At 40.1% G+C, this 57,671-nt stretch carries 57 protein-coding genes and 5 tRNA genes; 43 read left to right on the forward strand and 19 right to left on the reverse strand.

Annotation, left to right across the window (positions count from 1 at the left end):
• Positions 1–434: 434 nt before the first annotated feature.
• Positions 435–635 (reverse strand): hypothetical protein, encoded by a 201-nt coding sequence (locus tag ESY88_RS21150; protein WP_189702631.1) that lies wholly within the window; start codon positions 633–635, stop codon positions 435–437.
• On the opposite strand from ESY88_RS21150, the gene ESY88_RS16400 reads away from it, so the two are divergent.
• From ESY88_RS16400 to ESY88_RS16410, 3 genes are all read left to right on the forward strand, one after another.
• Entirely contained in the window at positions 625–1,467 is an 843-nt protein-coding gene (locus ESY88_RS16400) for a sterol desaturase family protein (RefSeq protein ID WP_147087624.1), read from the forward strand. The two genes, ESY88_RS21150 and ESY88_RS16400, sit on opposite strands and share 11 nt — an antisense overlap.
• 47 nt (positions 1,468–1,514) lie before the next feature.
• Complete coding sequence (locus tag ESY88_RS16405; protein WP_223270866.1) at positions 1,515–2,333, forward strand: glycerophosphodiester phosphodiesterase; 819 nt, start codon at positions 1,515–1,517, stop codon at positions 2,331–2,333.
• Between the two features lie 259 nt (positions 2,334–2,592).
• On the forward strand, positions 2,593–3,432 hold the full coding sequence (locus ESY88_RS16410; RefSeq protein ID WP_147087627.1) for a hypothetical protein: 840 nt from the start codon (positions 2,593–2,595) through the stop codon (positions 3,430–3,432).
• Positions 3,433–3,602: 170 nt separating this feature from the next.
• Here ESY88_RS16410 and ESY88_RS16415 read toward each other — a convergent pair whose 3' ends face one another.
• Entirely contained in the window at positions 3,603–4,862 is a 1,260-nt protein-coding gene (locus ESY88_RS16415; protein ID WP_147087628.1) for an exo-beta-N-acetylmuramidase NamZ family protein, read from the reverse strand.
• 8 nt (positions 4,863–4,870) lie between these two features.
• Between ESY88_RS16415 and ESY88_RS16420 the strand changes: the two genes are divergently transcribed.
• Positions 4,871–6,109, forward strand: a complete 1,239-nt coding sequence (locus ESY88_RS16420) for an ABC transporter permease (protein ID WP_147087630.1) — start codon at positions 4,871–4,873, stop codon at positions 6,107–6,109.
• A gap of 94 nt (positions 6,110–6,203) precedes the next feature.
• Here ESY88_RS16420 and ESY88_RS16425 read toward each other — a convergent pair whose 3' ends face one another.
• Positions 6,204–6,401: a hypothetical protein gene (locus ESY88_RS16425; protein WP_147087631.1), complete on the reverse strand. Its 198-nt coding sequence runs from the start codon at positions 6,399–6,401 to the stop codon at positions 6,204–6,206.
• 414 nt (positions 6,402–6,815) lie between these two features.
• On the opposite strand from ESY88_RS16425, the gene ESY88_RS16430 reads away from it, so the two are divergent.
• Both ESY88_RS16430 and ESY88_RS16435 read left to right on the forward strand, forming a co-directional pair.
• A complete protein-coding gene (locus ESY88_RS16430) occupies positions 6,816–7,796 on the forward strand; it encodes a PLP-dependent cysteine synthase family protein (RefSeq protein WP_147087632.1) in 981 nt (326 codons plus the stop codon).
• Between the two features lie 239 nt (positions 7,797–8,035).
• The gene (locus tag ESY88_RS16435) at positions 8,036–8,461 is read left to right on the forward strand and encodes a hypothetical protein (RefSeq protein ID WP_147087633.1); all 426 of its coding nucleotides are present in this window, start codon (positions 8,036–8,038) and stop codon (positions 8,459–8,461) included.
• Between the two features lie 6 nt (positions 8,462–8,467).
• On the opposite strand, the gene ESY88_RS16440 is transcribed toward ESY88_RS16435, so the two are convergent.
• Complete coding sequence (locus tag ESY88_RS16440; RefSeq protein ID WP_147087720.1) at positions 8,468–8,950, reverse strand: CIA30 family protein; 483 nt, start codon at positions 8,948–8,950, stop codon at positions 8,468–8,470.
• 151 nt (positions 8,951–9,101) lie between these two features.
• Between ESY88_RS16440 and ESY88_RS16445 the strand changes: the two genes are divergently transcribed.
• From ESY88_RS16445 to ESY88_RS16590, 30 genes are all read left to right on the forward strand, one after another.
• Positions 9,102–10,373: a DUF2851 family protein gene (locus ESY88_RS16445; protein WP_147087635.1), complete on the forward strand. Its 1,272-nt coding sequence runs from the start codon at positions 9,102–9,104 to the stop codon at positions 10,371–10,373.
• A gap of 36 nt (positions 10,374–10,409) precedes the next feature.
• Positions 10,410–10,637: a PspC domain-containing protein gene (locus ESY88_RS16450; RefSeq protein WP_147087636.1), complete on the forward strand. Its 228-nt coding sequence runs from the start codon at positions 10,410–10,412 to the stop codon at positions 10,635–10,637.
• A 3-nt stretch (positions 10,638–10,640) separates the two neighbouring features.
• Positions 10,641–11,660, forward strand: coding sequence for a potassium channel family protein (locus ESY88_RS16455; RefSeq protein ID WP_147087637.1), 1,020 nt, complete (start codon positions 10,641–10,643; stop codon positions 11,658–11,660).
• A 107-nt stretch (positions 11,661–11,767) separates the two neighbouring features.
• Positions 11,768–13,648: an alanine/glycine:cation symporter family protein gene (locus ESY88_RS16460; protein WP_147129050.1), complete on the forward strand. Its 1,881-nt coding sequence runs from the start codon at positions 11,768–11,770 to the stop codon at positions 13,646–13,648.
• Between the two features lie 16 nt (positions 13,649–13,664).
• Positions 13,665–14,534, forward strand: a complete 870-nt coding sequence (locus tag ESY88_RS16465) for a ComEA family DNA-binding protein (RefSeq protein ID WP_147087640.1) — start codon at positions 13,665–13,667, stop codon at positions 14,532–14,534.
• 20 nt (positions 14,535–14,554) lie between these two features.
• Positions 14,555–15,721 carry an acyl-CoA dehydrogenase family protein gene (locus tag ESY88_RS16470; RefSeq protein WP_147087642.1) on the forward strand — a complete coding sequence of 389 codons (1,167 nt, stop codon included), beginning with the start codon at positions 14,555–14,557 and terminating at the stop codon, positions 15,719–15,721.
• A 782-nt stretch (positions 15,722–16,503) separates the two neighbouring features.
• Positions 16,504–17,931: a carboxypeptidase-like regulatory domain-containing protein gene (locus ESY88_RS16475; protein ID WP_147087643.1), complete on the forward strand. Its 1,428-nt coding sequence runs from the start codon at positions 16,504–16,506 to the stop codon at positions 17,929–17,931.
• A gap of 175 nt (positions 17,932–18,106) precedes the next feature.
• The gene (locus tag ESY88_RS16480; RefSeq protein ID WP_147087645.1) at positions 18,107–18,748 is read left to right on the forward strand and encodes a hypothetical protein; all 642 of its coding nucleotides are present in this window, start codon (positions 18,107–18,109) and stop codon (positions 18,746–18,748) included.
• Positions 18,738–19,379 (forward strand): outer membrane beta-barrel protein, encoded by a 642-nt coding sequence (locus tag ESY88_RS16485; protein ID WP_147087646.1) that lies wholly within the window; start codon positions 18,738–18,740, stop codon positions 19,377–19,379. The genes ESY88_RS16480 and ESY88_RS16485 overlap by 11 nt, the downstream gene beginning before the upstream one ends.
• Positions 19,380–19,398: 19 nt before the next feature.
• Positions 19,399–20,043, forward strand: coding sequence for a hypothetical protein (locus ESY88_RS16490; RefSeq protein WP_147087648.1), 645 nt, complete (start codon positions 19,399–19,401; stop codon positions 20,041–20,043).
• An 82-nt stretch (positions 20,044–20,125) separates the two neighbouring features.
• Entirely contained in the window at positions 20,126–20,320 is a 195-nt protein-coding gene (rpsU, locus tag ESY88_RS16495) for a 30S ribosomal protein S21 (protein WP_147087649.1), read from the forward strand.
• A gap of 563 nt (positions 20,321–20,883) precedes the next feature.
• The gene (locus tag ESY88_RS16500) at positions 20,884–21,774 is read left to right on the forward strand and encodes a tyrosine-type recombinase/integrase (RefSeq protein WP_147087650.1); all 891 of its coding nucleotides are present in this window, start codon (positions 20,884–20,886) and stop codon (positions 21,772–21,774) included.
• Positions 21,775–21,802: 28 nt separating this feature from the next.
• Entirely contained in the window at positions 21,803–22,105 is a 303-nt protein-coding gene (gene hpf / locus ESY88_RS16505) for a ribosome hibernation-promoting factor, HPF/YfiA family (RefSeq protein ID WP_147087652.1), read from the forward strand.
• 102 nt (positions 22,106–22,207) lie between these two features.
• Positions 22,208–22,281, forward strand: a tRNA-Thr gene (locus tag ESY88_RS16510).
• Positions 22,282–22,347: 66 nt separating this feature from the next.
• Positions 22,348–22,432 (forward strand) — tRNA-Tyr (locus tag ESY88_RS16515).
• A 110-nt stretch (positions 22,433–22,542) separates the two neighbouring features.
• A tRNA-Gly gene (locus ESY88_RS16520) sits at positions 22,543–22,615 on the forward strand.
• 172 nt (positions 22,616–22,787) lie between these two features.
• Positions 22,788–22,859 (forward strand) — tRNA-Thr (locus tag ESY88_RS16525).
• 60 nt (positions 22,860–22,919) lie between these two features.
• The gene (gene tuf, locus ESY88_RS16530; protein WP_147087653.1) at positions 22,920–24,107 is read left to right on the forward strand and encodes an elongation factor Tu; all 1,188 of its coding nucleotides are present in this window, start codon (positions 22,920–22,922) and stop codon (positions 24,105–24,107) included.
• Positions 24,108–24,171: 64 nt separating this feature from the next.
• Positions 24,172–24,244, forward strand: a tRNA-Trp gene (locus ESY88_RS16535).
• Positions 24,245–24,345: 101 nt separating this feature from the next.
• Complete coding sequence (gene secE / locus ESY88_RS16540) at positions 24,346–24,537, forward strand: preprotein translocase subunit SecE (RefSeq protein WP_147087655.1); 192 nt, start codon at positions 24,346–24,348, stop codon at positions 24,535–24,537.
• Positions 24,538–24,560: 23 nt separating this feature from the next.
• Positions 24,561–25,118, forward strand: a complete 558-nt coding sequence (gene nusG / locus ESY88_RS16545) for a transcription termination/antitermination protein NusG (RefSeq protein ID WP_147087657.1) — start codon at positions 24,561–24,563, stop codon at positions 25,116–25,118.
• Positions 25,119–25,189: 71 nt separating this feature from the next.
• The gene (rplK, locus tag ESY88_RS16550) at positions 25,190–25,630 is read left to right on the forward strand and encodes a 50S ribosomal protein L11 (protein WP_147087658.1); all 441 of its coding nucleotides are present in this window, start codon (positions 25,190–25,192) and stop codon (positions 25,628–25,630) included.
• Between the two features lie 14 nt (positions 25,631–25,644).
• Entirely contained in the window at positions 25,645–26,331 is a 687-nt protein-coding gene (gene rplA, locus ESY88_RS16555; RefSeq protein WP_147087660.1) for a 50S ribosomal protein L1, read from the forward strand.
• Between the two features lie 20 nt (positions 26,332–26,351).
• Positions 26,352–26,873 carry a 50S ribosomal protein L10 gene (gene rplJ, locus ESY88_RS16560; RefSeq protein WP_147087661.1) on the forward strand — a complete coding sequence of 174 codons (522 nt, stop codon included), beginning with the start codon at positions 26,352–26,354 and terminating at the stop codon, positions 26,871–26,873.
• Between the two features lie 58 nt (positions 26,874–26,931).
• Positions 26,932–27,303, forward strand: coding sequence for a 50S ribosomal protein L7/L12 (gene rplL, locus ESY88_RS16565; protein ID WP_147087663.1), 372 nt, complete (start codon positions 26,932–26,934; stop codon positions 27,301–27,303).
• Positions 27,304–27,440: 137 nt separating this feature from the next.
• The gene (gene rpoB, locus ESY88_RS16570; RefSeq protein ID WP_147087665.1) at positions 27,441–31,253 is read left to right on the forward strand and encodes a DNA-directed RNA polymerase subunit beta; all 3,813 of its coding nucleotides are present in this window, start codon (positions 27,441–27,443) and stop codon (positions 31,251–31,253) included.
• A gap of 190 nt (positions 31,254–31,443) precedes the next feature.
• Positions 31,444–35,745 (forward strand): DNA-directed RNA polymerase subunit beta', encoded by a 4,302-nt coding sequence (gene rpoC / locus ESY88_RS16575; protein WP_147087667.1) that lies wholly within the window; start codon positions 31,444–31,446, stop codon positions 35,743–35,745.
• A 173-nt stretch (positions 35,746–35,918) separates the two neighbouring features.
• Positions 35,919–36,257, forward strand: coding sequence for a DUF3467 domain-containing protein (locus ESY88_RS16580; protein WP_147087669.1), 339 nt, complete (start codon positions 35,919–35,921; stop codon positions 36,255–36,257).
• Positions 36,258–36,842: 585 nt separating this feature from the next.
• Positions 36,843–38,126: a DEAD/DEAH box helicase gene (locus ESY88_RS16585; protein WP_147087671.1), complete on the forward strand. Its 1,284-nt coding sequence runs from the start codon at positions 36,843–36,845 to the stop codon at positions 38,124–38,126.
• A gap of 43 nt (positions 38,127–38,169) precedes the next feature.
• Positions 38,170–38,394 (forward strand): VF530 family protein, encoded by a 225-nt coding sequence (locus ESY88_RS16590; protein ID WP_147087672.1) that lies wholly within the window; start codon positions 38,170–38,172, stop codon positions 38,392–38,394.
• 264 nt (positions 38,395–38,658) lie between these two features.
• Here the strand turns inward: ESY88_RS16590 and ESY88_RS16595 are convergent, their stop codons facing one another.
• The 12 genes from ESY88_RS16595 to ESY88_RS16645 all read right to left on the reverse strand — a co-directional run bounded on the left by ESY88_RS16595 (position 38,659) and on the right by ESY88_RS16645 (position 49,188).
• The gene (locus ESY88_RS16595; protein WP_147087674.1) at positions 38,659–39,333 is read right to left on the reverse strand and encodes a magnesium and cobalt transport protein CorA; all 675 of its coding nucleotides are present in this window, start codon (positions 39,331–39,333) and stop codon (positions 38,659–38,661) included.
• A gap of 62 nt (positions 39,334–39,395) precedes the next feature.
• Positions 39,396–39,848 carry a tRNA (cytidine(34)-2'-O)-methyltransferase gene (locus ESY88_RS16600; protein ID WP_147087676.1) on the reverse strand — a complete coding sequence of 151 codons (453 nt, stop codon included), beginning with the start codon at positions 39,846–39,848 and terminating at the stop codon, positions 39,396–39,398.
• A gap of 338 nt (positions 39,849–40,186) precedes the next feature.
• Positions 40,187–40,333: a hypothetical protein gene (locus tag ESY88_RS21155; protein WP_189702632.1), complete on the reverse strand. Its 147-nt coding sequence runs from the start codon at positions 40,331–40,333 to the stop codon at positions 40,187–40,189.
• A gap of 83 nt (positions 40,334–40,416) precedes the next feature.
• On the reverse strand, positions 40,417–41,181 hold the full coding sequence (trpA, locus tag ESY88_RS16605; RefSeq protein ID WP_147087721.1) for a tryptophan synthase subunit alpha: 765 nt from the start codon (positions 41,179–41,181) through the stop codon (positions 40,417–40,419).
• 371 nt (positions 41,182–41,552) lie between these two features.
• Positions 41,553–42,734: a tryptophan synthase subunit beta gene (trpB, locus tag ESY88_RS16610; protein WP_147087723.1), complete on the reverse strand. Its 1,182-nt coding sequence runs from the start codon at positions 42,732–42,734 to the stop codon at positions 41,553–41,555.
• A 49-nt stretch (positions 42,735–42,783) separates the two neighbouring features.
• On the reverse strand, positions 42,784–43,485 hold the full coding sequence (locus ESY88_RS16615) for a phosphoribosylanthranilate isomerase (RefSeq protein ID WP_223270867.1): 702 nt from the start codon (positions 43,483–43,485) through the stop codon (positions 42,784–42,786).
• A gap of 136 nt (positions 43,486–43,621) precedes the next feature.
• The gene (trpC, locus tag ESY88_RS16620) at positions 43,622–44,410 is read right to left on the reverse strand and encodes an indole-3-glycerol phosphate synthase TrpC (protein ID WP_147087678.1); all 789 of its coding nucleotides are present in this window, start codon (positions 44,408–44,410) and stop codon (positions 43,622–43,624) included.
• Between the two features lie 137 nt (positions 44,411–44,547).
• Positions 44,548–45,537, reverse strand: a complete 990-nt coding sequence (gene trpD / locus ESY88_RS16625) for an anthranilate phosphoribosyltransferase (RefSeq protein ID WP_147087680.1) — start codon at positions 45,535–45,537, stop codon at positions 44,548–44,550.
• A gap of 219 nt (positions 45,538–45,756) precedes the next feature.
• Entirely contained in the window at positions 45,757–46,347 is a 591-nt protein-coding gene (locus ESY88_RS16630) for an anthranilate synthase component II (RefSeq protein ID WP_147087682.1), read from the reverse strand.
• 109 nt (positions 46,348–46,456) lie between these two features.
• Positions 46,457–47,857, reverse strand: a complete 1,401-nt coding sequence (locus ESY88_RS16635) for an anthranilate synthase component I family protein (protein ID WP_147087684.1) — start codon at positions 47,855–47,857, stop codon at positions 46,457–46,459.
• A gap of 284 nt (positions 47,858–48,141) precedes the next feature.
• Positions 48,142–48,714 carry a YceI family protein gene (locus ESY88_RS16640; RefSeq protein ID WP_147087686.1) on the reverse strand — a complete coding sequence of 191 codons (573 nt, stop codon included), beginning with the start codon at positions 48,712–48,714 and terminating at the stop codon, positions 48,142–48,144.
• A gap of 12 nt (positions 48,715–48,726) precedes the next feature.
• On the reverse strand, positions 48,727–49,188 hold the full coding sequence (locus tag ESY88_RS16645) for a MarR family winged helix-turn-helix transcriptional regulator (RefSeq protein ID WP_147087688.1): 462 nt from the start codon (positions 49,186–49,188) through the stop codon (positions 48,727–48,729).
• A 102-nt stretch (positions 49,189–49,290) separates the two neighbouring features.
• Between ESY88_RS16645 and ESY88_RS16650 the strand changes: the two genes are divergently transcribed.
• From ESY88_RS16650 to ESY88_RS16665, 4 genes are all read left to right on the forward strand, one after another.
• Entirely contained in the window at positions 49,291–49,812 is a 522-nt protein-coding gene (locus ESY88_RS16650; RefSeq protein ID WP_147087689.1) for a TlpA disulfide reductase family protein, read from the forward strand.
• A 5-nt stretch (positions 49,813–49,817) separates the two neighbouring features.
• Positions 49,818–50,426: a thioredoxin family protein gene (locus ESY88_RS16655; RefSeq protein WP_147087691.1), complete on the forward strand. Its 609-nt coding sequence runs from the start codon at positions 49,818–49,820 to the stop codon at positions 50,424–50,426.
• 110 nt (positions 50,427–50,536) lie between these two features.
• Positions 50,537–50,851 (forward strand): rhodanese-like domain-containing protein, encoded by a 315-nt coding sequence (locus ESY88_RS16660; protein ID WP_147087693.1) that lies wholly within the window; start codon positions 50,537–50,539, stop codon positions 50,849–50,851.
• 4 nt (positions 50,852–50,855) lie between these two features.
• Entirely contained in the window at positions 50,856–51,263 is a 408-nt protein-coding gene (locus ESY88_RS16665; RefSeq protein ID WP_189702633.1) for a rhodanese-like domain-containing protein, read from the forward strand.
• A gap of 182 nt (positions 51,264–51,445) precedes the next feature.
• Here the strand turns inward: ESY88_RS16665 and ESY88_RS16670 are convergent, their stop codons facing one another.
• The gene (locus ESY88_RS16670; RefSeq protein ID WP_147087695.1) at positions 51,446–51,976 is read right to left on the reverse strand and encodes a lipid-binding SYLF domain-containing protein; all 531 of its coding nucleotides are present in this window, start codon (positions 51,974–51,976) and stop codon (positions 51,446–51,448) included.
• Positions 51,977–52,203: 227 nt separating this feature from the next.
• On the opposite strand from ESY88_RS16670, the gene ESY88_RS16675 reads away from it, so the two are divergent.
• Positions 52,204–54,498: a transglycosylase domain-containing protein gene (locus ESY88_RS16675; protein ID WP_147087697.1), complete on the forward strand. Its 2,295-nt coding sequence runs from the start codon at positions 52,204–52,206 to the stop codon at positions 54,496–54,498.
• A 449-nt stretch (positions 54,499–54,947) separates the two neighbouring features.
• Here the strand turns inward: ESY88_RS16675 and ESY88_RS16680 are convergent, their stop codons facing one another.
• A complete protein-coding gene (locus ESY88_RS16680) occupies positions 54,948–55,130 on the reverse strand; it encodes a nucleotidyl transferase AbiEii/AbiGii toxin family protein (RefSeq protein WP_223270868.1) in 183 nt (60 codons plus the stop codon).
• Between the two features lie 275 nt (positions 55,131–55,405).
• On the opposite strand from ESY88_RS16680, the gene ESY88_RS16685 reads away from it, so the two are divergent.
• Positions 55,406–55,654: a type II toxin-antitoxin system RelE/ParE family toxin gene (locus tag ESY88_RS16685; RefSeq protein WP_189702634.1), complete on the forward strand. Its 249-nt coding sequence runs from the start codon at positions 55,406–55,408 to the stop codon at positions 55,652–55,654.
• A 1-nt stretch (position 55,655) separates the two neighbouring features.
• A complete protein-coding gene (locus ESY88_RS16690) occupies positions 55,656–55,946 on the forward strand; it encodes a helix-turn-helix domain-containing protein (protein WP_147087698.1) in 291 nt (96 codons plus the stop codon).
• Positions 55,947–56,808: 862 nt separating this feature from the next.
• Here ESY88_RS16690 and ESY88_RS16695 read toward each other — a convergent pair.
• Positions 56,809–57,318 (reverse strand): helix-turn-helix transcriptional regulator, encoded by a 510-nt coding sequence (locus ESY88_RS16695; protein WP_147087700.1) that lies wholly within the window; start codon positions 57,316–57,318, stop codon positions 56,809–56,811.
• Positions 57,319–57,671 lie beyond the last annotated feature (353 nt).

Below are 57,671 nucleotides of genomic sequence, written 5' to 3' on the forward strand. Positions count from 1 at the left end.
ACACTTTTACCTGCCTGCAGCAATTCTACCACAGTTGTTTTAAATTCATTGTCGAAATTTCTTCTCATAATACAAAGTTATAGTTTTCGGACTAGATAAATTCGTCACAGCAAATGTAGACACTCCACTATCGGGATCGTCTTCATCTTCGTCTTCGGTCTTCGGTCTTTATTTCAAATTCAAATTCAAGTTCAAGTTCATCTTCAACTTCATCTTCGTCTTCGGTCTTCGGTCTTTATTTCAATTTCAATTTCAATTTCAAGTTCATCTTCATCTTCATCTTCATCTTCGTCTTCATCTTCGTCTTCGTCTTCGTCTTCGTCTTCATCTTCGTCTTCGTCTTCGTCTTCGTCTTCATCTTCGTCTTCGTCTTCGTCTTCGTCTTCGTCTTCATCTTCATCTTCTCCCGATAGCTATCGGGATCGTCTTAAAATTCATCTTCGTCTTCGGTCTTCGATCTTTATTTCAAATTCAAATTCAAGTTCAAGTTCAAGTTCAAGTTCATCTTCATCTTCGTCTTCGGTCTTTATTTCAATTTCAATTTTAAGTTCAAGTTCATCTTCATCTTCATCTTCATCTTCATCTTCATCTCCCTTTTCCGTATCTTTATAAAAAAATCGACCTATGGAATCCATCATCAACTATTTTGAAACCATCCCATCATTGCACAGAAGCTTGATACTTGTGGGTGGGTTGACGTTTTTTTGGGTGTTGGAAGGAACGCTGCCTTTGTTCAATTTCAAATACAAAAAATGGCAGCATGCTTGGCCAAATATTTTCCTTACCTTGACTACCATTGTTGTTAATTTCAGCTTGGCATTTCTGCTCATTTTCACTGCAGATTGGGTCACGACGCATAATTTTGGCATCATCAATTGGATTCCCAACTTGCCGTTATGGGGCTATGTGTTGCTGGGTGTGCTGTTGCTCGATTTTATTGGGGCGTATTTAGCGCATTATGTAGAGCATAAGGTCAAACCACTGTGGATGGTGCATTTGGTGCATCATACCGATCATAATGTAGACACCACCACTGCCAATCGCCACCATCCACTGGAAAGTGTGATCCGGTTTGGGTTTACGTTGGCAGGTGTTTTTATCGTGGGCACCCCAATCGCCATTGTGTTTTTATACCAATCCCTATCTTTGGTGGCCACGCAATTTACGCACGCCAATATCAAAATGCCACGTCAATTGGATAAGCTTATGAGTTATGTCTTGGTCTCGCCAGACATGCATAAGGTGCACCACCATTATGTGTTGCCTTATACCGATTCTAACTTCGGAAACATTTTCTCCATCTGGGACCGCCTCTTCGGGACTTTTATGATATTGGACCGGGACAACATCGTTTATGGTGTTGATACCTTTCCGGATGAGGTGGCCAACGGAAAAATCAGTACGCTGCTCAAGCAACCGTTTCATAAGTACCGAAAACCCACCAATGCTAAGATATCAGAACAATGAGAAGGGTGTTGGTTTTATGTGTTCTTATGGTTTTTAATTGCAAATCCATGAAAAAAATCGATATTCAAGGGCATCGCGGCTGTCGCGGTCTCTTGCCAGAAAATTCTTTGCCAGCCTTTCAAAAAGCCTTGGATTTGGGTGTGACCACCTTGGAGCTTGATGTTATCATTTCTGCAGATAATAAAGTGGTCGTGTCTCATGAACCCTATTTAAATCATGAGATTGCGCTTGATTTATCTGGAAAACCAATTACTGAAGCGAATGAACTGTCCTACAATTTGTATCAAATGCCTTATGATAGCATTAAAAAGTATGACTGCGGAAGCAAGCCTCACCCGAGATTTCCAAACCAGATCAAACAAAAGGTATATAAGCCTTTGCTTACTGAAGTGATTGCCTTGGCGGAAACACAATCGGGACACAAGATTCAATACAACATCGAAATCAAGAGCAGCCCCAAAACCGATGGTGTTTTTACGCCAAGCGTTGAAGCCTACGTGGCTTTGGTTTTAAAGATCATTACTGCGGAAGGCATTCTGGAGAGAACCACCTTGCAGTCTTTTGATGTGAGGGCTTTGGAACTGTTTCATGCCACTGCGCCTTCAGTAAAATCTGCGCTGCTGGTGGATGAAGACGAATCGATTTCCAAAAAACTGGAGTTGCTGTCTTTTGAGCCAGATGTTATAAGTCCGTACTTTGAATTGCTGGAGGCAAAGTGGGTTTCAGAATATCAACAAATGGGTTATCAAATCATCCCTTGGACGGTAAATACGGAAGCCGATATTCTGCGTATGTTGGCTTTTGATGTGGACGGGATTATTTCCGATTATCCCGATAGAGTCATAAGTATGAATAATTCAAATTAGTTTCTTGAATGTATTTTGAGATTCTTTTTAATTGATTTAGAGTAATATAGTGTATATTAGCCTTCGGCTTAATGCTCAAATTCTGTTTAAAAGGTCATTTGTCGTTGCATTGCCAATGCTTGACCCTATAATTTGAGGGCTTGAAATGTTATGCTTAATTTTGCCCGAAATACGTTTTTGATAGTCCAAATATGAGCAATCGACGTATTTATTAAAACTGTAAATGACCCCAATCGTGAACAAGTTTAATGCTTTTTCTATGAACCTAAAACCATTTTTATTTGTTCTTGGTTGCCTACTGCTTTTCAGTGCCAGCGGTTTTGCACAAGATAATGTGCATACCTTGCTCAAAAAAAACATAAACCCTTTAGCTGATCGCTTGACCGAAGAACTCTCGGTTTCTCGTGATTCCTTATTGCTCGAAAACGATCTCTTGTTTAGTAAGATTCGGTTTTTCAATGAAGAGCAAAAGTATGATAAGACCTTTTATTTCAAGCCAGCGGTAAAGAAAGGTAAAATTGCACTTACCGATTTGCCTTTGGGAAGCTACAGCGTCATGTTTTATCAAATAGATCGCATCATCGTTTTTCGGGTCGATCGCTTATCCAAATTCAACAATATCATAAAAACAGTCGATAAAATTGAGGATCCAGCTATTCTGGCCGATATCAATTTCAGACCCAAAGCCGCTGCATTTAAACGAGCCGATGAAAAGTCGCTTGACCCCAACCAAAGCAGTAAGTTTAGTGATATGGCCATCAACGCCTCAGATTTTGATTTAAACACCAATGCTCAAAATGCGAGGCCTCCTGGGCTCATGGATACGTCAACCAAAGGGTTTGGGCAATCTGGGGATGGAGATTATGATCTCGCCTCCACGGGCTTATCTTCCAAAATCATTCCTATGGATTCAAGATTTGGAACGGGCTCCAAGGGCTCACAAAATGGAGAAACTTTTGATAGCAATAGTATTTATTTTGAAAGTGGACGCAAAGGCATTCAACCTTATGATCTTTCCAACCAAGACCGTGACCATGTGCAAACCCGAGACGATTACAGAAGCACGCACCTAAGACCCAACGGAAAGCCCTACGATTAGTAGGATTTCAGTGCAACAACGCAAAAATTAGTTAAAAGTTAAAAGCACGAAGTACGAAGCACAAAGTGCAGATCTAAAAATCCCAACCTTGAATATTGAATATTGAATATTGAATATTGAATTTTGAACCTTGAACCTTGAACCTTGAACCTGCCTGCCGGCAGTGAACATCAGTCATAAATCAAGTACGTTTCCCTAGTTTTCTCAAACGCAGCCAGTCCTTCTTCCCAGGAGGCTTTAATCTCCTGCTCTGTTTTTCCGGCCTTGATCTGTGCTTCCAAAGTTTTCGTGCCTGCCAGCTTGGTAAAAAAATCAGTGAAGAACAGCGATTTGTCAATGCTATTTTTATAAGCTGTAATTAGGAAACTCAAATCCAGTTGCTCCAAACGTTCGTGAGTACTCAAATCCCTTCCGTAGCAAAGCTTACCATCATGCTTTGGATTGCTGGCTCCAGGTTTGGGGGAGGGAAAAAAACTAAACTCATACTTCGATTTATCCAAATACGGGCTTCCAAAGATTTGAAACTGTTTGGTAGTGCCTCTTCCCACGCTCACATTGCTGCCTTCAAAAAAGCAAAGGCTGGGATAGAGGTTGATCGCTTGGTCATTTGGCAAGTTAGGCGAAGGCTTAATAGGCAAGCTATAGCGCTTATCATGATTGTAATTTTTCATGGGTATTATGGAAAGTTCACATTGCAAACCGTCTTTCAACCATTTTTCGCCATTGATCATCTGCGCGTACTCGGCGATGGTCATGCCATGCACCACAGGAATGGGATGCATGCCCACAAAGCTTTTGTGTTGAGGTTCTAGAATGGGGCCGTCCACATAATAACCGTTGGGATTTGGTCGGTCTAAAATAAGCAAAGGGATTTTTGCTTCCGCACAGGCTTCCATGATGTAATGCAAGGTCGAGATGTAGGTGTAAAAACGCGCCCCCACATCTTGAATATCAAAAATCATAAGCTCAATGCCCTCCAATTGCTTCGGCGTTGGTTTTTTGTTGTTTCCGTAAAGGGAGATCACGGGCAGTTGGGTTTTGGGGTCAACGCCATCGGTAATCAACTGGCCAGCATCGGCTTCGCCACGAAAGCCATGTTCTGGCGCAAATACGCACTTGATGTTTACTTGCAGTTGCTTCAGCGAATCCACTAAATGGGTTCCCGTGGCTTTGTTTTCAGCAAAAATAACCGAGGTTTGATTGGCAACAATACCTACCCGCTTGCCTTTGAGCATTGGCAAATAAGCTTCAGTTCTATTGGCAGCAACCACGATATTGGACTCCAACTTTGTGGTTTCGGTCTTGCTGCTTTCATTTTCAGCTTTCGTATTCTGGGCCGCAGACTTAGAACCATTCCCGCAGGAAATCAATACTAAAAGCAGCACTATTATTACAGGGAAAACCCTATTTTTGGATTTCGATAAATGCATAGCAAATTTTGAATTTCGAGTTTTTTTTAGCCAAACGTATCATTGGCAGTAAAGCGTATAAAAGTAGTGTTTCGGCACCAATTATAAAAATTGGGATTTCCGCGATCGCTATTGGTATGGTTGTAATGCTTATTGCCATTGCCACAGGGCTCGGCCTTCAAAAAAAGGTTCGAGAAAAAGTGGTGGCCTTTAATGGTCACATCACTATCTCAAAATACGACGGGAATATTTCCAACGAGTCCATTAAATCCATTTCCACGAACCAGGATTTTTATCCGAAATTCACTTCCGTAGAAGGCATCAAGCACATTCAGGCGGTAGCAACAAAATTTGGAGTGATTCGCACAGAGACCGATTTTGAAGGCATTGTGCTCAAGGGGGTTGGTGCAGATTACGACTGGTCTTATCTTGAGGATTTTTTAGTGGAAGGGCAACTGCCAAAATATGGAAAAGGTTACAGTGGCGATGTGGTCATTTCCAGTTATCTGGCCAACCGTTTACAGTTTGAATTGGGCGATAGTTTTCAAACCGTTTTTGGCAAGGAAAGTATTGAAGAGATTCCGTTTCAGCGACGTTTTAAGATTGTGGGCATTTTCAATTCTGGCTTCAACACAATAGATAAAACCTTTATGATTGGCGATTTGGCGCACATCCAACGCATGAATAAATGGGGAAAAGACCAAGTTGGGAATTTCGAGATTTTTCTGGATGATTTTAGCCAGTTATTTCAAAAGGAAACCGAAATTCGCAATGCCATCCCACCACTGCTAAACACCCAAAATATAGAGGAGAAATTCCAAACCACGTTTGAATGGATCAAGATTTTCGACAATAACACCTATGGCATCATCGCCATCATGATCATCGTGGCTGGCATCAACATGATCACTGCGCTCTTGGTTCTCATTTTGGAGCGCACCCAAATGATTGGTGTTTTAAAGGCACTGGGTAGCAACAATTGGAGCATTAGAAAAGTATTCTTGATCAACGCCACGTATCTTATTGGTCTCGGGCTGTTTTGGGGCAACCTAATAGGTTTGGCGCTTCTCTTTGCCCAGCAATACTTCGAAATCCTTAAATTCCCGAACCCTGAACAGTATTACGTCAGCGTGATTCCCGTACATATTGGTTGGGATTACCTGCTGCTTTTAAACCTGGGCACCTTTGTGGCCTGTTTGGCAATGATGCTGATTCCCTCGTATATTATTACCAAGATTTCTCCAGTAAAAGCGATGCGATTTCAATAGGCATTATAATTAAGTCTCCTGTCTCCGGTCTCCAGTCACCGGTCTCCTGTCTCCTGTCTCCAGTCTCCAGTCTCCTGTCTCCAGTCTCCGGTCTTTATTCTTTGTACTCAAAGCGAAGCGTACTTAATACTTTTTTTTCGGGCCTTACCCTTGCCCACCCAAAAGTGGCCCAAGCGTCGGGCTGTTCGTCATATCTTTTTAGGCAGCCATACCACTGCGTTTTATGGCGGCCTATAAAGGATGCCACTGCCGCCTGCCCGCCGGAAGGCAGGTCCCTAAGGCGGAAATCCAAGAGCGCTCTTTGAAAGTTTAGCTGTTATTCACAATTATTTTACGCTTCTAAAATCACTGGTTTGACCATTTTGCTTGTTTAATTTTAGAATTCCTGATTTTGGATCTTTTAGGGTTAAGACGCAACGCAAGAAAAGTGGGCGGATAAAATCTAATGATAGACTTCGCTACGGTACTTGGATGCGCCTTGGATGTTTTCGACAGGCGTCTGTTGCCAATAAATGACTGCCTAATATTGTAGTGTACAAGCATGTTTATGCCTTGCTAGCAGCGATTATCCTCAAAAAAATGCCAATTTGTACGTCGCGCGTTGAGATTTCACTAATTTTGCGAACGCTAAACACCGGCAAGTTGATATTTTTGCTGTTGTTGATTTGAAACACAGCACAATTAAGTACTAAAAGATTTAATAAAAATGACCTACGCAGAAAACATATTAGAAACCATTGGCAACACGCCACTGGTGAAGCTCAATAAATTGACCGCCGAATTACCATGTTTGGTGCTTTCAAAATACGAAACCTTTAATCCAGGGAATTCTGTAAAAGACCGCATGGCTGTCAAAATGATTGAAGATGCCGAAGCCGACGGTCGCCTAAAACCAGGAGGCACCATCATTGAAGGCACATCTGGCAATACCGGAATGGGGCTCGCCTTGGCGGCAATCGTGAAAGGCTATAAATGCATTTTTGTGATCAGTGACAAACAATCCAAGGAAAAAATGGACGTTCTTAGGGCTGTGGGTGCAGAGGTAGTGGTATGTCCAAATGATGTTCCGCCTACCGATCCACGAAGCTATTATTCCGTTTCCAAGCGTTTGGGCGAGGAGACCCCAAATTCCTGGTACGTGAATCAATACGATAACCCGAGTAACTGTACTGCACATTTTAAGAGCACTGGTCCAGAAATCTGGGAACAGACCGACGGCAAAGTGACCCATTTTGTAGTTGGTGTGGGCACTGGTGGAACCATCTCAGGGGTGGGCTCTTACCTTAAGATGAAAAATCCCAAGATCAAGATTTGGGGGGTTGATACCTATGGTTCGGTATTTAAGAAGTATCACGAAACCGGTATTTTTGATGAAAATGAAATCTATCCTTATATTACCGAAGGTATTGGCGAAGATATTTTACCTCTGAACGTTAATTTTGGGGTTATTGATGGGTTTACTAAGGTAACCGATAAAGATGCTGCTGTTTACACCCAAAGATTGGCACGTGAAGAAGGCATGTTCTTGGGCAATAGTGCAGGAGCGGCCATTAAGGGCGTGCTGCAATTAAAGGAACATTTTACCAAAGATGACGTGGTGGTGGTCCTATTCCATGACCATGGGAGTCGTTATGTAGGGAAAATCTACAACAACGATTGGATGCGTGCCCAAGGATTTATAGAGTAGTACCTCTGGTTATATCCTTATTTCTGGCGTAGACATCTAATTTACCTAGCTCATACTATCATGGTCTACATAGGACGAAACGATTTATTACCTAGGACGCGTCTTAAATAGGCTATCGAAATAGTAGTGTATAGACGAATATTGTTTTAGGGCATCCTTGTTTTTGGTCCTAGTTCTAAAAGGCCTAAGTAGGGAAAGGCCATTGTAGAATCAAAAGATTGAATCGAAATTTATAGACGATGCCCAAACTAACCATAAATCGCAAATCTGAAACGAACAATAAAGCCCGAAAAATAGGCGTCTATATTGATGGTATTAGGGTGGGCAGCATAGCCAATGGCGAATCACAAAGCTACGAGGTGTTAGCTGGCCGGCATGAAGTATCTGCAAAAATAGATTGGTGCGGAAGTCAGATAAAAAGCATTGACCTCAAAGACTCCCAAACTCAAACCTTAGCATTGGCTGGGTTCAAATACGGTTCTGTAGCTGGGATTGTTATGCTCCTCTTTTTTGGTTCTTATTTGATTGGCAAATATGTCTTTGATTTGAAATTATATTTTTTGATAGTGGGCACAGTGCTTACATTTTGCTATCCGTTATATTTTATAACTTTTGGCAGAAACCATTATCTCAAGTTAAGCGAAGTAACTGCAGCCGAAATTTAAAGGTTTTCATTCCAATTTTATCCAATCCATGAGTAGCATGAAGGACTCCTCCTTTTTGTTGCCAATTAAAAAAGTAACCTCTTCCATTTCTTTTCCAGGATAGTTGGGGCGGTCTAATTTGCGGCCTCTATATTGTGGTTGCATCTTATTAAATGGGATGTCTATGGTCATCCACTCTTTGGTAGTCTCGAACTCAAAGACATAAGAGGCATCGTCGCTTCTATTGGTTTTCACGCGAAATTGATAGTTTTTTCCATCGCCCTTGATTTTCAATATGAATTTAGAAAAATCGCTGCTGCTCTTTGTTTTGAAATTGTAGCGTAGGGATGAGAAACCGCCATTGTTTTCTAAAGAGATGCGTCCATAAAATTCTCCGTAACCTTTGGCGTTGAGCTTAAAATCGCCGTTAGAGCGACCGCCCATCACAACGTCATCAATAATTTTCCAATTGGAAACATCAGCGTTGGGGGTGAAATCAAAAAGTGTCATAGTTGAAATGGTTATTAAAGTTAATACGAGTAGAAGTGCTTTCAAGTGGAATTCCTTTTGATGAATTTACAAAATTTGAAACCAATGCCAACAAAAAAAACCGTTAAAGCTTTTTGCGTGAGAATCTTAGACGAAATGATTATATTTAATCATGCAAGAGGATTTTCTACATTACGTCTGGAAACACAAAAAAATAGACGTGCTCAATCTCAAGACAAGCAAGCAGCAGCCCATCCGGATTGTTTCGGTAGGACGGCATAACTACAACTCAGGCCCCGATTTTTTCAATGCGCAATTGAGCATTGGCGATCAACTATGGGCTGGCAATGTAGAGATCCATATCAAGAGCAGCGATTGGTACGCCCACCACCACGAGCAGGATGTGGCCTATGATAACGTGATTTTGCATGTGGTGTATGAGCATGATTCAGACATATTCAGAAAAGACAATTCTGAAATTCCCACCCTGGAACTCAAACAAGTTATCAACCAAGGCGTTTTTGAAAATTACAAACGCCTTTTTTCCGCAAAGCACCAATGGATCAATTGCGAAACCGATTTTGCAGCGGTTGATGATTTCATCATTTCCAATTGGTTGCAGCGTCTTTATTTTGAACGCTTGGAAGTTAAGGCGAATCGGGTGGAGGCGCTTTTGACCGCTTCAAAAAATGATTGGGAAGCGGTGTTATTTAAACTGCTGGCGAAAAGTTTCGGACTCAAAGTCAATGGAGAGGCCTTTTTGAGCATGGCGAGTTCCATGGATTTCTCGGTAATTAGAAAAACCCAAAACAAACAAATGGCCTTAGAGGCCTTGTTTTTCGGTCAGGCCGGACTTTTGGAACATGCTACCGATGTATCTTACCAAGTAGCATTGCAAAAGGAGTACGAATTCTTGAAACAAAAGTTTCAGTTGGAGAACTCACACGTGATGCCCTTTCAGTTTTTCAGACTGCGACCGCCTAATTTTCCAACAATACGCCTGTCACAATTGGCCATGCTTTATCATAAAGAGCAACATTTGTTATCAGAGCTCATTGCTGCCAAGAGCATGGCCGATTTTTATGAACTGTTTGAAGTGACTACTTCCGAATTTTGGAAAAGCCATTACACCTTCAGCAAATGTTCTAAAGCTTCCGCTAAAAAATTGACCAAAGCCTTTGTGGATTTACTGGTCATCAATACGATTCTTCCTATAAAATTCAGTTACGCCAGGCATAAAGGGCAATCTGTGGTGCAAGAGATTTCTGAATTGATTTCAGAAATTGAGGCCGAGAAAAACAGCATTAGCAAAGGCTTCAATAGCCTAAAAGTTGTGGCGAGCAGCGCCATGGATTCACAGGCATTGATTCAGCTTAAAACCAATTATTGTGATACCAATCAATGTTTGCGATGTGCCATTGGCAATTCACTTTTAGGAAAATAAATTTTAACACTCGTTAACTAAAACCTAAATTGCAGCATGAAGTGGTTTTACAAAATGTTATATTACTCTCAAAAACGAGGCTATTACGTTTGCCAACGCATCGCAGACCGTTTGGGGATTAGAGCGAAGGTGGTTAGGACCACTTTCATGTACCTCACTTTTGTGACTTTGGGTTTTGGCTTTACATTGTACCTTTTCTTTGCGTTTTGGATGCGCATCAAGGATATTGTATATACCAAGCGCAGCTCTGTTTTTGACCTATAGCCTATGAATCCCTTAGTTCGATTTTTTAAAGTAAAGCTTTACACCGCACTTTTTTTGTTGGTGCTTATGCTCGTGATTGGCGTTTTGGGCTTCCGGGTCATATCTGATTATTCATGGATCGATGCGCTTTACATGACCGTTATTACCATCACTACGGTGGGTTATGGAGAGGTACAACCATTAGATGCGAACGCCAAACTCTTTACGATCTTTCTCATCCTTTCGAGCGTGGTCGTTTTGGGGTATGCGATTACCGTGATTACTGAATATATTTTGAGTAAAAACAATTTTGAAGAACAAAAACAGAGAAAAATGCAAAAAAGGATAGATGGCTTTAGTGACCATATCATTATTTGTGGTTACGGAAGAAATGGGAAACAGGCTGCCAAAAAATTGTTGGCCTACGGAAAAACCTTTGTGATCATTGAAAAGAATAAGGAACTTATGGATAAGTCTCAAACAGATGAAATTCCCTTTGTCCTTGGAAATGCCAATGAGGATGAGATTCTAATCCAAGCAGGCATTGCCCGTGCCAATACCTTAATTACGGCCTTGCCCAATGATGCCGATAATTTGTTTGTGGTGCTTTCCGCAAGACAGATGAAAGCCAATTTGACCATTATTAGTCGTGCCTCACAGGAAACCTCTTACCAAAAGCTGAAGCTTGCGGGTGCCGACAACGTTATCTTGCCCGATCGTATTGGCGGCGACCACATGGCCTCTCTGGTGGTGGTGCCCGATTTGATTGAGTTTATCGATAACCTTGCCATCGTGGGAAAATCAAATATCAATATTGAGGAAGTGCCAATAGAAAAACTATACAATGCCTCGAGCATCAAAACCATTAAAGATTTGGACTTGAGACGTAAAACCGGGTGTACGGTCATAGGTTATAAAGATGTAAATGGTGAGTACATCGTGAACCCCGAAGCCGACCAAAGTTTGGTGCCAGACTCCAAAATCATCGTCTTGGGTAAACCAGAACAGATTCAAAAGTTGAATTCCTTATATGATATTGGCTAAAATGCATTTTCATTTTAACATGGCAATCCTTAAAATTTCAAAAATTTTTTAGCATCTTGTGCGGCGAAAAAGCAACTAACATTACTAAATAACTAAACCAATCACAAATGAAGAAATATCTTCTTTCCATTTTCATCGCAATTCTACCCATTTTAATATTTTCCCAAGAAACCGATTTACAAAAAGATGAGCTTAGCACCTCCCAAAAAATAGATGCCACTTTCAAGAACTACACCGGTTGGTTTGTTGATGGTATTTTTGCTGAAATTCCTTTCGGTGAAATAAGCGAGGAAATTTCGTTGGACCTTACTAAAGAAGACCCTGTCAAATACATCAAGACCGTTGAAAACGATACGGTCCATATTACCGGGATTAGACTGCCAAGCAATAGAATAGCGACGCTAATAACGATTGAGAGCGGCAATGATCTCACGATACGCGATGAGAACAGTCTTGTCATTCCCATCAGCGATATGTCGTCAAATCCTAGTGTGACTTTAATGGCACAAGCGCCCTATGCAAGTATTCCTTGGGTGCTTATTGTATTGATAGGTGGTGCACTCTTTTTCACCATTTATTTTAAGTTTATAAACGTCACGGGATTTACAACAGCCTTTGCAGTGGTTCGTGGTAAATATGAGGACATTGAAAAGCATGGAGTAGATACCCTTTATGGCGATCAAACAGAAAATGAAGGTGAGAATATTATTGAGACCATAAGAGATGATAGTGCCGATGGCGAAGTGAGTCACTTCCAAGCCCTAACGGCTGCATTATCAGCAACGGTTGGTCTAGGGAATATTGCTGGTGTTGCGGTGGCATTGTCCATTGGTGGCCCAGGAGCAACCTTTTGGATGATCGTGGCTGGACTTTTAGCGATGGCCTCAAAATTTGCCGAGTGTACCTTGGGTGTTAAATACAGGGATGTTGGCGAAGACGGTACCGTTTACGGTGGCCCCATGTACTATTTAACCAAAGGACTCAAGACTAAAGGCATGGGCGGTTTTGGTAAGGTCTTGGCCTTTTTGTTTGCCATTTTCGTTATCGGTGGTTCGTTTGGAGGCGGTAACATGTTCCAAGCCAATCAAGCGGCAGCACAATTTGTGAAACTTTTTGAATTGGAAGGCAGTAATGCAGGACTTTATTTTGGTCTTGTCATGGCTGGTTTGGTAGCGGTGGTCATTATTGGTGGTATTAAGAGAATCGCCAAAGTCACTGAAAAAGTGGTGCCATTTATGGCTGGCATCTACGTTTTGGCATCTTTGATCATTTTAGGTGCAAACTGGCATCTTATTGACGATGCCTTCGTATTGATTTACCAGGGTGCCTTTTCCGGATTGGGCATTGCCGGTGGTTTGATTGGTGTGATGATTCAAGGGATTCGCCGTGGCGCCTTTTCTAATGAGGCAGGCGTTGGTTCTGCAGCAATTGCCCACTCGGCAGTTAGAACAAAGTATCCTGCAAGTGAGGGTATCGTTGCGCTATTGGAGCCTTTTATAGATACGGTCGTGATTTGTACCATGACGGCTTTGGTGATTGTAATTACCAATTTTGACGGACAGTTCATGCAATACGGTGTTGAGATTACAGAAGGTGTTGAAATTACAGCCCAAGCCTTCGATACGGTAATCCCGCATTTCTCCATAATATTAACAATAGCGGTTATTCTTTTTGCGTTTTCCACAATGATCTCATGGTCTTATTACGGGATGCAAGGTTGGGTTTACCTTTTTGGAAAAGGAAAAATCACAGACCTAGTGTACAAAGTATTATTCTTGTTCTTCGTAGTCGTTGGCGCTTCAATCAGTTTGGGAGCGGTAATCAACTTCTCCGATGCCATGATTTTTGCCATGGTCGTGCCTAATATTATTGGAGTTGTATTATTGTCTCCAGTCATTAAAAAGGAACTCAAGAAATACTATAAAGCCATCGAGACCAAACGTGAGGCCATTGATGATGGTGCAACAGATTTTACAGATAAGCATTAAGTAAAATTATAATCTTATGAAATCCCACTTCCAGTTTACTAGAAAACAGAGAAGTGGGATTTTTTTATTGTTACTGCTCATCCTTATTGCCCAATGCGCCTATTTTTTCATAGATTTTTCTTCGGAAGAGATCCAGCCCAACCCAACAGATTTAGAGTTGTTTCAAGCGGAAGTGGATTCGCTTAAATTGGTGAAGCAAGAAGCGGCCAAACCGAAAATCTATCCGTTCAATCCCAATTACATTACAGATTTCAAGGGGTATTCCCTTGGAATGAGTAATGCTGAAATAGATCGCCTGCTCAATTTTAGGAGTACTAATCAGTGGATTAATTCTGCGGAAGACTTTCAACGTGTCACACAAGTTTCCGATTCCCTACTGGCTGTATTATCCCCCAATTTTAAGTTTCCCGAATGGGTTACCAATCCGAAGCCAAAACCCGATTACGGCTATTCCAGTGCGGTCAAACCAAAAAGTTTTCAGCAAAAAGTGGATTTGAACGTTGCAACCGCAGCCCAATTGCAAAAAGTCAATGGGATTGGTGAGAAGCTTTCTGTGAGAATAGTCGAATTTAGAACCCGTTTGGGCGGTAAATTCATTGCCGACGTGCAGCTAAAAGAGGTCTATGGTCTATCACCAGAAGTTATTGAGCGTGTGCTCAACGAGTTTACGGTAAAGTCTGCAATGCCCATAAAAACCGTAAATCTCAATACTGCAACCTTGGATCAATTAGTGACCATTCCCCATATTGATTATGAGATCGCACAGCAGATCATTGAATCCAGAATCTTGCGTGAAGGCTTTAACTCGTTGGAAGAGTTAACAAAAGTTAAGGAGTTTCCCATCGGGAAATTTGAGATAATTAGGTTATATTTGACACTTGATTGAATTAAAAAAAATTGCAAGATATGGACAGTAGGTACTTCACAGAGGAGCACGAATTATTTAGACAGAGTTTAAAAGATTTTTTACAGAAAGAGGTCGTCCCACACATTGATAAATGGGAAGAAACAGGCCACATTGAACGTTTCATTTGGAAGAAATTCGGTGATATGGGTTTCTTTGGTATTCCTTATCCTGAGGAATTTGGTGGTCTCGATCTAGACCTTTTTTATACAGTTATTTTGCTAGAAGAACTTCAAAAAATAAATTCTGGTGGCTTCGCAGCAGCTATATGGGCGCATGCTTATTTGGCCATGACCCATTTAAATAAAGAAGGCGACCAAGCCATCAAGGAAAAATATTTGGCACCTAGCATCGCTGGCGATATGATTGGCTGTCTTTGCATAACCGAACCTTTTGGTGGTAGTGACGTTGCAGGAATGCGCAGCACTGCTGTTAAGAAAGGTGATACCTATGTCATCAATGGTTCCAAAACCTTTATTACCAATGGTGTTTTGAGTGATTACTTGGTGGTTGCCGCTAAGACCTCACCAGAGTTGGGCAATAAGGGCCTTAGTATATTTGTGATTGATCGCGACACCCCAGGAATTTCAGCAACCAAATTGGATAAGTTGGGTTGGAGAGCTTCCGATACTGGGGAGATTGCTTTTGACAATGTCACTATCCCTGCCTCCAACTTAATGGGTGAAGAGGATATGGGCTTTCCATACATCATGCAACATTTCGCGCTCGAACGTTTGATCATGGGCATCAATGCACACGCAAGAGCAGAATTTGCCTTGGAATATGCTTTGGAGTATATGAAAACACGTGAAGCCTTCGGTAGAACGATTGATAAATTTCAGGCACTGCGTCATAAAATTGCCGATTTATATACCGAAATGGAGATCTGTAAAGAGTTCAATTATTCTGTGGCCTATCGTTTGAATAAGGGCGAATATGTGGTCAAGGAAGCGACCATGTCCAAACTGCAGTGCACCAAAATGTCTGATGAGGTCATTTACCAGTGTCTTCAGTTTTTGGGCGGCTATGGCTATATGGAAGATTACCCAATGGCAAGACTTTCCAGAGACAGTCGATTGGGCCCCATCGGCGGCGGCACTTCAGAAATCTTGAGAGAGATTATCGCCAAAATGGTAATCGACAAGAAAGATTACAAGCCAGCGACCTAGTTTGATGATTATCATTTTGGCGAACATTGTTTTCAATTTGCCAAAATGCTAATCGACAAGAAAGATTACAAACCAGTGACCTAATTTCAATGATTATCATTTTGGCGAACATTGTTTTCAATTCGCCAAAATGCTAATCGACAAGAAAGACTACAAGCCAGCGACCTAATTTTAATGATTATCATTTTGGCGAACATTTTTTTCAATTTGTCAAAATGCTAATCGACAAGAAAGATTACAAGCCAGCGACCTAATTTCAATGATTATCATTTTGGCGAACATTTTTTTCAATTCGCCAAAATGGTAATCGACAAGAAAGATTACAAGCCAGCGACCTAATTTCAATGATTATCATTTTGGCGAACATTGTTTTCAATTCGCGAAAATGCTAATCGACAAGAAAGACTACAAACCAGTGACCTAATTTCAATGATTATCATTTTGGCGAACATTTTTTTCAATTCGCCAAAATGCTAATCGACAAGAAAGACTACAAACCAGTGACCTAATTTCAATGATTATCATTTTGGCGAACATTTTTTTCAATTTGCCAAAATGCTAATCGACAAGAAAGATTACAAGCCAGCGACTTAAATCATTGTCGCTTAGTTTAAAAAGTTTTATATTTCAGACCTGTCAGGTTTTTAAAACCTCACAGGTCTTTATTTTGTTAAAACAAATATGACTTAATAAAGACGGAACTCCTTTTTTAGTGGCTCAACAATTTACCAATATGATTATCCATAAGAAAGCTTATAAAGCTGCAACCTAATCCTCCAACTATGAAACCTACTTTCATTAAAAAAACACTTCTTGTTTTGATTTTGCTGTCAACAGCCTTGAGTTTTTCCCAAACCGAGGTCAAGAACAAGATCGTTGATTTTTCGAGCTTGATGCCCATTGAGAGTGCGAGCATCTATGTCAAGGAAACCACCATTGGAACCGTAAGTAATTCCGACGGAAAATTTATATTGCAAGTGCCCAATGAATTTGCGACAGATACGCTCGTGATTTCCTCTATTGGCTATAAGAGCTATAAGGTCCCAGTTGATGAGTTTGACAATTCCTTCGAGATTTATTTAGAGGAAGATGTGGCAAGTTTGGACGAGATTTTGCTTGTGGCAGAAACCCGTCCCAAGACTGGCAATGATATTGTCTTGAAGGCCATTGAAAAGCTGGTGGTAAATATGCCCGATTCCGCGTACCTTCAGAAAGGATTTTTAAGACATAAGGAGCGCAACAAGTTGGAGTTTAAATGGCTTATCGAAAGTGCCATTACGGTTTATGATTCTGGCTATGGCTCAAAATCGGCCGAAGAACTCAAAATAAATGTGGACCAGATGCGTAAAAGTTACGATTTGCGCGACGTGGATAGCATTTTTTCTTATGTGGCTTACACCAACCAAACCAGTGCACGTTCTCGAATAAAACCAAAGGACGTTAACCGTAGAAACTTAAGCAAAGCCCAATTGGTAAAAGCCATCAAATGGAACGATGAACGCGTCAACGGACTCCAAAATCTGTTCGAGGGCAAACTGAATCTCGTGCGAAACGCAAACGATCCCAAGGCACTTTTTGGGGAGGACATGCTCAAGAAACATCAATTCGAATTGGATACTATTTTGGTGGACAATGATCGCAAACTCTACAAAATTCAAATCGAGGGTGGAGAACAATTCGTTGGTTTAGACACCGAAGGTATTTTTAATGAAGGTTACACCCCAAAAGGCTGGTTGTACATTTATTATGATAATTACGCCATCAAGAAGGTGGAGTATGAGCTTGAGGCAGCTTCCGATGCGCAGAAGGTGCGAAGCAAGCGCTTATTCGATACCACGGTAAATCATAAATTGGTCATTACCTATATCGAGTACGATGATAAAATGTACCCCAATTATGTTTATTATGAAACTCCTAAGTTGGTAAACGTCGGGATTAAATCAACTCAAAAAATCTCCAAGGCAGAAGAAGCGCGCTACAACAAAGAAGAACGTTATTATTACACGGTCCAGGAAATCCTGTTTTCTGAAATTGTTTTGGATAAAGACAAACTCGCCGAAGCACGACAACAAAAATGGGATGACGATATATTTTCAGCAAAACCCTACAACAAATCCTTCTGGGAAAACTACAATATTCTACTGGAAAGTGAAGAAGATGAGCAACTCATTAGCGATTTGAGTAAACGGGCGTCATTGTTTAAGGAATAAGAAATTTAAAATCATATTTTGTAGGAAAACACTTTAGGGAGTTACGGGAAAACCGTAATTAACTGAGCAACAAGTAGTCATATTTGTTAATATTTTGTTAATTATAGTTTTTTTTTTTTATTCTGGGAAGTTTTTTGAATTTTCGTGACCTATTAATCAATAAAACCTTAATAAAATGAAAACGATTAAACAAACTCAGAAAATGGTTGCAATCTTTTTGACCTTCGTGTTTTTAATCCCAACGGTAGTTTCTTGCTCTGGAGAGAATGTACAATCAAATAAAGTTGGTGATGACTACCAAAAAAAAGCAGCTAAAATTTTTGAAGCAGTTGATTTAGTCAATCAGAATTTTGAAAATTTACAAATGTCAAAAGGCACAGATTATGAAATAACTCAGGAGTTAGTAGATCAATATGCAGTAATGCTTGGTTATGAGGCTGGAGAATTTGATATGGTTTTAGTAGAAGAGGTTGTGGATAAATATGCTGATGTTCTAGATAGAGGTTATGAACAAGTTTTGGACGATTACGCTTTGACATCTTTTGCTAAAATTACTTTGGTTCAAATTGCCGAAGGAAATTGGATAGAAGATTTAGAGAATAATCCAAATTACGGAAATCTGAGCTTAACAGAAAAGGAAATGTTGTCTGTTGCCAATGCATATTCACAGCAATCAATGCAGCGTCTTGATGCAGGTCCTGGTATTGGCGCATTTATTGGTTTAATTGTAGGAGGATTTATTTGTAACGTTTGGTGCGTTTTGGGTGGGGCAATTATAGGAGGTATCATTGGTAGTTCATCTAAAAATGATAAATAAACATATGATAACCTTAAGAAATATTATTTTTTTCAGCATCATACTTTTTTTACAGTCTCTGTCAGCTCAGGATAATAAAAATGTGGAGGAGGGCGATTGGATGTTATCTTCCAGAATCGGTTTTGGTACTTTAGAGGTTGAAGATGTTGCTAAGACTAACGCAACGGTTGCAGAAGTGTTTTTAGGTAGGGAATTTTTATTGTCCAATCAATTTTCACTCTATACGGGTTTAGAGTTTTCCAACGTGAATTCGAACTTTGCTAATGGCTCAAACCAAAACTTATTCTTATCTAATGATTATTTGAGTTTGCCTATTAATTTACGAATTTCTTACGATGATGCTGAAAAATTATCCTTATATGCCGATTTTGGCATTTATGGAAGTTATCTTTTAAAATCAACAGTAGAAATTGAAGCTGATGATCTGGATGATAGTGAAAATGGACTTGGCTTTAACTTTGGTTATCAAGTAGCTTTTGGAGCGAAATATAAATTTCAAGACTCGAGATATTCGATAAATTTTGGTCTTAGAACAAAGAACGATTTGATAAATAGCTATAAGAGTTCCGAGCAGGAATTTCAAATTAATGATGTATATCTTATAGAAATTGGTTTGGGATTTGCGCTGTAATTATGAAGTAAAAGATAAGTTGAAAACTAATTTTTGTTTTTCAGCTTGTCTTTTTGTATTGATACTATCCTGTAACAGTAAGCCCAAATCATTTTTTTGGAAGGGTGTTGTAAGTGATTCTACACAAGTATATATTGCTTACCGTGGTACCAATACAAAGCAAGGATTCTTAGCGAATGATTTTAACATGAAAGACAGTTTGAGTTCTCATGTTGGTTTGTTGCTGAGTAAAAATAACAATTGGCAAGTTTATAATGTTATAGAAACTAAAGATAGCTTAAGCGATTTTAAGGAACAAAGTTTAGAACAATTCTATGATGTTGACAAAGAGAAAATTTTCTATGCGAGCTTTTGGAAAATAAAACATATTGATTCTTTAAACTTGTCTAAACTTAAAGAGCTCATAGGGATCTATGAGGCAAAAAACATCATTTTTGACAAATCAATTTCTTTAAATGACTCTACCAAGTTGTATTGCTCAGAATTTATACGAAATATATTATATGAAACAGATTCCACTCTATTTGATATAAACCCAGTTAAAATAGGATTGAAAGGGCTTTATAAAGCTTATTTTCGAAGTGATACTTTAGAGTATTATCCAGTGGATATTTTTCAGCAAGACAGCAACTTTTCTAAAGTTAAAGAGTGGAACTTTGAATAATTATATATTTTATTTTGAATTTTTAAATTTCGTTCTATATTTGCAGCCTTAAAAATTCTAAAAGAGAGGAGGTTAAGACACTATGTTAATAATTCCAATAAAAGAAGGAGAACAAATAGACCGTGCACTAAAGCGTTACAAGCGAAAGTTTGATAAAACGGGCACAAAGCGTTCATTAAATGAGCGTAAACAATTTACGAAACCTTCCGTTGCGCGCAGAACTCAAGTTCAAAAGGCACAGTATGTACAAGGTTTGAGAGATATCGAGAACGTTTAGTATTTATTTCATAATTGAAAATCCTGCTTGATTAGTGGGATTTTCTTTTTTCAGCATTAGGTTTTAGTCTTAGTTTTAGTTTATTCTCATTCAATTTACGATTTGAGAATTACGATTTACGATTTGGGCTTTGAATTCCACATAAAACCCTGAGACTTTGCTGGCGGGTCAGTTTGCTTTCACATTTGCAGTTTCAGTTTAAGTCGCGGAGTTAGTTTTTCGGTTTTCAATTCCAACACTATTTTGTGGCTACTTATAAACAGCTTTTGAAACCTTAGAATTTTCATTTTAGATTACAGATTGCGCACTGGTTATGGGTATGAATAGCGTATTAGGTTTATGAAAATAAGTGCCGGGCTTCAATTTGGGTTTAAAATTTTGAAATTACTTCTAGCCCCTAGCCCCTAGCCCCTAGCCCCTAGCCTCTAGCGTCTAGCGTCTAGCCTCTAACTTCTGTCTTCTGTCTTCTGTCTTCCGTCTTCTGTCTTCCGTCTTCTATTTTCCCATTTTCCTTTCTTTAAACAGCAATTCTTCGTACTTTCAATCCTCTATTAGTATAGCCCATGTCGATATCCGCTTTTTCAGATTACTTGCTTTTCGAAAAAAAGTATTCAGAATTAACGCTGAAGGCTTACCGCAGCGATCTAGAAGGTTTTTCAGAATTTATAGCTTCGGAATATGAAACGTCTTCTATAGACGATGTTAACTATCCTCAGATCAGGAATTGGATCGTGAAATTGGTGGATAGTGGCATTTCCAACCGAAGCATCAACCGGAAGATCTCCTCACTCAATTCCTACTACAAGTTTCTTCAGAAAATTGGCGAGCTTCAAATCAATCCGCTCAGTAAGCACAGAGCGCTTAAAACAGGCAAGAAGGTACAAGTGCCATTTTCGGAAAAAGAAATGGCTTCAGTTTTGGAGTTGCTCGATGGCGATACCAGTTTTGAGGGGCTTCGCAATCGTGCCATTATAGAACTGTTCTATGCCACCGGCATCCGAAGAATAGAATTGGTGCAATTGAAACTTAGAGACCTAGACCTTCAAGCGGCAACTGTCAAGATTTTGGGCAAACGAAATAAGGAGCGTTTAATGCCGTTATTGCCCTCTGTAGTGGCAAGCCTAAACCGCTATATTTTGGCCAGAAATAATTGCGAGATCATAGAAGATCCTGATCTCTTATTTTTAACCAAAAAAGGGGTTAAAATCTATGAAATGCTTGTTTACAGAATTATAAATGACTATTTTAGTCTAGTATCTTCAAAGGTAAAAAGGAGTCCGCACATTTTGAGGCACTCATTTGCGACCCACTTGCTTAACCAAGGTGCAAATTTAAATGCGGTCAAAGAGCTTCTTGGGCATTCGAGTTTGGCTGCTACGCAAGTCTATACCCATAATAGCATAGCCAAATTGAAAGAGGTGTATGCAAAAGCGCACCCTAGGAGTAAAAAATAATTTTGTCTAACCAAAAAAATAAACGATTATGAAGGTAAACACCCAATCTGTAAATTTTAATGCAGATCAAAAGTTAATAGACTTCATCCAACGACGAATGGATAAGCTAGATTTGTTTTATGATAAGGTCATTCATTCAGACGTGTATTTGAAAGTGCAAAAAACAAGTGATAAGGAAAACAAAATATTCGAAGCTCGGGTAAATGTGCCTGGTGATAGTTTTGTGGTTAAAAAGCAATGCAAGACCTTTGAGGAAGGCACAGATATGGCGGTTTCATGTTTGGAAAGACAGCTAAAAAAACGAAAAGCGAAATTAAGAGCTCATACTTAACAAAAAATTTATAAAAAATGTTTTGATTAAATAAATAAATCTTTACATTTGCAGTCCGTTAGAAATAGCGGACTTTTTTTGTGATATAAAAAAGGTTTAAAAGCCGATGTAGCTCAGCTGGCTAGAGCAGCTGATTTGTAATCAGCAGGTCGTGGGTTCGAGTCCCTCCATCGGCTCTTTAAAACACTAAGTTCCAAGATTGGAAATTGGTATTTTAAGTTTGAAATTTTGAAATCACTTTTGGGGAGATACTCAAGCGGCCAACGAGGGCAGACTGTAAATCTGCTGACTACGTCTTCGCAGGTTCGAATCCTGCTCTCCCCACCAAAATTCCTGCGAAGGCAGGAATCTCAAGCTTTGTTGCAAGTGGCGAAAGTTTGAAGCGTTCATTAAAATATTGGAATTTGGGATTTTCATTTTAGAAATTTCCATCAAATGCGAAAGTAGCTCAGTTGGTAGAGCGTCAGCCTTCCAAGCTGAATGTCGCCGGTTCGAACCCGGTCTTTCGCTCAAAGCCGAATGTCTTCACGCCTTAAAGCATGAACGTTGGCTCAACAAAAACAAGGACATTAAGTCTTCCACTTTGTTTATGGATTTAAGCATTTCGATATGCTGTCCGCTCAGTAGAGTAAGTTTGGTATGGTTCGCTTTGAATCCCAGACTTAGAACCTGAAACCAATAAGCCGGTGTAGCTCAGGGGTAGAGCGTTTCCTTGGTAAGGAAGAGGTCACGAGTTCAATTCTCGTCATTGGCTCTTTTTTTTCGTAAGAATTAAATTGAACACTAATATAAATAAGATTAAAATAAATTAAACATGGCAAAGGCAACTTTCGATCGTTCAAAACCACACCTTAACATAGGTACTATTGGACACGTAGATCACGGTAAAACAACTTTAACTGCTGCTATTACTAAAGTATTAGCTGATGCAGGTTTTTCTGAAGCAAGATCATTTGATCAAATTGATAACGCACCAGAAGAAAAAGAAAGAGGTATTACAATCAATACTTCACACGTAGAATATGCAACAGCAAATCGTCACTACGCTCACGTTGACTGTCCAGGTCACGCGGATTACGTAAAGAACATGGTTACTGGTGCTGCTCAAATGGACGGAGCTATCCTTGTGGTTGCTGCGACTGATGGCCCAATGCCACAAACCCGTGAGCACATCCTTTTAGGACGCCAGGTAGGTATTCCTCGTATGGTTGTATTCATGAATAAAGTGGATATGGTTGATGATGAGGAATTATTGGAATTGGTAGAGATGGAAATTAGAGACTTATTGTCATTCTATGAATATGATGGTGATAATGGTCCTGTAATTGCTGGTTCTGCTCTAGGTGCACTTAACGGTGAGCAAAAATGGGTAGATACAGTTTTACAATTGATGGAATCTGTAGATTCTTGGATTGAAGAGCCATTACGTGAAATTGATAAGCCTTTCTTAATGCCTATCGAAGATGTATTCTCTATTACTGGTCGTGGAACTGTTGCTACAGGTCGTATCGAAACTGGTATCGCTAAAACTGGAGATCCAGTTGAGATCATCGGTATGGGAGCTGAGAAATTGACTTCTACTATTACTGGTATTGAAATGTTCCGTCAAATCTTGGATAGAGGTGAGGCTGGAGATAACGCAGGTATCTTATTGAGAGGTATTGAGAAAACTCAAATCTCTAGAGGTATGGTTATTGTTAAGCCAGGTTCTGTGACACCACATGCTAAATTTAAAGCTGAGGTTTACGTCTTGAAAAAAGAAGAAGGTGGTCGTCATACGCCATTCCATAATAACTACCGCCCACAGTTTTACGTACGTACAACTGATGTAACAGGAAACATCATGCTTCCTGATGGCGTTGAAATGGTTATGCCAGGAGACAACTTGACAATTACTGTTGAACTTATCCAATCAATTGCTATGACTGTAGGTTTACGTTTTGCAATCCGTGAAGGTGGTAGAACAGTAGGTGCTGGTCAAGTAACTGAGATATTAGATTAAGTATTTAATATAAGAATATTGATTAAGGTGTCTCACTAAAAGTGTGACGCCTTGATTTATATTTACGGGTTTAGCTCAGTTGGTAGAGCACTGGTCTCCAAAACCAGGTGTCGTGAGTTCGAGTCTCTCAACCCGTGCTAAATTAAGTTGAAGGCTTTTTTGCTTATGTATATTGAGCTTTAAACAACAACAATTAGCCGAAACTTAGAACATTCTAAGTATAATAACAAGAAATCAAATGGCAGGAATGGCAAACTATATTAAAGAATCCTTTGGCGAGTTAAAAAACAACGTGACTTGGCCATCTTGGCCAGAAGCGCAACGCTTAACCATCTTGGTGGCTGTATTTTCTATCATTTTTTCACTTATCATATGGGGAGTGGATACTGTTTTTAGTGAAGTGATCAGGGCGTATTTCAACTTGATGTAATACCTAAAAAAGAACAAAATAGAATGTCTGAGACAAGTGTAAATAAAAAGTGGTACGTTGTAAGAGCGGTAAGCGGTCAAGAAAACAAGATCAAATCTTATATTGAGAATGAAGTCACTAGGCTTGGTTTGGAAGATTTTGTGGATCAAGTGCTTGTGCCTACCGAAAAAGTGGTTCAAATCCGTAAAGGAAAGAAAATTAACAAAGAGCGTGTTTACTTTCCTGGATATATCATGATTCAGGCCAATCTTAGTGGGGAAATTCCGCACATCATCAAATCCATAACCAATGTGATTGGCTTTCTGGGTGAGACTAAAGGTGGTGAGCCTGTGCCGTTAAGACAATCAGAGGTTAATAGAATGTTAGGTAAGGTTGATGAGCTGGCGGTTGATGCAGATTCTAACGCAGCGATCCCTTATATCATTGGAGAAACGGTGAAAGTGATTGATGGTCCATTCAACGGATTTGACGGCACCGTAGAAAAGATAAATGAAGATAAGCGTAAACTTGAAGTGATGGTTAAGATTTTCGGAAGAAAGACACCGTTGGAATTGAGTTATATGCAAGTAGATAAAGTTTAATATTGTTACATTCACATAGAGCGCAAGTCTTTGCTTCCTATTAAAAGGCCTGCAACATTAAAATTATAAAAATGGCAAAAGAATTAAGTAAAGTAGTTAAATTACAAGTTCGGGGAGGTGCAGCGAATCCGTCGCCACCGGTTGGACCCGCTTTAGGTGCTGCTGGAGTTAATATCATGGAATTTTGTAAACAGTTCAACGCTAGAACCCAGGATAAAGCTGGTAAGATTCTTCCTGTTGTGATTTCTGTTTTCAAGGATAAGTCCTTCGATTTCGTGATCAAAACACCTCCCGCGGCTGTGCAATTAATGGAAGCAACCAAAGTAAAAAAGGGATCTGGGGAACCGAACAGAAAGAAAATAGCCAAAGTCACTTGGGATCAAGTGAAAGCTATCGCAGAAGACAAAATGCAAGATTTGAATGCGTTTAATGTTCATGCTGCAATGAAGATGGTTGCAGGTACTGCAAGATCAATGGGAATCACAGTTAAAGGTGGCGAAGCCCCTAACTAAAAACACTTTTTGAAATGGCAATTACAAAAAAACAAAAAGAGTCCAGAGCGAAGGTAGAGAAGAATAAACTCTACACGCTTGATGAGGCTACGACATTATTAAAGGACATTACTTATACAAAGTTTGATGCTTCTGTGGATTTGGCCGTGCGACTTGGAGTAGATCCTCGTAAAGCAAACCAAATGGTAAGAGGTGTTGTTTCCCTTCCACATGGAACAGGAAAAGACATGAAGGTATTGGCTTTGGTTACTCCAGATAAAGAGGAGGAAGCTAAAGCAGCTGGTGCAGACTATGTTGGTTTGGATGAGTACCTTGAGAAAATCAAGAATGGGTGGACAGATGTTGACGTGATCGTTACCATGCCAGCCATAATGGGTAAATTGGGTCCTTTAGGTAGAATATTAGGCCCAAGAGGTTTGATGCCTAACCCAAAAACAGGAACCGTAACTATGGACGTCGCCAAAGCTGTGGCAGAAGTAAAAGCGGGTAAAATCGACTTTAAAGTGGATAAAACAGGTATCGTTCACGCTCCAATTGGAAAGGCTTCTTTTACAGCCGATAAATTGAAGGAGAATGCGATGGAATTATTAACCACCTTAAACAAAATGAAGCCTACTGCTTCCAAGGGAATTTACATGAGAAGCATTTATATGTCTAGCACCATGAGCCCAAGTATTGCAGTAGATCCTAAATTAAGTTAAGCAGTTAAATCTTTATTATAATGACAAGAGAAGAAAAATCACAAGTAATTGAAGCGTTGACTGCGCAACTTGCAGATAATCCTAATATCTATTTAGCAGATATATCTGGATTGAACGCAGGAAGCACTTCAGATTTACGACGTGCGTGCTACAAAGCAAACGTACAGTTGCACGTTGTAAAAAATACATTGCTTGCTAAGGCGATGGAAGCTTCAGACAAAGAGTTTGGAGATTTGCCGTCAGTTTTAAAAGGGAACACCTCGGTAATGTATTCTGAAACAGGAAATGCTCCGGCTAAGGTCATCAAAAACTTCCGCAAAAAATCCGATAAGCCTTTGCTTAAAGGTGCTTTTATTGCAGAAGCGATTTACATTGGCGATGAGCAATTAGACATGCTAGTTGAAATCAAATCCAAAGACGAAGTTATTGGAGATATCATTGGCTTGTTACAATCTCCAGCTAAAAATGTTATTTCAGCACTTAAATCAAGTGGTGGTAAATTGGCTGGAATCCTTAAAACCTTATCTGAAAAAGAAGGATAAGCAAACTAAGTACGCACTTAAACAATTATATTTTAAAAATTATTAAAACGGTAGAAAAATGGCAGATTTAAAAGATTTCGCAGAACAATTAGTAAACTTAACGGTAAAAGAAGTAAACGAATTAGCAACAATCCTTAAGGATGAATACGGTATCGAACCAGCAGCAGCTGCAGCAGTAATGCAAGCAGGTCCTGCAGCAGGTGAGGCTGTTGAAGAGCAAACTGAATTCGATGTAATCCTTAATGCAGCAGGTGGTTCTAAACTTGCAGTTGTAAAATTAGTTAAAGAATTAACTGGTTTAGGATTAAAAGAAGCTAAAGGTTTAGTTGATGATGCACCATCTCCAATCAAGGAAGGTGTTACTAAAGACGAAGCAGAAGCGCTTAAAGCTCAATTAGAAGAGGCTGGCGCAGAGGTTGAGCTTAAGTAAGCTTTAAAAACCTACAAATTATGGTTTAGGTCTTCCAAGCGCGATGAAAATCGGGTGGGAATGACCTAAACCCTTTTGTGTATATTAAGTGTACATAAAAAAACAACTTATTTTTTTAATCAAAAAAGCGTTCATAGATGTTAGCAAATACAGCTGAAAGATTAAATTTCTCTTCCATTATAAACAGAACTGATTATCCAGACTTCTTGGATATTCAAATAAAATCCTTCCAGGATTTTTTCCAGTTAGAGACAAAATCAGAACAAAGGGGAAACGAAGGACTCTACAATACCTTCATGGAGAACTTTCCTATCACAGATACACGTAACCAATTCGTGTTGGAATTTTTGGATTATTTTATTGATCCGCCTCGTTATTCCATAGAAGAGTGTATTGAAAGAGGACTAACTTACAGTGTGCCATTAAAGGCAAGATTGAAATTATACTGTACCGATCCTGAACATGAGGATTTTGAAACCATCGTGCAAGATGTTTATTTAGGGACTATTCCTTACATGACTCCAAGCGGGACCTTCTGCATCAATGGTGCTGAGCGTGTTGTCGTTTCTCAATTGCACAGGTCTCCGGGTGTATTCTTTAGTCAATCTTTCCACGCTAATGGAACGAAATTATATTCTGCCAGAGTCATTCCGTTTAAAGGCTCTTGGATAGAATTTGCTACAGACATCAATCAAGTGATGTATGCTTACATTGATAGAAAGAAAAAATTGCCGGTTACCACCTTATTTAGAGCTATCGGCTTTGAACGTGATAAGGACATCCTTGAAATCTTTGACCTTGCGGAAGAGGTAAAAGTTTCAAAATCTGGACTCAAAAAAGTAATCGATCGCAAACTTGCCGCGCGTGTGTTAAACACATGGCATGAAGATTTCGTAGATGAAGACACTGGCGAGGTGGTTTCTATCGAGCGTAACGAAATTGTTTTGGATCGGGACACGGTTATCGATAAGGATAATATCGAAGAAATCCTCGATGCTGGCGTTAAAACCATATTGCTTCACAAGGAAACTGCGCAGCAAGGGGATTATGCCATCATCCACAATACCTTACAAAAGGATCCAACAAACTCTGAAAAAGAAGCTGTTGAACATATTTACCGTCAATTACGTAACGCTGAGCCGCCAGATGAGGAAACAGCACGTGGTATCATTGACAAATTATTCTTCTCTGACCAACGATACTCGCTTGGCGAAGTAGGTCGTTATAGAATGAATAAAAAATTAGGGTTGGATATCGGTATGGACAAGCAGGTCTTGACCAAGGAAGATATCATCACTATTATCAAGTATTTAATTGAGTTGATCAACTCTAAAGCTGAGATTGATGATATTGATCACTTATCCAATCGTCGTGTACGTACGGTAGGTGAGCAATTGTCTTCACAGTTTGGTGTTGGTTTGGCGCGTATGGCGCGTACCATTCGTGAGCGTATGAACGTTCGTGATAACGAAGTCTTTACCCCAATTGATTTGATTAATGCCAAGACTTTGTCGTCGGTTATTAATTCATTCTTCGGAACAAATCAGTTATCGCAATTTATGGATCAAACGAATCCTTTGGCAGAGATCACGCACAAGCGTCGTCTCTCGGCATTAGGACCTGGTGGTCTATCTAGAGAGCGTGCAGGTTTCGAGGTTCGTGATGTTCACTATACCCACTACGGAAGGCTTTGCCCTATCGAAACACCTGAGGGACCAAACATTGGTTTGATTTCTTCATTGTCTGTTTTTGCTAAGGTAAACCCAATGGGCTTTATTGAAACGCCATATAGAAAAGCAGAAAACGGTGTTGTTGATATCAAGAACGCACCTATATATTTAAGTGCAGAGGAAGAGGAAGACATGTTGATCGCTCAGGCGAACATCAAAGTTGATGATAAAGGTAAGATCTTGGAAGATAAGATCATTGCACGTCAAGAAGGTGATTTCCCTGTGATTGATCCTGTAAACGTCAACTATACCGACGTTGCACCAAACCAAATTGCATCCATTTCAGCATCCTTGATTCCATTTTTGGAACATGATGATGCCAACCGTGCCTTGATGGGCTCTAACATGATGCGTCAAGCGGTGCCTTTATTGCGTCCGCAGTCGCCTATTGTTGGTACAGGCTTGGAGCGTCAAGTGGCTTCAGATTCTAGAGTATTGATCAATGCGGAAGGTAACGGTGTTGTTGAGTATGTAGATGCAAACGAGATCACCATTAAATACGAACGGACTGAAGAAGCTGCAAGTGTAAGCTTTGAAAGTGATACGAAAACCTATCCGTTGGTTAAGTTTAGAAAGACCAACCAAGGGACATGTATCAACCTTAAACCTATTGTGGTTAAAGGTGACAAAGTGAAAAAAGGCCAGGTATTATGTGAAGGTTATGCTACTGAGAAAGGCGAATTGGCTTTAGGTCGTAACTTGAAAGTGGCCTTTATGCCATGGAAAGGGTACAACTTTGAGGATGCAATCGTTATTTCTGAAAAAGTAGTGCGTGATGATATCTTTACGTCTATTCATATCGATGAGTATTCCTTGGAAGTGAGAGATACCAAATTAGGTAACGAAGAGTTGACCAATGATATTCCAAACGTTTCCGAAGAGGCAACTAAGGATTTGGATGAAAGTGGTATGATTCGTATTGGAGCAGAAATTCATCCTGGTGATATCCTTATCGGAAAAATCACACCAAAAGGTGAGTCTGATCCAACTCCTGAAGAAAAATTATTACGTGCCATCTTTGGTGATAAAGCAGGTGATGTGAAAGATGCGTCTTTAAAAGCGTCTCCATCACTACACGGCGTGGTTATTGAGAAAAAATTATTCTCGAGAGCAGTTAAAGACAAACGTAAGAGAGCGAAGGACAAAGAGGATATCGAAGCATTGGAAAATGTGTATTACAGAAAGTTTGACGAATTACAGGAAATCTTGGTTGAAAAACTATTTGCACTTGTAAACGGCAAGACTGCTCAAGGGATCTATAATGATCTTGGTGAGGAAATCATTCCGAAGGGTAAAAAATATACCCTCAAGATGTTGAATTCTGTAGATGATTATACCCACCTTACTTCTGGTACTTGGACTACCGATGACCAGTTGAATACTATGGTTGCCGATTTGATCCACAATTACAAGATCAAGGAAAATGACCTTCAAGGCTCATTGCGTCGCGAGAAGTTTACCATTTCTGTTGGTGATGAATTGCCATCAGGAATTATCAAATTGGCTAAGGTCTATGTCGCTAAGAAACGTAAGCTGAAAGTTGGTGATAAAATGGCAGGACGTCACGGTAACAAAGGTATTGTAGCACGTATTGTACGTCAAGAGGATATGCCATTCTTAGAAGATGGAACTCCCGTTGATATCGTGTTGAATCCATTGGGTGTGCCGTCCCGTATGAACATTGGGCAAATTTATGAAACCGTATTGGGTTGGGCAGGTCAAAAATTGAATCGCAAGTATGCGACTCCTATTTTTGATGGTGCCACATTAGATCAAATCAACGAATTCACAGATGAAGCTGGCGTTCCAAGATTTGGGCATACCTATCTATATGATGGTGGTACTGGCGATCGTTTTGATCAACCAGCAACAGTCGGTGTGATTTACATGATCAAACTGGGCCACATGATTGAAGATAAGATGCACGCACGTTCTATTGGGCCATACTCATTAATTACACAACAACCATTGGGTGGTAAAGCCCAATTTGGTGGTCAGCGTTTTGGTGAGATGGAAGTTTGGGCACTTGAGGCTTATGGAGCTTCAGCAACCCTACGTGAGATCTTAACCGTTAAATCGGATGATGTTATAGGTAGAGCAAAAACTTACGAAGCAATCGTTAAGGGTGAGCCAATGCCAGAACCAGGACTACCTGAGTCTTTCAACGTGTTGATGCATGAATTGAAAGGATTGGGGTTAGATATTAGATTGGAAGAATAATTTCGAAGAAATTATTCGTTTTGCGCGTAGGGACAAGTCGCGACTTGTCCGTACACGCGGAAATAAAATTTTCCGCATCCGCAAAATAATTTTATTCGTATGCGAATAAAATTTCCAAATAAATAAAATAATAAATTAAGCCGAGGCGGTGCGCCAGTAAAGCAATCCAAATCGCAATCCACATAATATTATGGCAAGAAGACAAGATAAGAATACAGTACAGAGATTTAATAAAATCTCCATTGGTTTAGCGTCGCCTGAGTCTGTTTTAGCAGCATCTCGTGGTGAGGTTTTAAAACCAGAAACTATTAATTATCGAACACATAAACCAGAGAGAGATGGTTTATTCTGTGAGCGTATTTTTGGTCCAGTTAAGGATTTCGAATGTGCTTGTGGAAAATATAAAAGAATTCGCTACAAAGGTATTGTTTGTGACCGTTGTGGCGTAGAAGTGACCGAGAAAAAAGTACGTAGAGACCGTGTTGGGCATATCAATTTGGTTGTGCCTGTGGCGCATATTTGGTATTTCCGTTCTTTACCTAACAAAATCGGATATCTGCTAGGGTTGCCATCCAAGCGATTGGATATGATTATCTACTACGAAAGATATGTAGTGATCCAACCAGGTGATGCCAAAAACGTTGAGGGAGAGCCATTGCAAAAATTGGATTTCCTAACAGAAGAGGAGTACCTGAACATCATGGAAACCATTCCGCAGGAAAATAGACATTTGGATGATAAAGATCCAAACAAGTTTATCGCGAAAATGGGAGCCGAGTGCTTGATTGACCTTTTGTCAAGGATCGATTTGAACGAACTATCCTTCGAATTGCGTCACAAAGCAAATACCGAAACCTCAAAACAACGTAAAACCGAGGCCTTAAAAAGACTTCAAGTTGTTGAGGCCTTTAGAGACTCTAACCTCAATCGTGAGAACAAGCCTGAGTGGATGATCATGAAGGCCATTCCAATCATTCCGCCAGAATTAAGACCTTTGGTACCTTTAGATGGTGGTCGTTTTGCGACTTCAGATTTAAATGATCTCTACCGTCGAGTCATCATACGTAACAACCGTTTGAAGCGTTTGGTAGAAATCAAGGCACCTGAAGTGATCTTGCGTAACGAAAAACGTATGTTGCAGGAATCTGTAGATTCATTGTTTGATAACACACGTAAGGCTTCCGCAGTAAAAACCGATTCTAACAGACCGTTAAAATCCTTGTCCGATTCCTTGAAAGGAAAACAAGGACGTTTCCGTCAAAACTTGTTGGGTAAACGTGTTGATTATTCCGCACGTTCGGTAATCGTCGTTGGACCAGAATTGAAATTATTTGAATGCGGATTGCCAAAAAACATGGCAGCTGAGTTATACAAACCCTTCATCATTAGAAAATTGATTGAAAGAGGGATTGTAAAAACAGTTAAATCTGCGAAGAAAATCATAGATCGTAAAGAGCCAGTGGTTTGGGATATCTTGGAGAATGTTCTTAAAGGGCATCCCGTATTGCTAAACCGTGCGCCTACTTTGCACAGATTGGGTATTCAAGCCTTCCAACCAAAATTGATTGAGGGGAAAGCGATCCAATTGCACCCATTGGTATGTACAGCCTTTAATGCCGATTTTGATGGTGATCAAATGGCAGTGCATTTACCTTTAGGTCCGGAAGCGATTTTGGAAGCACAACTTTTAATGTTGGCCTCACATAACATCCTAAACCCAGCCAATGGTTCTCCAGTAACCGTACCTTCTCAGGATATGGTGCTTGGTCTGTATTACATGACCAAATTGAGAGTTACCACAGATGAAGTTAAGGTTAAAGGTGAAGGGTTGACCTTCTATTCTCCAGAGGAAGTGATCATTGCTTACAATGAGAAGCAAGTAGAATTGAACGCTGGAATTAGAGTAAGAACCCAAGATTTTAATGCGGAAGGTGAATTAACCACCCAAATCATTGAAACTACAGTTGGTCGTGTCTTGTTTAACGAGAATGTGCCCGCGGCAGCAGGATATATCAATGAAGTATTGACCAAAAAGTCTCTACGTGAAATCATCCACGGCATCTTAAAGGCAACTAGCGTACCAGAAACTGCGACCTTCTTGGATGAAATCAAGACCTTAGGTTACAAATATTCATTCCAAGGTGGATTGTCATTTAGTTTGGGTGATATTATTATCCCTGCTGAAAAACAATCTATGATTGATAAAGCCAACGGACTTGTAGATGGCATTATGGCCAATTACAACATGGGATTGATTACCAATAACGAACGTTACAATCAAGTTATTGATATCTGGACCTCTACCAATGCAGAATTGACTGAGTTATCCATGAAGCGTATCCGTGAGGATCAACAAGGGTTCAACTCGGTGTATATGATGCTTGACTCTGGTGCTCGTGGATCTAAAGAACAGATTCGCCAGTTAACCGGGATGCGTGGTTTGATGGCCAAGCCTAAGAAATCGAATGCAGGTGGTGGTGAGATCATTGAAAACCCAATCCTTTCCAACTTTAAGGAAGGTCTTTCAATTTTGGAATACTTTATCTCAACCCACGGTGCTCGTAAAGGTCTTGCCGATACCGCACTTAAAACTGCCGATGCAGGGTATTTAACCCGTCGTTTGGTAGATGTGTCACAAGACGTTATTGTTTATAGCGAAGATTGTGGAACCTTGAGAGGTATTGAAGTCAATGCCTTGAAGAAAAACGAAGAGATCATTGAAAACCTTGAAGCTCGAATCGTTGGTCGTACCTCATTGAATGATGTATTTGATCCATTGACGGAAGAGTTGTTGGTAGAAGCTGGCGGTCATATTCACGATGCCATCGCAAAACGTATCGGTCAATCTGCATTGGATGGGGTCGAAGTGCGTTCACCATTGACTTGTGAAGCGAAAAAAGGAATTTGTTCCAAATGTTACGGTCGTAATTTGGCGACTGGCAAAATGGTGCAACGAGGCGAAGCAGTTGGAGTTGTGGCAGCACAATCCATTGGAGAGCCTGGTACACAGTTGACATTGCGTACTTTCCACGTGGGGGGTATTGCCGGAAACATTTCCGAAGAAAATAAATTAACCGTTAAATTTAACGGTGTTGCAGAAATTGAAGATCTTAAAACAGTTAAGACCAAAGATAATGCAGGGAAGGATGTTGACGTGGTCATCTCCAGAACTTCAGAGTTGAAATTGGTTGATGCTAAAACTGGTATAACTTTAAGCACAAATAACATTCCTTACGGCTCCTTTATTTACGTGAAGAGCGGCGATAAAGTCAAGAAAGGTGACGTGGTTTGTTCTTGGGATCCATATAACGGTGTGATTATTTCAGAATTCGCTGGTAAAGTGAAGTATGAAAACATCGAGCAAGGTATTACGTACCAAGTTGAGATTGATGAGCAAACTGGTTTCCAGGAGAAAGTGATTTCAGAATCCAGAAACAAGAAACTCATCCCAACATTGATCATTGAAGATGCAAAAGGTGAAACCATCCGTTCGTATAACTTACCGGTTGGCGCTCACTTGATGATTGATGACGGTGAGAAGATTAAAGTTGGTAAGATCTTGGTTAAGATCCCTCGTAAATCGGCTAAAGCTGGTGACATTACAGGTGGTTTACCGCGTGTGACTGAGCTTTTTGAAGCGCGTAACCCATCCAATCCTGCTGTAGTAAGTGAGATTGACGGTGTGGTATCCTTCGGAAAAATCAAGCGTGGTAACCGTGAGATCATCGTAGAATCCAAATTGGGAGAGGTCAAGAAATACTTGGTCAAATTATCCAATCAGATCCTCGTTCAGGAAAATGATTACGTGAAAGCGGGAATGCCATTATCTGATGGTTCCATCACGCCTAACGATATCTTGAACATTAAAGGCCCTGCTGCTGTACAACAGTATTTGGTAAACGAAGTTCAAGAAGTATATCGTTTGCAAGGAGTGAAGATCAACGACAAACACTTTGAAGTGGTTGTGAGACAGATGATGCGTAAAGTAAGAATCGTTGATTCTGGGGATACCATCTTCCTGGAAGATCAATTGGCACACAAAGCGGATTTCATTGAGGAAAATGATAAGATTTTCGGAATGAAAGTCGTGGAAGATGCTGGAGATTCACAAACCATGAAGCCAGGTCAAATTTTGACCACAAGAGCATTGAGAGATGAGAATTCCATCTTGAGAAGAGAAGATAAGGCTTTGGTAACTGCAAGAGATGCACAACCAGCAACAGCAACGCCAATCTTGCAAGGGATCACGAGAGCATCGCTTCAGACCAAGTCATTTATCTCTGCAGCATCGTTCCAGGAAACCACTAAGGTTCTTAACGAGGCAGCAGTAAATGCCAAGATTGATTACTTGGAAGGCTTGAAGGAAAATGTGATCGTAGGTCATAGAATTCCAGCAGGTACAGGTGTTCGTAAATTTGAAAACATCATTGTTGGTTCTAAAGAAGAATTCAACCAAATGATGAAAGCAAAAGAAGAGATGAATTTATCTTAATGGGATTTAAGTCTTAAAGAGATGTATTCAATTTAATACCCATAGAATCCCGTTAATCACGGGATTTTGTGTTTTATAGATTAGGATTTCATACATTGACAGCAATATAAAATTAGAACATATTTTTGCGTTCCTGCCTGCAGGCAGGCGCGAAGTAATTAAACACATACACAATGGCAGAAGAAAACAACAACAACAACAACAACAAAAGCAAGAAGAAAAATCAAGGCATCAATATCGAATTGGATGAAAAAGTGGCGGAAGGCACCTATTCCAACTTGGCTATTATCAATCACTCCGTATCTGAGTTTGTGGTCGATTTCGTGAGTGTCATGCCTGGTACTCCAAAGAGCAAGGTTAAGTCTAGGATCATCTTGACCCCACAGCACGCCAAGCGCTTATTGAAAGCTTTGGGTGACAATGTGAACCGTTTTGAAAAAGCCCATGGCGAAATCAAGGATTACGAGCAAGCACCCATCCCTTTGAATTTTGGACCAACCGGACAGGCTTAATGCTCTGGATTAATTGATTTTTGATCACATAATTTGACCTGCAAGGTTTTCAAAACCTTGTAGGTCTTTTTTAATTTTTTGATCCACTCCTTTAGATTAATCGATGCTAAATGGCCTAAAATAGACCTTCGGGGTTGGCCTCCTTAGACTAAAATTATTTCGCCTATGTTGGAGTTTTCCACCATCGTCTTCTCTAAAAATCCTTTTTTTGTAGGTTTTATGGAAACCTTGAAAATGTGCAGGTTCACACTTAGGAGATTGTTCGTATGAAACACCAACAATTGTAAACCAACAGTATTTGATTGTTTGCATAATTATGGGTAAACCTGATGGCTCAACATCTAATTTGAAGTAAGGTTGATTTACTTGTGCTGGCCTTCAAATGTGATGGAACGGGAACTTCTCTGATTTAGTTTCACTCGAGCAGAGCAGATCATAAAACGGTCTTAAATACGAGATGCTGATAAGGCAATTCCATCACAAAAGCCATTAAACAGTTGCTATTTAAAAAATAGCTGTACCTTTGCACAACTTATAAAAAAGAAGTGACCTAGATAAATAGTGTTTGCTTCCTAAACACATTCTATGTCATTTCAATCTTTAGGCTTATCCGAAGCCTTGCTAAAAGCTATTAGCAAAAAAGGATACAATACACCAAGTCCAATACAAAGCAAAGCAATTCCACCTGTTTTAGAAGGTAGGGATGTCTTAGCATCTGCACAAACCGGTACTGGAAAAACAGCAGGCTTTGTTTTACCAATGCTACAGATTTTATCACAAAAGGAGTCTCTAAGAAATCGTCCTGTTCGTGCATTGATCTTAACACCAACTCGTGAATTGGCGGCCCAAGTTTTCGCCAACGTGAAAGAGTACGGTGAATTTTTGGATATGCGTAGCGCGGTTATTTTTGGAGGTGTCAATCAAAAATCTCAAGTTGCAAAACTGCGAGAAGGCGTTGATGTTTTGGTCGCAACTCCAGGACGATTGATTGATTTGCAGAATCAAGGCTTACTGTCTCTCTCAAAAATTGATATTTTTGTTTTGGATGAAGCCGATCGTATGTTGGATATGGGCTTCTTGCGCGATATTGAGCGCATCATGAAACTGATCCCTAGCAAACGTCAAAATTTGATGTTTTCAGCAACCTTTTCCAAAGACATAAAAAAATTGGCGCACGGTATTTTAAACAATCCTGTGCAAGTAGAAGCCACTCCAGAAAACACAACCGTTGAAGCCATCGCGCAAAAAGTGTATCGTGTGGCAAAAGACAAAAAAACCGGATTGATCATCAAATTGATTCAAGATGGTGGTTGGGACCAAGTACTGGTATTTACGAGAACCAAACATGGCGCGAATAAGTTGTGCAAGAAGATGATTAGTGATGGCATAACTGCCGCTGCAATTCATGGTAACAAGAGCCAAGGTGCAAGAACCAAAGCTTTGGCTGGCTTTAAAAGCGGAAGTGTGAAAGTGCTTGTCGCGACAGATATTGCAGCGCGAGGACTAGATATCCCCCTACTGCCGCATGTTGTGAACTTTGAGTTGCCAAATATTTCTGAAGATTATGTGCACCGCATCGGTAGAACAGGTCGGGCAGGAGCAAGCGGTGAGGCGATTTCATTGGTAAGTGCCGATGAAACCACATTTTTACGTGATATTGAAAAATTGGTAGGCGAAAGAATCCCTGTGGAAATTATGGAAGGTTATGAACCCGATCCCAATGCTTCAACCGAACCGATCAAACAAGGTCAAGGCGGAAGAAATCGTGGTCGTAGCTCAAATTCCGGAAGAAACTCTGGCGGGAATTCAAGATCTTCAGGAAATAGCAGAAGTAATTCTGGTCGCAACAAACGATCTAGCAACCGATAATTCGGTACTAAATGTGTTGAACCTATAACCTTGATCTAAGCGCATGGAAAGCCAACCCAACAACCCACTTCATGGTGTTACATTAGAACAAATCCTTACAGAACTACAAGCACATTACGGTTGGGAATATATGGGAACCATTGTAAAGATCAACTGCTTTAAAAGCAATCCAACCGTAAAATCAAGTCTCAAATTCCTACGCCGAACGCCTTGGGCAAGAACCAAGGTAGAGCAGATGTATTTGAAAATGCTGGAACGTCAAAGGTAAAAGCCTGAATTAGTATGCATCACATGCTAGGGGACTTCGAATAATTGCTACGGTTATAAAAGTTCAAAGTTCAAAGATTCAAACTCTAAGCGCATACAAAGTAAAAGACCTTTCAGGTTTTGAAAACCTGAAAGGTCTGGATTTCACTAAATCTAACGCAAATAAATAAAGTTTAAATTAGATTGCGCCGATCAATCTTGATTTATTATAATCGTCAATCGTCAATCGTCAATCGTCAATCGTCAATCGTCAATCAAAAAAAACTCAATCCACTTCCTCTTCCTCAAATTCAATCACTTTGGCATCAAATTCTGCTTCGGTAAAATCATCCTTGCTCATCCAATATTCTGAAGTCACTAATTTGTAGTGGTTGTTGCCTTTGTCTTCTAGAGTCCAAATGATATCCTCCGCCTCGTCAAAGGCCTCTTCGCCTGCGATATGGTTTGAGAATAATCGTTTGATGACACTGCCTTTGTAGAGCGTTTTGTCGAATGCTTTGACAATGTGCTCCTTGGTTACAGCTTCAGCATTTTTCTGTTTCGGCGTCATGTCAAACTCGACAATCGTAGCTTTTGCGTTTGGAAATGTGCCATTGTAGGCTTTGAACAAAAGTTGATTGACGTTGAAAAGTTCATGGTGCAAGCCGATGTTGGGATATTCTTCAGAAATCTTATCCAATTGCATCTCGTGCGATAATTGTTCTATTTGATTCTCGTTGAGTGCGTCGCTCATGCGGTATTTTAAAACCAGGGCAGCCGCCTCATTAGGTTCAAGTTCAGAAAGCGCCATAAGTAGCAATTCCCATAATTCTTGAGTCTTGGAATCTTTGGTGTCTTCAAGGCCTAATTCAGACAGAAGTGCTCTATAATCTTGATCGTTCCAAGCGTCGTCAAGTTGTTCAACCGTTTTTACATCGTTGATGATAATATGATAATCCATAAATTTCTATTTTTCTCAAATTAAGAAATTATTACAAGAGCAGGGGGGCATTTAAGTTATCATTAACGTAGTTGGCGCAAGCCTTCATAGACCACAATTCCTACTGAATTTGCTAAGTTCAAGCTCCTAATGTGTTCGCTAAACAAAGGGATTTTATAGAGAAGGTCTCGCTGCGATTCAAGTAACGATTTGGGTAAGCCTACGGATTCCTTTCCGAAGATTAAAAACTGCTCTTCTGCAAAGGGAATCTCCCAGTGGCTTTTGTGACCATGACTAGAGAAGAACGCCATGTTGGCATTCTTGTGTTTGCTGAAAAATGCCTCGCTTGAGTCGTAATATTGGATATCCAGATGTTTCCAATAATCCAGACCAGCGCGTTTTAAGCGCGCGTCGCTAATTTCAAATCCGAAAGGTTTGACCAAGTGCAATCGCGATCCGGAGGCCAGCGCCAAACGACCAATGTTTCCAGTGTTATTGGGGATTTCGGGTTCAATTAATACGATGTTTAAGGGCATTTCTTATTTTTTTTTGTATTGTGAATTCATACTTAGTTTACTGGTTTACATCGTGGGTAAGGTTGAATGAAAGTCTTTCAGAAGCATCTTACATGCTCCGTACGCAACTATTTTTGATAGTGGCTCTTACTCAAAATGTCACGAGCGGGATGCTCACGCTCGCAGGGTCACGAGCGGGACGCTCGCGATAACCAGGATTTTGCTCTAGTTTGTAAAAATTTTGACACGAATTTCGTGAACCTGACTGACCTTTAGGTTCTTGAGGCTTGATTTTAACAACACTGACAAAAAAAGACCCATTCCCGAAGGAATGAGTCTTTTTTAAAAACCAACATTAATTATTTCTTGTTTTGCTGATCCTTTATCGTTTTTTCGTCGATATCAAATTTGTTGGTATTGGATTTTTTTGCAATACCATCTGGATTTGTAGGATTGGTCTGTTCTGTATTACTATCAAACTTCTTGTTATCTTTTATAATTCCCATGGTTTTTTGTTTTTATGATTAATAATACTTCAAGATAAAGAAAATCATTTAGGTTTTGATTAAAGTTATCTTAAAACAGCAAACTAGGCCTTAATGTTTTCAACAAAATCGGATATCTTTTCAGTACCATGTGAGGTCAAATGTTTGATAAACGCGCTTCCAATAATGGCACCTTTAGCGTGTGTAGTTGCTTGTTTGAAACTATGCTCATCCTTGATCCCAAAGCCAACAATTTGTGGATGCTTCAGGTTTAAATCGGATATGCGCTTAAAATACGCTGTCTGTGCGTCGCCAAAACCATCGCCACTTCCTGTGACGCTCGCACTGCTTACCATATAAATAAAGCCTTCGGAAATAGAATCAATGTAATCAATGCGTTCCTTGGAGGTTTGCGGCGTGATTAAAAAGACGTTGATTAAGCCGTGTTTTTTGAAAACGGATTTGTACTGCTCATCATAGACATCCACCGGAAGGTCTGGTATGATGAGACCGTCTACACCAACCTCCTTGCACTTGGCACAGAAGGCTTCCACACCATATTGTAACATCGGGTTGAAATAGCCCATGATGATTAGTGGAATGGAAACTGTTTTCCGGATGTCTTTCAATTGATTGAAAAGCACGTCGGAGGTCATGCCATTTTTAAGAGCGGCGGTGGAGCTGGCTTGAATGGTTGGTCCATCGGCCAAGGGATCGCTAAATGGGAGTCCGATTTCTATCATATCCACGCCATTTTTTTCAAGGTCTTGAATAATGCTTGCGGTATCGCTTAAATTGGGATAGCCGGCGGAAAAATAGATGGATAGCAGTTTTCCGTCTTTATTTAGTTTTTCGTTGATTCTGTTCATATTCATTTCTTCGCGCTTGCCTGCCGGTAGGTAGGGAAGCGGGAATCTTTTTTAGGTTAAACTTTATGTTGTTGCGAACGCAGGACTCTTATTATGGTTAAACTTTGTCTGGTCTTAAATACGCATTTGCCACGAATACACGAATTTTGTGCTCTCATTCTGGACCTGACAGATTTTTAAAACTTGTTAGGTCTTTTGCAATCGGGTGCCTGCGTTAAGGATTGAAAGGTTTGTTTGAGCTCTCCCGCTTTTTTTAGCGGGAAGCGAGCCTTGAAAGCCTGACATTTTACGATCCTGCAAGGTTTTTTTCAAACCTTGCAGGTATGAGTAAAATGTAACGCCCAAATCATTAAACACACCATTCTAGCATCCTACAAATCAAAATATTCAATATAATTCTGTAAATCCTTATCGCCTCTGCCCGAAAGATTAATTACCACAATATCTTCTGGTTTAAAGGTTTTGTATTTGAAAATTGCCAAGGAATGCGCGGTCTCAATGGCAGGAATGATGCCTTCGGTCTTGCTGAGTTCTAGGCCAGCTAGCATCGCGTCATCATCGGTAATGGCCATAAATTCTGCACGTCCGGTTTTATAAAGATGTGCGTGCATTGGGCCAACACCAGGATAATCTAATCCTGCCGAAATGGAATAAGGCTCGGTTATTTGTCCGTCTTTGGTTTGCATCAACAAGGTTTTACTGCCGTGAATAATGCCTTCCTTGCCCAAGATGGAGGTTGCAGCGCTCTCGCCAGAATCGACGCCCTTACCAGCAGCTTCCACCGCGATGAGTTTGACATCGGTATCTTCCAAATAATGGTAAAAAGCACCAGCAGCATTACTGCCACCACCCACGCAGGCCACGACATAGGTAGGCTTTTCAGTGCCTTCCTTCTCCTTTAATTGCCATTGGATTTCTTCGGAAACGATTGCCTGAAAACGTGCCACCATATCGGGGTAAGGATGTGGGCCAACGACGCTGCCAATGATGTAATGCGTATCTACAGGGTTGTTGATCCAATCGCGAATGGCCTCATTGGTGGCATCTTTGAGGGTACGGCTTCCAGAAAGTGCAGGCACTACTTTAGCACCCAGCATTTTCATGCGTGCCACATTTGGGGCTTGGCGTGCGATGTCGATTTCGCCCATGTAAACGATGCATTCCATGCCCATCAAGGCGCAAACGGTAGCAGTGGCCACCCCATGTTGCCCAGCACCAGTTTCCGCAATGATACGTGTTTTGCCCAAGCGCTGTGCCATAAGGATTTGCCCAACGGTATTGTTGATCTTGTGTGCACCTGTATGATTGAGGTCTTCGCGTTTAAGGTAGATTTTAGTCTTGTATTTGGCGCTCATGCGTTTGGCGAAATACAAAGGCGAAGGTCTGCCAACGTAATCTTTTAGGAGTTGGTCAAATGCTTCTTTAAAGGAAGGTTCGGCCATAATCTTTAAATAATTTAGGCGCAGTTCCTCTACATTTGGATAAAGCATTTCTGGGATGTAAGCCCCTCCAAATTCGCCGTAATACCCTTTTTCGTTGATGTTGTATGTCATAGCTCTTATTCCTGCGGAAACAGGAACCTCATGTTTATTGTTCAAATTCTCAGTTTGAACCGATTAATTTATTTTTAAATACTCCAAGTGTTTTAGAATCCTTCCGGCCAGCCTCTATTTCAAATTTACTGTTAAGGTCAATCGCGTAACAATAGGCTGCAGCTTCGGTTTTTAAGAATACATTTAAAAGTTCGGCTTCTTCCAGACCAATGCCACCGCTTAAGAAATAGGGTTTGGTGGACGGGTAATTGTTTAAAATAGTCCAGCTGAAAGCATAACCGTTTCCACCGGGTAATTTGCCTTTGGTGTCAAATAAATAGTAATTGCAGCAGTCTTCAAAATGCTGTAATACTGAAAAATCAAAATCGTCTCCAATGCTGAAGGCCTTGATGATTGTTAGCGACTGTTCAAAAAACCTTTCCATCTGGGCTACGAGTTCCTTAATAAATTCTGGTGTTTCATTACCGTGCAATTGAATGGCTTGCAGCTCATGGATGTTCGCTTTTTCGACAATGTGTTCTACGGAAGCATTTACAAAAACACCTACTTTTTTGATGCTTTTGGGTAACTTCGGAATAAGGTCGTTAAAAAAGCGGCTCGATTTTTCATAGAAAATAAACCCCAAATAATCTGGTTGCAATGCGGCAACTTCGAGGATATTCTCGGGATGTTTCATACCGCAGATTTTGAGCTTTAGTGGTTGCCGCTCAAAACTTGAGGTTTGTTTTATGGTTTTGTTTTCCGTTTTCATTTTGAAATGTTATCATTATACGCTCTACTTGACCATTATTCAATCCAATCATTTGAGTCACTAGAATCAATAGCTTTAAAAATTTACTTTAGGTCTCTAGGGTTTTGAAAACCCGAAAGGACATTATGGTAAATTTTCAAATGGAAGCCAGCGCTTTAATAAAAGCTGCAGCACTTTTCCCTGGATCTTTGGTTTTCATGAAATTCTCGCCAATCAAAAAGCCTTTGTAACCATAAGGCTGTAAGCTTTTGATGGCATCTATGGAACTGATCCCGCTTTCAGACACCTTTACAAAATAATCTGGAATCAATTGGCTTAGTCGTTTACTGGTTTCCAAACTAACCTCAAAAGTCTTCAGATTTCGATTATTAACGCCCAAAAGGTCCAAGCTCGGCATGATGGATTTTTGCAATTCTGCTTCGTTGTGCACTTCCAAGAGTACTTCGAGTTGTAGGCTTTTCGCCAATTCTGAAAACGCTTTTATTTCAGCCTTGGTTAAAATGGAAGCAATCAATAAAATGGCATCGGCGCCAATGGCCTTGGCTTCTATGATTTGATACTCATCAATGATAAATTCCTTTCGCAATATCGGTAAATTGCAGTTTTCACGGGCCATTAAAAGATCGTCCATGGTGCCGCCAAAATGAATTTCATCAGTTAAAACGGACATCCCAGAAACGCCGGCCTCTTCATAGCCTTCTGCGATGCTTTCGATATCTGCCGTTTCATTGATCCATGATTTTGAAGGCGACTTGCGTTTAAATTCAGCAATAATACCGGGGTCATTGTCCCTAACCCGTTGTGCTAAACTTAAAGTTTGCCTCGTGAAATAGGGCAATTGCTCAAATGCTTTGATAGGAATGAACTCTTTTTTTAGAGCCACTTCCTTGTGCTTGTCCTTAACGATTTGTTCAAGTATGTCCATTTTTTAAAATTCAATGTTCAATGTTCCAAATTTGTTTTTATTTTACCCACAGCCCACAGCCCACAGCCCACAGCCCACAGCTCACAACTCACAGCTCACATCTCAAAGCTCACAGCTCACAACCCACAACTCACAACTCAACTCAATTCAATCAGCCGTTTCAAGCTTTTTAGTGCTTCGCCACTTTGCAAACTCTCTTTTGCCAATTCAAATCCGGTTTCGTGGGAGATTCCGTTTACGGTGGCAATGGCGAGGCCTGCGTTGGCACAGACGACGTTATTTTGGGCTTCGCTACCTTTTCCTGAGATGATTTGCTTGAAGATTTTGGTTGCGTCTTCTACGGTATTTCCTCCAAAGATTTTATCGGCTTCAATCGTTTCTAAATTCAAATCTGACGGACTGAACATGCGTTCGGTTTTGTTGGAAATGATTTTGGCATCGCCGGTAAGTGAAATCTCATCATAACCATCCAAGGCATGTACAATGCTGTAATTCTTATCGGTGTTTTGATAGAGATAGGCATACAAGCGCTGCAGTTCCAAACTAAATACACCTACCATTTGATTTGGTGGAAAGGCTGGATTCACCATAGGCCCCAACATGTTAAAAAAGGTCTTGACCCCTAACTCCCGTCTAATGGGAGCCACATGTTTCATCGCAGGATGAAATAAAGGCGCGTGCATGACACAAATGCCTGCTTGGTCAATACTTCGTTTTAGCGCGTCTTCATTATTAGTGAATTTAACGCCAAGCGCTTCCATCACGTTTGAGGATCCCGAGGCTGAAGAGACGCCATAATTGCCATGTTTGGCGACTTTAACCCCTGCACCTGCAGTCACAACCGAAGCCAATGTTGAAATGTTGAAGGTGTTCTTTCCGTCGCCGCCGGTGCCGCAGAGGTCGATGGCGTTGAAATTTGATAAATCCACAGCAATGCAAAGTTCTAAAAGGGCGTCACGGAAGCCTTGTAATTCCTCCAACGTGATATTTCGCATCATATAAACCGTCAAGAAAGACGACATCTGACTTTGGTTATAAATGCCTTCAGACATGTTGACCAATACATTTTTGGCTTCTTCCGCGGAAATACTTTCTTGATTTATGAGTCTGTTTAATATATTTTTCATGCTAATGCCTTCGAAGGCAGGTATCTTTGTGTTGTTAGTTCAATTTTGAATATGGCTGAATGTTTTCAATTTCAGCTTAAACCTTTCCATAGGAAAGGGAATTTGTTTTAAATTCTTTTTTCAATTTTTGATGGTGCTCAAACCCATAACTGGTTGATTTCTTTGGCTGCTCAGGTTGCTTTCTGAAAACCATAGTATTCAACTATAAAACGCCTGATTCTAACTATGGCTAGGCAGTTTCGCAGGAATGCGGACCCAATTTGCCAAAAGCTGTTTTCCGTTAGGTGTCAGTACACTTTCTGGATGAAATTGCACGCCTTTTACATCGTAAAATTTATGGCGCAGAGACATTATTTGTCCGTTTTCATCAAAGGAGGTGGCTTCTAGAACGTCGGGTAACTTGGTGTCTACCACCCAAGAATGGTAACGCCCAACGTCAAAGCTTTTTTCCATGTCATCAAATAAAGATTCATCATCAACGGTCACGGTAAGGGTTGTAGCAACGCCATGAAAGACTTCCTCGAGGTTGATGATCTTTCCGCCAAAAACCTCGCCGATGGCCTGCTGCCCCAAACAGACTCCCAAAATACTTTTAGTGGGCGCGTAGGTTGCGATAATGGCCTTTAACAAACCAGCTTCATCGGGAACACCAGGTCCAGGCGAAAGCACGATTTTATCAAAAGCCTCAACCTCCTCCAAATTTAGCTTGTCGTTACGCTTAACGGTAACCTTACAGTCCAAATCCTCTAAATAATGCACCAGATTGAAAGTAAAACTGTCGTAATTATCAATGACTAATATATTGTTCATTTCTGTGTTGTTCAATGTTTATAAATTCAAAATTCAAAATTCAAAAATCCAATGTAAATTTCAATTTCCATAGTATAGGAACTAATCCCTAATCCCTCATGCCTAATCCCTATATCGTTTCCGCCAATTCTATCGCCTTGGTCAAAGCCCCTAACTTGTTATAAACCTCTTGCAATTCATCTTCGGGTTTGGATTTGGAAACAATGCCTGCACCAGCTTGCCAATGCAGTTGATGGTCTTTGCTTAAAAAAGTACGAATCATGATGGCGTGGTTGTAATTGCCGTTGAAATCCATAAAACCGATGGCGCCACCATAATAAGTGCGGTTTGTTTTTTCATAAGCTTCAATAAGTTGCATGGCTCTGTGTTTTGGCGCGCCGCTCAAAGTGCCCGCAGGGAAGGTGTCTGCGACCACTTGCAACGTTGGCGTGTTCTCGTGGATTTTACCCGTGACTTTACTTACCAAATGGATGACGTGCGAGAAAAACTGGGCTTCTCTATAGGTCTCCACCTTCACTTGACTGCCATGACGGCTCAAATCGTTTCTTGCCAAATCTACCAACATCACGTGTTCTGCATTTTCTTTATCGTCTGCAGCCAGTTTTTTGGCGAGTTCGGCATCTTGTTCATCATTTCCTGTTCTTCGGAAGGTGCCTGCAATGGGGTGGATTTCTGCCAGCCCGTCTTTTACCACAAGCTGTGCTTCTGGCGAACTCCCGAAAATCTTGAAGTTTCCGTAGTCAAAATAAAAAAGATAGGGCGAAGGGTTGATGCTTCTCAAGGCGCGATAGACGTTAAACTCATCGCCTTTAAATTGCTGTGAGAATTTTTTTGAAAGCACCAATTGAAACACATCGCCACGAGCGCAGTGCTGCTTGGCCAATTCTACATTTTCCTTATATGCTTCATCACTTAAATTGGATTCAATATCCCCATCTGAAGCAAAATTGTAGGAAGCGAAATTTTTGGACTTGATGAGCTGAAGAATGTCGTCTATATTATTTTCAGCCTCAAAACAATGCGCAAAAATATAGGCCTCATTTTTAAAATGATTGATGGCGATGATGTTTTGATAGACCGCATAATAAATATCGGGTATCTCAAGTGAATTCGGCTTTTTTGAGATTTCTACATCCTCAAAATATTTAACCGCGTCATAAGCGGTGTAGCCAAAAATACCGTTGTTGATAAACTTGAACTGGTTGTCGCTATCCACTTTAAAGCGCTTGGTGAATTTATGGATTTCTTCAGTGACCGATATGTTTTGTGCATTATTGGTTTTTGTGCTGCCATCCGGATAGCGTTGTTCAATGACCTCGTTTTGCACCTTGATGCTGGCAATGGGATTAAAACAGATGTAGGAAAAACTATTATCACTGGCGTGGTAGTCACTACTTTCCAACAGGATGCTGTTTGGGTATTTGTCCCTTATTTTGAGATAGATGCTCACAGGTGTTATGGTGTCTGCAAGAATTTTTTTGTAATGGGTATAAAGACTGAATGTTTTCATTGCGGATTCGATTCTGTTTAAATTCCCATTAATTTGGGACATTATTCATTTTGAATTTCTGACAAAAAAAAGGCTTGTCGTGAATGACAAGCCTTTTTTGTATGTTCAATTAAAAGATACAATAGCGATGTTTCACGAATGCGATTCCTGAAAATTCCACCACCAAGTATGATTTAATATTGTGTTCATAGTTTTTATAAAGCTCAAAGGTAAAGATGTAAACTCGGTTTTCAAATTATTTTAGAAAAAAAGATTACGGTTTCCTCAAAAAATTTCAGACGTTTTTAGAATTTTAAACTGACCATAAGATCAAATTCATCGTAGATCGCTTTATCCTTTAGGTTGTCAAAAAAGCTTGCTGAACCATATCTGATGTCATATTTGGTGCGATCCACCTTCAAGTTGGCAGTGGCAGTATTGTTATTTACCATCATGTCAAAGCTTAGTGGATGTGTAATGCCTTTAATCGTCATGTCTCCTGTTACTTTGTAATTACCAGCTTTACCAGTAACTTTAGTCATTTTGAAATTGGCAGTTTTGTGATTGGCAGTACCAAAAAAATCATCGGAATTTAAATGACCTTCCAATTTTTCCTTGCCATCTCCCGTTTCTAGGTCGGTAACGCTAATGCTGCTCATGTCTATAACGATGTTGCCACCAGTAAGTGTTTCGCCTTCAAACAGCAATGTGCCTTCAGATAGATTGATGTTTCCTTCATGAGATCCTGTGACTTTGTGGCCTTTCCAAGTGACTGAGCTTTCTTCTGTTTTGATTTTCTTTTCAGAAAGCGATGTAAAAGAAACCAGTGTGATGGTTAAGGCCAAGACTGCTGCAGATTTAAAAATTGTTTTTTTCATAATTGTTCGTTTTTAAGCTGTTGTTGCAAGCTTCGTTAGTAAAAAGTTTAATTGTTTCAATTCGGTTTTAGTTAAGTTCGAGGTCATTTGGGTTTCGGTTTGATCAACTAGCGTGTCGATTTCCTCGAGTTTCTTGAGGCCTTCAGAACTGATCAATAGTTCTATTTTTCTCCGATTTTCGGGACATTCGTCACGATTTACAAATTCTTTTAAAATCAATTTGTCTATGAGTCGCGTGGTGTTGCTCATTTTGCTAACCATGCGATCTTGCACATCTTGCAGATTAAGCGGCTTCCCTTTTTGACCTCTCAAGATGCGCAACACATTAAACTGTTCAATAGAAAGATCATGAGGTTTGAGCACATCCAAAAGTTTTGTTTTGAACATGGTATGGGTCAAGAATACATTGATCACAGCTTGCTTTGAAACAGACAGTTCTGAAACGGTTTTCAATCGGATATTTAAATCTTTCATGTACAATTGTTGTATATACAAATGTAAAAGGTATTTTTGTAATCCAGCTTAATATTTTGTTAAATATATTTACAGTATTGTTTACATACTTATTTTTAGTTCATGCGATACCTATTCCTTCTTATCCTAGTCACTTGTGTTTGCTGCAAAAACACTCAAAAACCTGAGGTCGCCTTAACTGCTCCTATTGAAAATCCAGTAGGGGATGCTTTAGAAGTCTATGATTTCGAGGAATTTGAGAGTTTACTTCATAAAAAGGATAACTATACCTACGTCATCAATTTTTGGGCGACTTGGTGTGCACCCTGTATAAAGGAACTCCCGCATTTTGAGCAACTCAATGCCCAGTATGCCGACAAGAATGTCAAGGTCATTTTGGTAAGTTTGGATTTCCCCAATCAGTACGATTTTAGATTAAAACCGTATATTAGTTCGAATGGCATCAAGTCTAAGGTTGTGGCACTTAACGATCCCGACAGCAATTCGTGGATACCTAAAGTAGATAAAAACTGGACTGGCGCCATACCAGCAACACTAATTTATAATGATCAAAAGCGCACATTTTACGAGCAATCTTTTGATTATGATCAATTGCAAACCGCAGTAAAACCATTTTTAAAATAAATCTCATGAAAAAAACATCACAACTTATTCTAACGCTCGCATTCATCTTAATGTGTTTCGGTGTTTCCAACGCACAAAAGGGTTACAACATTGGTGACGTTGCCACAGATTTCAAATTGGAAAATGTGGATGGGAAAATGCTGTCCATGGCCGACTATCCAGATGCAGAAGGCTTTATCATTATTTTCACATGCAATACTTGCCCTTATGCGGTTGCATACGAGGATCGCATCATTGCTTTAGATAAAACCTTTGCAGATAAGGGATATCCGGTGATTGCAATCATGCCAAACAATCCAGAGATAAAACCTGGAGATAGTATGAAAGCCATGAAAGCGCGTGCAAAAGCAAAAGGCTTTACGTTTCCTTATTTAATGGATGAAGGCCAAAAGATTTATCCGCAATACGGCGCCAGTAAAACGCCAGAAGTTTATGTGCTAGAAAAGACCAATAAGGGAGGGGTTGTCAAGTACATGGGAGCCATTGATGATAATTACCAAGATGAACAAGCAGTGAATAAGCGCTATGTAGAAGATGCTGTGAATGCCTTGCTTGATGGAACTGAAGTCCCAGAGCAAAAAACACGTGCCATTGGCTGCTCTATAAAGGCCTAAGGCTTTGACTTATTAACTTTAATAAACCCATTGTGTAACACTTTGGGTTTTTCTTCGTCTATTTGCTAAAGAAATGTTAAATTTGCAAAACGATATAAGCACTATTAATTATGGCAGATTTAACTCAGAACGAATGGACTAGCCAATTGGAGAGCAATCCCGATGCAGTCATTTTAGATGTAAGAACGCAAGAAGAAGTAGATGAGGGTAGCATCCCCAATGCTTTGCACATCGATATCCATAAGGGACAAGGTTTTCTTGACGAATTGGAAAAATTAGATAAAAACCAGACTTATCTTGTCTATTGTCGTTCTGGCAACCGTAGTGGTCAAGCCTGTACGATCATGAACCAATTGGGTTTTGAGAGCGCTTTTAACCTTATGGGTGGTATAAATGAATGGGCAGGTCCCATCGAAAATAAATAATATTATGAGCGCACAAAAACATCTTATTTACGTAATGTGCTTACTGTTTGTGGCATTGGGCATAAGCTGCACCTCCAATAGATCTTCGGAAGTTAAAGTGGTCACTACTGAAGAAATGCAGTCGCTTTTGGAAATGGAGGATGTGCAACTGGTAGATGTAAGATCTCCTGAAGAATTTAAGACCGGTTTTATAAAAGGAGCACAGAACATTGACTATAGGTCCTCTACTTTTGAGGAGGACATCCTGAAATTGGACAAAAACAAACCAGTGATTTTGTATTGTAAAGAAGGGGGGAGAAGCTCCAAATGTGCCAAAAAGATGGCGGAAGCTGGCTTCGTTAAGATCTATGATCTCGATGGCGGCATTACCCAATGGCAGTTTGAAGAATTGGACGTGGAGATAATCAAATAAGAGTTTAATGTAAATAGGAGTAAGTAATTTTTATTATAAGAGGAAAATCGATTCTTAAACGCACTGCCTTTTCCTTAAAGTCAAATCTGCGAAAGCCCTGAGATTAAAACATAAAAAAGCCACGAAGTATGAATTTAAATTCATACTTCGTGGCTTTTATTTAGCTAATTAAGAGCTTACATTTAGAAAGAATCGTAACTGAATTTTTGTCCTCCAACGGAAGCTTCAGCCATTAAGCCCGCTTTAGGTAATGCAAATACAGCAACACCCTCTTTATATTGAGCGGTTTCAGCTTTTCCCGTTTTCAGTACTACCGCAGAAATGCCGGCAGCGAATTCAAAATCGCCATCCTTAAAGCTATTTAAGGCTGCCTCATTTTCGAAAAATATGATTTCACTAATCGCCTGGCCACCAGCTTGAAGGCCTACGCTTAATTTTTTGAGTTTTGCCATGCCTTGTGCGGTTCCGTTTTCGTAAAGCACACCGTTACCTGCAGCTGCACCTATAATAAATCCGCCCTTCCCAACATTAGGAAAAATCACGTATCCCGCCGAGTTGTTAAAGAAATCACCTAGAGATGCATCTGCTGCCATCATGGTTGTTTTGGCATTTTCAGCATCGGCCATAATGCGTTTATCGTCATCATTTTGTGCCATTGCGCCGAAGCTTATAAATAGGATGCCAAGTGCAAGTATTGTTTTTAAAGTTTTCATAGTTATATAGATTAATTATTATGCTGTAAATGTGATGGTTTTGCCATGATCAAGATTGTCCTATTCAATCAAAAACTAACGTAATTCCTTTTTTGTGAGTAATTTAACAGCTTTCATGAAGATTTAACGCGCTCAAAATGGCTCTATAACTTTTGGATTTATGAGCTTTGTGAAACATCGCTAAGCTATTTTCGTTCGTATATAAAATCAGGTCTAAAAAAGTAAAAATGAAATTCAAATTAAAGCGCTCTTGGCTCAAATGGTTCTTCGGGATTATTGGGTCTGGATTCTTATTACTGTTGTTGTTTTGGTTCTCGGTCTATGTTGGACTTTGGGGCAAGTTGCCTTCCAAGGAAAATCTAGCGGACATCAAGCAAGCCGAAGCCAGCATTTTGCTAGATGCCAACGAGAAACTCTTGGGCAAGTACTTTATATTTGATAGGCAAATGGTGCATTATGAGGACTTGCCTAAACATTTGGTCAATGCCTTGGTCGCTACGGAAGATGCGCGTTTCTACGAGCATGGCGGTGTGGATTATACCAGTTTGTTTCGGGTTTTGTTCAAGTCCATTTTGTTGCAGGATGATTCTGCAGGTGGCGGGAGCACCATTAGTCAGCAATTGGTCAAAAATCTCTACGGAAGGCCTTCCCACGGCTGGTTTACCATGCCAGTGAACAAAATCAAGGAGATGATTGTGGCCAAACGGATTGAAGCGGTATACTCAAAAAAAGACATCCTGACACTTTACTTGAATACGGTGCCTTTCAGCGAGAACACCTTCGGAATTGAAAGTACTTCCCAGAAATTTTTTAGCACCAGTACCAGGAATTTAAGTCTTTCCCAAGCCGCAACTTTGGTAGGCAGCTTGAAAGCCTCTCACAGTTACAATCCGCGATTATTTCCAGAACGCAGCCAATTGAGACGTGACGTGGTGCTTCAGCAGATGGCGGTCAATGGCTATATTGACGAAACACTTCAGAAAAAAACAAATTCAGAACCTTTAGAAATCAATTACCGTATTTTTAAGCATGATGATGGGATGGCAGCTTATTTTCGGGAAAAAGTACGCTTGGATGTGGTTAAGATTTTAGACAGCATCAAAGGGCCGGGCGGTAAAACCTATGATTTATACAAGGACGGTCTCAAGATCCAAACCACTTTGGATATTGACATGCAGCGCTATGCTGAAAATGCCATGCAGCAACACCTCGAAAAACTCCAAAAACAGTTTGAAGACAGCTACGGATCAAATGCACCCTGGTTGAAAAACGAAGATTTAGTCACGAGTCGCATCCAGGAATTGGATTTGTATAAAGCTTTGAAAAAGCAGAAATATTCCGAAGCAAAAATCATGGATTCGCTCAATACCAAAGGGCAGTACAAATTATTTCGATGGGAAGGCGACACTATTGTGAATTGCACTGTAATAGACAGCATCAAGCATGGTTTGCAATTTTTGAACACCGGCTTTATAGCGCTTCAACCGCAAACTGGTGCCATCAAAGCGTATATTGGTGGGATCGATTATGAGTATTATAAATATGACCATGTGTATAAGGCCAAACGCCAAGTAGGCTCTACATTTAAGCCCATTGTTTACACCGCAGCGATTGAAAACGGGATGGACGCTTGCTCCTATTTGCCAGTAAAAGCGATGACCTATACCAACGAAAAAGACTGGAAACCCACAAATAGTGGTACTGCAGAAACCGATGAACATCTCAATTATTCGCTGGAATATGGCTTGAGTAATTCAGTAAATACCATTGCGGTTAAGGTTTTGGAAGAAGTTGGGATTGCCAAGACGATTGCGCAGGCTGAAAAAATGGGAATTAGTTCAGAATTGCCAAAAGTACCTTCCCTGGCTCTAGGAACTGCGGAATTATCACTGCTTGAATTAGCTTCCGCATATACAAGTTATGTCAATAATGGAAGGGCTTCCGTGCCATTTTACATTACAAAGATTAAAGATAAAAACGGAAACATCATCTATGCGCCAGAAGCGAAAGCCGCCTTACCAGAAGCATTTTCTGAAGAGACCCGGCAGATTATGGTCGAGATGATGAAGGCAACCGTCAATAAAGGCACTGCGCAACGCTTGCGCTCCACTTACGGACTCCAAAACGACCTCGCAGGAAAAACAGGCACCACCCAGAATAATAAGGACGGTTGGTTTGTAGGGGTGAGCCCCAATTTGGTCATGGCCACCTGGGTTGGTAACGATGAGCATCGAATTGGGTTTAAAAGCACAGGATTGGGTCAAGGCGCCAATTCCGCATTGCCAATGGTGGCTTTGTTTCTGAAGCAGATGAACGGCGATTCAAAATTCAACGCGATTACTCAGGCCAAGTTTGAAAATCCTTCCGAAGCGGTTATAGCTGCCCTAGATTGTGATCCCGAAAAACGCGATGGTTTTTTGAAACGGCTGTTTACCAAAGAGCGAGACCAAAAGGAATTTGATGAAGCCGATAAAAAGGATGAGGATAAGGGGTTTTTCTCTTTTTTGAAGAAGAAGGACTAAGACGAGGGTTGAGGTGGTTTAGGACACGAATTACACCAATTGCACGAACTTGCTATACGAAAGCAGGTTTGGTTTGAACGTTTATCCCGATGGTGCTTTGTCGCGATTTCCAGTGCGGCTGTTAGTGTTCTTCGGCAACAGACTTTCCTTTTTGAGCCATGTACCTTCTACCTGTTTTGCGAGTATTACGGGAGATTTTCATTGCCATTATTGGTACTTTACGTCAACAGCTTCTCGGTTTTTGAGCTACTCCTTTTTTTATTTAATGGATTGGCTGAATTTTAGACAATGGTGTTGCATCATTATCAGGCACTTGGAGAACTCCAATAATCGCTGAATTTGCAACAGGTTGTAGCGTTGTAATCGTGAACTGTTTTAAATGTCGATAAAAATCAATCAGTTTCCATGGTCTTTAAAGGATATTACTTTTCCTTCAACATCCAACTTTATTATTTCCCAATCCTTTCCTTTAAAACAGCTCGAACTGAAGATGACTCGACATAAGAGAATGTCTCTGTCAAAATAGTTTCAAGTTTAGCAAAATCAACACTGCCATATTCCGAGTCGGTAAATAGATCGATATCAATTGAGGTTCTATGTCCTAACTGAAGACTCAATGAAGTACCGCCCACAAGTCTAAAGGAATCAAATTCTTTTGAGCGTCATTAACTTTTTTAGAGCATCCCAAAGCAAGTTAGAAAGCGTTTTTAAATGTAAAATCACTGGGCTTATATTAAGTTGCCAACAATACGGGAAATCTGACCAAATCTTGTAAGTTTAATTGGAATTTGTACACTAATTAGTTAACTTTGTCAAGTGATAAGGAAAGTAATAGCATACAAAGAATATTTCTCTGACTTTTATAAAGCTCAAGACGAAAAAGTTCGAGAAAAAGATAGGATACGTTTTGGACTTTGTTCGATTTGAAAGACAAGTCCCGAAAAAATTCTTTAAGTACCTCGAAAACACAGAGGGAATTTATGAAGTGCGTGTGATTACGACCTTTAAGAGCATAAGAATTTTGTGCTTTTTCGATGATGGAAATTTAGTTGTTCTTGCAAATTGCTTTGTAAAGAAAACTCAAAAGACACCAAGAAAAGAAATTAAACTTGCGGAGAAACTGAAAAAGGAATATTTAAAAGACAAAAATGGCTGATATGAAAAATGTAACTGATTTTGAGGATATCCTCATAGGAACATACGGAAAAAAAGGAACTGAAAAGCGTAACAAATATGACGCTGACTCTCTTGCTTTTCGATTAGGTATTATGTTAAAAGAAGCTCGTAAAGAAGCGAACTTAACACAAGAAGAACTTGCCGAAAGAACTGGAACGAAAAAAAGCTACATATCACGAATTGAACGTGGATTGAGTGATATTCAGATATCGACTTATTACAAGCTGATTGAGTTAGGACTTGGCAAGCACCTGAATATTGAAATAGCCTAAAATAAAAAGTACAGTTGGCAGCACCGTGTATAATCAATTGGTTATAGACTACTTACGAAACTCCTCGCGGATTTTCTATTCGGTTTTTATTTGCTAAATTACGTGCTTAAACACGCAACTAATCATAGTGTGCCAAGAAGTAGCCACGGCATTAAACTGGCTGCATGCTGTAGATAAGATGATGGTAGGTCGATCAGAGTCGTTGTATAGGCGATGGCTCTAAACCACCCAAAGGTGCTGTTGTAAAGAGCAATGGTATTGAGCGTTTAGGAGAATCCAATCCATGAGGTTGGCAGGTATGAATAAACCTGCCTGCCGGCAGGCAGGGGAGTTGATCCGTCTGAGGCGGAGAACCATTGAAGAGGTGTCGAGAAGTTGCTGCCTCCAGTCGAAAGCTACTGGGCGGAGCGTAAAGAAAATGTCCTGCGGACATTTTTAGCGATCGAGCCAGCTGGCGTGGATGGCTGTAAGGAGCGAAAAGTAATGTTAAAGATAACATTAATTACAGAGAGTGCCTATTTATTTTCGGTAAGGCTGGCGTCATTAGATGGCAAGAACTTTATTCGGGCTTATTTACGGAACTTGGTAAGCTGCATATAAAAGATAAGGGAAATGCTCAATGGGTACACCCCAGAGGCAAAATACCGATAGTGTATGCAGTGGCAGTCTAAGCCGTAGTAGTGACGATCCCGATAGCTATCGGGACTGTAATGGAAATGGAGCGAAGGGCTTAGCTAATTTGGAATACAGTTTGCCAACTTGAAAGAGGATGAGCTTATATTTGTTGCAAATTAGAAGAGCCGTGTGAGGGGAGACTTTCAAGCATGGTGCTGTGAGAGGCTTGGGGCGAAATTCCCCTTATCTACTCGATCACAAACACGTTATGTTTGATGAGATTTTGTTCAAAAGCGGGCATATGGCGCGTCTCAATTGATTTGACTGCATTTGAGATTGTCTTCTTGCCATAAAATGAAATGATTTCATTTGTATTACCTCGCTCTAAAATTCTTTTGATAATTGCCTTTTTATTTTTATTCCAGTCAATTTTATCAATAGTTGTATCCCAAAAAATCACTGCTCTGAAAGTCTTGATATTTGGTGTTTTTTTTAGTTCAGATTGAGAGGCCTTTTTTACGTCATGGCTAGCCTGTAATAGCATAAAATAATCTTCCTCTACATTAAAGTGTTTAGAAAGCTTTATGGATAGCTTTGGGTTGATATCCCTTCTTTTATTGAGAAGTGCACTAATGGTTTGTTTGTGCTCACCAATAGAAGTGGCTAATTCAATACCTTTCAAGCTTTGAGCTTTTAGTTCCCTTTTTAGGATAGCACCCGGATGCACACCTTTGACTTTAGCTAATTCTGGTAACATTAATATGAATTTTTTTCAAAGACACACAACAACCAATTAGTAAACATATTTGTTTACTTAAAAGAAATAATTTTAACGGTGCTATCAATAGAATGGAACTTCTGGTAATACGATTTTAGTTGCGTATAAGAAGATACTTTATGTCGCTGTTTTGCAACGTTCCGCGGTTGTGGAACGCATAATCCATTTTGCCTTTTGGGCGCCTGTCACTTCTGCAATGGTCTCTTCGGTATATTTTCAATCGAATTTTAAATTATAAGTCTAGGTTAGCATTTCACACAAATCGAGTTGAATATAATTTATTGGAATTTCATGGATTATTCAAAATTTAAGCTGAGGTTAGTCTCGTTTCA

Source organism: Subsaximicrobium wynnwilliamsii (assembly GCF_007997225.1).
GTDB lineage: Bacteria > Bacteroidota > Bacteroidia > Flavobacteriales > Flavobacteriaceae > Psychroserpens > Psychroserpens wynnwilliamsii.

Coding starts and splice junctions, on each gene's coding strand:
- ESY88_RS16400 (WP_147087624.1), top strand. CDS start 625: ATGGAATCCATCATCAACTATTTTGAAACCATCCCATCATTGCACAGA.
- ESY88_RS21150 (WP_189702631.1), bottom strand. CDS start 635: ATGGATTCCATAGGTCGATTTTTTTATAAAGATACGGAAAAGGGAGAT.
- ESY88_RS16405 (WP_223270866.1), top strand. CDS start 1,515: ATGAAAAAAATCGATATTCAAGGGCATCGCGGCTGTCGCGGTCTCTTG.
- ESY88_RS16410 (WP_147087627.1), top strand. CDS start 2,593: ATGAACCTAAAACCATTTTTATTTGTTCTTGGTTGCCTACTGCTTTTC.
- ESY88_RS16415 (WP_147087628.1), bottom strand. CDS start 4,862: ATGCATTTATCGAAATCCAAAAATAGGGTTTTCCCTGTAATAATAGTG.
- ESY88_RS16430 (WP_147087632.1), top strand. CDS start 6,816: ATGACCTACGCAGAAAACATATTAGAAACCATTGGCAACACGCCACTG.
- ESY88_RS16435 (WP_147087633.1), top strand. CDS start 8,036: ATGCCCAAACTAACCATAAATCGCAAATCTGAAACGAACAATAAAGCC.
- ESY88_RS16440 (WP_147087720.1), bottom strand. CDS start 8,950: ATGACACTTTTTGATTTCACCCCCAACGCTGATGTTTCCAATTGGAAA.
- ESY88_RS16445 (WP_147087635.1), top strand. CDS start 9,102: ATGCAAGAGGATTTTCTACATTACGTCTGGAAACACAAAAAAATAGAC.
- ESY88_RS16450 (WP_147087636.1), top strand. CDS start 10,410: ATGAAGTGGTTTTACAAAATGTTATATTACTCTCAAAAACGAGGCTAT.
- ESY88_RS16455 (WP_147087637.1), top strand. CDS start 10,641: ATGAATCCCTTAGTTCGATTTTTTAAAGTAAAGCTTTACACCGCACTT.
- ESY88_RS16460 (WP_147129050.1), top strand. CDS start 11,768: ATGAAGAAATATCTTCTTTCCATTTTCATCGCAATTCTACCCATTTTA.
- ESY88_RS16465 (WP_147087640.1), top strand. CDS start 13,665: ATGAAATCCCACTTCCAGTTTACTAGAAAACAGAGAAGTGGGATTTTT.
- ESY88_RS16470 (WP_147087642.1), top strand. CDS start 14,555: ATGGACAGTAGGTACTTCACAGAGGAGCACGAATTATTTAGACAGAGT.
- ESY88_RS16475 (WP_147087643.1), top strand. CDS start 16,504: ATGAAACCTACTTTCATTAAAAAAACACTTCTTGTTTTGATTTTGCTG.
- ESY88_RS16480 (WP_147087645.1), top strand. CDS start 18,107: ATGAAAACGATTAAACAAACTCAGAAAATGGTTGCAATCTTTTTGACC.
- ESY88_RS16485 (WP_147087646.1), top strand. CDS start 18,738: ATGATAAATAAACATATGATAACCTTAAGAAATATTATTTTTTTCAGC.
- rpsU (WP_147087649.1), top strand. CDS start 20,126: ATGTTAATAATTCCAATAAAAGAAGGAGAACAAATAGACCGTGCACTA.
- ESY88_RS16500 (WP_147087650.1), top strand. CDS start 20,884: ATGTCGATATCCGCTTTTTCAGATTACTTGCTTTTCGAAAAAAAGTAT.
- hpf (WP_147087652.1), top strand. CDS start 21,803: ATGAAGGTAAACACCCAATCTGTAAATTTTAATGCAGATCAAAAGTTA.
- tuf (WP_147087653.1), top strand. CDS start 22,920: ATGGCAAAGGCAACTTTCGATCGTTCAAAACCACACCTTAACATAGGT.
- secE (WP_147087655.1), top strand. CDS start 24,346: ATGGCAGGAATGGCAAACTATATTAAAGAATCCTTTGGCGAGTTAAAA.
- nusG (WP_147087657.1), top strand. CDS start 24,561: ATGTCTGAGACAAGTGTAAATAAAAAGTGGTACGTTGTAAGAGCGGTA.
- rplK (WP_147087658.1), top strand. CDS start 25,190: ATGGCAAAAGAATTAAGTAAAGTAGTTAAATTACAAGTTCGGGGAGGT.
- rplA (WP_147087660.1), top strand. CDS start 25,645: ATGGCAATTACAAAAAAACAAAAAGAGTCCAGAGCGAAGGTAGAGAAG.
- rplJ (WP_147087661.1), top strand. CDS start 26,352: ATGACAAGAGAAGAAAAATCACAAGTAATTGAAGCGTTGACTGCGCAA.
- rplL (WP_147087663.1), top strand. CDS start 26,932: ATGGCAGATTTAAAAGATTTCGCAGAACAATTAGTAAACTTAACGGTA.
- rpoB (WP_147087665.1), top strand. CDS start 27,441: ATGTTAGCAAATACAGCTGAAAGATTAAATTTCTCTTCCATTATAAAC.
- rpoC (WP_147087667.1), top strand. CDS start 31,444: ATGGCAAGAAGACAAGATAAGAATACAGTACAGAGATTTAATAAAATC.
- ESY88_RS16580 (WP_147087669.1), top strand. CDS start 35,919: ATGGCAGAAGAAAACAACAACAACAACAACAACAAAAGCAAGAAGAAA.
- ESY88_RS16585 (WP_147087671.1), top strand. CDS start 36,843: ATGTCATTTCAATCTTTAGGCTTATCCGAAGCCTTGCTAAAAGCTATT.
- ESY88_RS16590 (WP_147087672.1), top strand. CDS start 38,170: ATGGAAAGCCAACCCAACAACCCACTTCATGGTGTTACATTAGAACAA.
- ESY88_RS16595 (WP_147087674.1), bottom strand. CDS start 39,333: ATGGATTATCATATTATCATCAACGATGTAAAAACGGTTGAACAACTT.
- ESY88_RS16600 (WP_147087676.1), bottom strand. CDS start 39,848: ATGCCCTTAAACATCGTATTAATTGAACCCGAAATCCCCAATAACACT.
- ESY88_RS21155 (WP_189702632.1), bottom strand. CDS start 40,333: ATGGGAATTATAAAAGATAACAAGAAGTTTGATAGTAATACAGAACAG.
- trpA (WP_147087721.1), bottom strand. CDS start 41,181: ATGAACAGAATCAACGAAAAACTAAATAAAGACGGAAAACTGCTATCC.
- trpB (WP_147087723.1), bottom strand. CDS start 42,734: ATGACATACAACATCAACGAAAAAGGGTATTACGGCGAATTTGGAGGG.
- ESY88_RS16615 (WP_223270867.1), bottom strand. CDS start 43,485: ATGAAAACGGAAAACAAAACCATAAAACAAACCTCAAGTTTTGAGCGG.
- trpC (WP_147087678.1), bottom strand. CDS start 44,410: ATGGACATACTTGAACAAATCGTTAAGGACAAGCACAAGGAAGTGGCT.
- trpD (WP_147087680.1), bottom strand. CDS start 45,537: ATGAAAAATATATTAAACAGACTCATAAATCAAGAAAGTATTTCCGCG.
- ESY88_RS16630 (WP_147087682.1), bottom strand. CDS start 46,347: ATGAACAATATATTAGTCATTGATAATTACGACAGTTTTACTTTCAAT.
- ESY88_RS16635 (WP_147087684.1), bottom strand. CDS start 47,857: ATGAAAACATTCAGTCTTTATACCCATTACAAAAAAATTCTTGCAGAC.
- ESY88_RS16640 (WP_147087686.1), bottom strand. CDS start 48,714: ATGAAAAAAACAATTTTTAAATCTGCAGCAGTCTTGGCCTTAACCATC.
- ESY88_RS16645 (WP_147087688.1), bottom strand. CDS start 49,188: ATGAAAGATTTAAATATCCGATTGAAAACCGTTTCAGAACTGTCTGTT.
- ESY88_RS16650 (WP_147087689.1), top strand. CDS start 49,291: ATGCGATACCTATTCCTTCTTATCCTAGTCACTTGTGTTTGCTGCAAA.
- ESY88_RS16655 (WP_147087691.1), top strand. CDS start 49,818: ATGAAAAAAACATCACAACTTATTCTAACGCTCGCATTCATCTTAATG.
- ESY88_RS16660 (WP_147087693.1), top strand. CDS start 50,537: ATGGCAGATTTAACTCAGAACGAATGGACTAGCCAATTGGAGAGCAAT.
- ESY88_RS16665 (WP_189702633.1), top strand. CDS start 50,856: ATGAGCGCACAAAAACATCTTATTTACGTAATGTGCTTACTGTTTGTG.
- ESY88_RS16670 (WP_147087695.1), bottom strand. CDS start 51,976: ATGAAAACTTTAAAAACAATACTTGCACTTGGCATCCTATTTATAAGC.
- ESY88_RS16675 (WP_147087697.1), top strand. CDS start 52,204: ATGAAATTCAAATTAAAGCGCTCTTGGCTCAAATGGTTCTTCGGGATT.
- ESY88_RS16690 (WP_147087698.1), top strand. CDS start 55,656: ATGAAAAATGTAACTGATTTTGAGGATATCCTCATAGGAACATACGGA.
- ESY88_RS16695 (WP_147087700.1), bottom strand. CDS start 57,318: ATGTTACCAGAATTAGCTAAAGTCAAAGGTGTGCATCCGGGTGCTATC.